Here is a 57671-nt window from a genome sequence, read left to right as displayed (position 1 = left end):
TGAGTTGACGATAAGTCATAAGTATGATACTATCTTCAAGTATGTGTTTGATGCAGTTGATCCTGCACATGCTGTAACCGCTCCGATCGGGTACATAAGCGCAGTTCCTACGGGAATTCTGCCACCTAGACTAGGCGAGTCTGAGACATGAGGAGGTGCAAGTAAAATGTATGCAATTATCGAAACTGGTGGTAAACAATACAAAGTCCAAGAGGGCGACGTTTTGTTCATTGAAAAGTTGGAAGCTGAAGACGGCGCAAGTGTAACTTTTGACCGTGTATTGGCTGTTTCTAATGATGGTGGTCTGACTGCAGGAACTCCGCTAGTAAGCGGCGCGTCTGTAACAGCTAAAGTCGAGAAACATGGTAAAGGCGCTAAGGTTGTAGTTTACAAATACAAACCTAAGAAGAACTACCACAAGAAACAAGGTCATCGTCAACCGTACACGAAAGTAACTATCGAGAAGATTCAAGCGTAAGAAGGTGCGTTAATGATTAGCGTGCGGATTACACGATTATCGGATCTAGGAACTATCGTTGGCTTTGAGGTTAAGGGGCATGCGGGTTATGCGAAGCGTGGCGAAGATATCGTATGTGCCGGGGTATCCGCTGTAACAGTTGGAACCGTCAATTCGATTGAGACCTTGACCGGAATCTCCATGGATACATCCATGAAGAACGGATTCTTAAGTGGAACATTAAGTTCTGTTGAAGATTTCGATACTTCCGCGAAGGTACAATTGCTGCTTGAATCCATGGTCGTGATGCTGAATGATATCGCAGAATCATACGGGAAGTATATTCAAATACAGCAAGTAAATATTTAAAGAAGGAGGTTGACAACATGTTGAAATTGAATCTTCAATTGTTCGCATCGAAAAAAGGTGTAGGTTCCACAAAAAACGGACGGGATTCCCATTCCAAACGTCTTGGCGTGAAACGTGCTGACGGTCAAGCAGTAACCGGCGGTAACATCTTGGTTCGTCAACGCGGAACAAAAATTCACCCAGGAACTAACGTAGGCATCGGTAAAGATGATACTTTGTTCGCAATGGTGGATGGCGTAGTGAAGTTCGAACGTTGGGGCCGCGATCGCAAAAAAGTGAGCGTGTACCCAGTTGATGTCGCTCCGGTAGCAGCGGCACTGGAAGCGTAAGCTTACGGACCATATGAGCAAGTAGAAGCCTCCGGCATGAGTGCCGGAGGCTTTTTTGTAGAATATTCATAATTATTTGTGTTGCAAAGTTGGAATGGTTAGATAGATGTGAAATTCTCGTTATTATCTCTGGTGAACTACAGTGAACGCGTGTGTTATACTAGGAAATGGTAAATGATACTAACAAAACAAATTATCTAAACGAAGTCATGAATTTTGCGAACTGAGGGACGGGGAGAAAGAATGAAATCCTGGAAAAGTGCAATCTGGGCAGTCATGTTATCCGTAATGCTTCCTTTAGGTCTTTTGTATTGGCATACTTCTCTTCTGACGTGTCTATTACTCGGAGTCTGGGTAGTGGCAATCGTTGCTTTCAGTTTTATCTGGAGCCAGCGTCATTATGAACGGGAGCTGCGTATACAAGAGAACACTCTGCAACAGGCGGCGATTCGGACACTGAATCATCATCGACATGATTGGATGAACGATTTGCAGATTCTATACGGATATATTCAGCTTGGAAAGCCTAATAAATCCGTGGAGTGTGTGGAAAGAATAAAGGAACGCATAGCACTTGATAGTCGTATCGCTAAGTTGGGCATTCCTTCATTGGTTTTCTATATCCAATCCTTCCGAACTAACAGGTCTAGTCTGGAATTGGAAGTTCAGGTGGAGGAAGGGTTGCAGCTAGAGGACAAGCTAAATCCAGAAGCAGGAGATGAGCTGACTTCAGTGATTATGCAGACCATACGGGCTTATCAGTACAACGGGCTGGCTCCTCAGGGGGAGACGCGCAAGCTGCGCCTTGGCTTTTTTCAGGATGGAGGAGACATTCTTATCTCCTTCGAAGGCGAGGGGGAGCATGGCAATCCCGAGCTGCTCAAAGGGCAAATTTATAATATAGTACAAGGAAAAATCATGAAAGCAGAGCAGTTTAAGCCTAGCAGGGCTTATGTAGAGCTGCGATTACCGCTTGAAATGTGAGGAAGGTGAACATTTATGTTCGTAGATAAAGCTAAGATTTATGTTAAAGGCGGTGACGGCGGGGATGGTCTCGTTGCGTTTCGCCGGGAGAAATATGTACCGGAGGGTGGTCCTGCCGGTGGTGACGGAGGCCGTGGAGGCGACGTTATTTTCCGTGTAGATGAGGGACTGCGCACGTTGATGGATTTCCGTTATCAGCGCCACTTCAAAGCTGACAAAGGGATTAAAGGACGGAACAAAAGCCAACATGGAGCGAATGCGGATCATATGATCGTTCGTATTCCGCCAGGAACCATTCTGATTGACGATGATACGCAAGAGATCATTGCCGATATGACGCGTCATGGACAACAGGTTGTAGTTGCACGTGGAGGCCGTGGAGGCCGGGGTAACACCCGTTTTGCCACAGCTAATAATACTGCACCAGAGCTTGCAGAGAACGGTGAAGAAGGCCAAGAGCGTTATGTTGTTATGGAACTTAAGGTAATGGCTGATGTAGGGCTTGTAGGCTTCCCGAGTGTGGGTAAATCTACGTTGCTGTCGGTTGTGTCCGCAGCTCAGCCCAAAATCGGAGCTTACCATTTCACAACAATTACACCGAATTTAGGGGTAGTGGATGTTGGGGATGGCCGAAGCTTTGTGATGGCGGATCTGCCTGGATTAATCGAGGGAGCTAGTGAAGGCATAGGTCTGGGTCACGAATTCCTGCGTCACGTTGAACGTACGCGTATCATCATTCATGTAGTTGATATGTCTGGCTCTGAGGGCCGTGATCCCTTCGAGGATTGGGTTCTAATTAATGATGAGCTGAAGCAGTACAATGCTAGTCTAATCGATCGTCCGCAGATTGTGGCGGCGAATAAAATGGATATGCCTGAATCAGAAGAGAATCTTATTTCTTTCCGCGAACGCGTAGCTGAGGTGCGGCCGGATTTAGAAATCATGCCAATTTCATCCCTTACCCGTCAGGGTGTTCAGGAGCTCCTATATCGTGCAACGGATATTCTCGACAGCATTCCGGTTGCGCCGGTGGTTGAGGAAGTTGCTGAAACTACTGAACGTAAGGTGTATAAGCTGGAAGCAGAAGAGGATAATTCCTTTACTATTACACGTGATAACGAGGCGTTTGTGGTCACAAGCCCACGTATCGAACGTATGCTGAAGCGCATGCAGCTTAGCACACATGATGCGATTCTCAAGCTGGCACGGACTTTGCGTCATATGGGTGTAGATGCAGAGCTTCGTAAACGCGGTGCTGTAGAAGGAACGATTGTCCGTATCGCTGATTTCGAATTCGAATTCGTTGAGAACAGCAGCTACTATTAATATTTAGCTGACTATGAAGCGCCAACTATGGTTTTCCTGTAAAGGGATAGCATAGTTGGCGCTTTTTTTGTGAGGAGATCAGTAATTTTTTTCAATAAAAGAACCCAAAACACGATATATATCGTATACAATAAATATCGAAATACACTAATTCCCATTTGGGAGCGTACACGTTATTTATATATAAGATAATGAAAGAAGGAATAGCAGATGGCAATTATAGAAGTGGTGAAGTATGACGGTCCTCCAGGTATATTTGCATGGAAATATCCTAACCAGGAGCTGGGGACATGGACACAACTAATCGTTAATGAATCCCAGGAAGCGATTCTATTCAAGGGCGGACAAGCGCTTGATTCTTTTACAGCTGGGCGGCACACGCTAAGCACCGCTAATATACCTATTTTATCCAATATCGTTAATCTTCCTTTTGGTGGAAAATCACCATTTACGGCTGAAGTATGGTATGTGAATAAGACGAATTCGATGAATGTCAAATGGGGAACGAGCTCACCTTTGCAGCTTCAGGATCCCAAATACAAAATTATGATTTCTGTTCGTTCTTTTGGGCAGTTTGGTGTAAAAATCGATGATCCGCGAAAATTCTTGCTGAAGCTCGTAGGGACGCTCCCGCAGTTTGATCATGAAACACTTATCAGTTATTTCCGCGGACTGCTGATGTCGAATATAAATGAACTTATTTCTTCTTACCTTGTGCACAAGCAAATCAGCATACTGGAGATTAATGCTTATGTTGCAGAGATCTCCAAACATATTCAGGGCCGACTAGCCTCGGCTTTCTTGGATAATGGCATTGAGCTGAATAATTTCTATATTGATTCGATCAATATTCCAGAGGATGATCCGGCAACGATTCGTTTGAAGGAAGCTTTGGCTAAAAAAGCGGAAATGGATATCATGGGCTTCACCTATCAGCAGGAGCGTGGTTTTGACACGATGGAAGAAGCGGCAGGTAATCCTGGCAATCTTGGAGTGGGCATGATGAACACCGGGATGGGGCTTGGACTTGGAATGGGATTTGCTGGACCCGCTATGGATATGGTGAACCGTATGACTAGAGGGATGAACTTGGATTCAGGGACTACAGTTATACGTCAAGAGCAGCGTTCCTGCTCTAAGTGTGGAGTTATGAATCCAGTAGAGGGACGGTTCTGCAGCGGTTGTGGGCAGGCGCTTGGAGGCAACCCGCAAGGTTCTCCCTCTGCGAACAAGATCAAATGTTTTGAATGCGGGCATGAACTAAATGCGGGAGCTAAGTTCTGTCCAGGTTGCGGGAATCCTTATCGTCCTTGCCCATCCTGTAAAGCAGATAATCCTGAGGGAGCGGCTTCTTGTGTCTCCTGTGGAAAAGAAATGCCTAAAGCTTGCGGTAAATGTGGGACTATGGTAGCGCCAGGGGTGAAATTCTGTCCTCATTGTGGAGACAGCATGGTGATTAAATGCAGCGGCTGTGGACATGAGCTGAAAGCTGGACAAAAATTCTGTGCAGAGTGCGGAACAAAAGCAGGCTAAGGAGGACCTAATGAACAAAAGCAGGAGATATATATACATTATTACCATCATTTATGCGGTAGCTATAGTACTGACAGTGTTCTCGTTTATTGGATTAGGTTTCTCTGACTCACTGTTTCGGTTCATAATTTCTTTATCCGCGGTTCTGCTAGCAGAAAGTGTAATCTATGGCTATTGTATTTTTTGGCTCCGAACGGCAAGTAGCATTCAGCAGACTCCGCCTGTTCTTATCAGCGGCGCAATCATTACGGGAATCTATGCAGCCATCGTATTTGTATCGGCCTTACTCTTCGATTGGCTGCTGGAGTTACCCGCCTTGTGGTACGCAGCCGAACAATTGCTGATTCTTGTGTTAGGAGCGATCACTTTGGCCGCGATAGGGCTTTACGGGTGGAATGCTGGGGCAGGGGAACAGCAAGCCAAAAGGTCTTTACAAAAGTTTCGGCGGTATCAGAACGAATTAACTGAAATGAGTGAGCTGGCTAGTAGCTGGAAGAATTCCGAATCCGAGCAGCTAGTGAACGTGTTAGATATGTTGGAGGAAAAATTTAAGTACAGTGATCCGATATCAGAACCGTCTTTATATGCTACAGAGGATATTCTGCAGCAGCAGATTTCTCTGTTACATGATCACGTGAAGCTACTGCTGGCGACCCAAGAGCCACATGAGGGCTGGCAGGTAGAAGTAAATGAGATGTCAGAGAGTATAAAGTCTACACTTCAGCGGCGTAACCGTGAATTAGCGGCACTTAAATAGGAGGAGTTTACTACATGAACAGTTTGAACCTACAAGAGCCGTCACCGCTCCCGGGAGGAAATGCAGCCGTTCCCCGGCTTAAATACGAACGTACCGGGTTTGATTATGTTATTCTCGCGGCTGCTTATCTACTGATGCCAGTTGGATTTGTGCTTGCCTTGTTACGTTTGATGACAACGCATTACAAAAATTACCGTAGACCGACTAACCTCAATCTGCTGATGCATGTATTTATTGGTGGGTTTGTTGAACTTTCTATTGCCATGTTTTCTAGTGCGCTCAATGGGGAATTTGGAACTTCTGAATTAGTATCAACGCTTATTTTAATTGCAATCATGTTTTTGACTCCAGCTTTTATACTGGCCAGTGTGACAGCGAAAGCTAAATATACCCTTTCTAAGCTTAACACTTCTTATATAGAGCTGATTCAAAATAAGAATATCCGGCATATTGGCAGTATATCTGAACGAATAGGCCAAAGTGAAAGTGATGTACGGAGAGATGTCCAGTATCTGAAGGATAAAGGACTGCTTGATATTGATGTCGCATTATCCGAAGGGCGCCAGACGCCAGAACCATCAGCAGCTAATCAAGGTTACCCTGAAAGTACTTCGGGCTTTGGAGGAACGGGGAGAACCCAAGCATCGGGGCAGCAAATACCTGCGCAGCCTCAGTCTCCGCCGCAACTGCCTAAGTCTATCCGTTGTCCGGGGTGCGGAGCCCAGAATACTGTGCTCCCAAGCCAATCTAAAAGCTGTGATTACTGTGGAACGAAGATCCCGTACAATTAATGCCGTCAACCAACAGATTAGCTTCATCGCATATAGGATTACATAAATAAGGGGATTAAAGACAAAATGAGTGGATTGGATATACGCAGACAGCCGCCGGCATCGGGAAAACCTGTGTACAAGCATGAATATGAGCGGACGGCGTTTGATTATACGACTATTGTGTTTGCGTATGTATTTGCTCCGGTTGGCTTTATATTGGCTGCCATTCGGTTATTATCTACACATTCCAAGAGACAGCGCAAAGCAAGCAATATTAACCTGTTTTATCATGCGTGTATGGGTGCCTTTGTAGAATTGGCGATCTATTTCATTATTAGCAAGCTACTCGGTCAAATCGATTATGTCGCACTCTTGATCAGGCTGGTGATTATCTACGCATTGTTTAGGATTCCCGCCATCAAATTATCCGTTAGGGCCGTAGGATGGAGAGAGGGATTCACCTATCTTTGCAATGACTATATCGCATTGGTTCTTGTGGACGGCATAAGGCATATCGGCAGCCTATCCGATATCCGCGGATTCAGTGAAGAGAATGTCCGCGAGGTTTTGGAATATTTAAAAGATCAGGGAGTGCTTTCTCCAGATATTGTTTATTATGAAGGACGTGTAGACAATTCATTTGTGAAATTGCCGCCGAAGCTTATTTATTCCAAACGGGCACAAGCACTGGTGCGTGCGCCTGAGAATAACCTTCGCTACCGTAACAAACGAGACCAGACAGTGTTTGATCGAATCATCATGGCGATTGCCTATTTGTTTGCTCCGCTTGGGTTTGTACTTGCGATGCTTCGTTTTGTAAGCACTCATTATAAGAATGAGCGGAAATCATTTAACTACAAATTGCTCTATCATGTATGTATGGGAGCTTTTATGGAACTTGCTGTCCTCTTCGCCGTGGGGACCTACAAAGGGGATTTTAAGTGGTACACTTTATTGATCATTCTGGTGGTCCTCTACGTGATCTTTATAATTCCGGCAGACAGCTTTGCAGGGAGGGCTACCTTCGCAACAGAAAACTTTGATTTTCTGTGCAAGAAGTATCTCATGCTGATCGTAGTGGATGATGTTAGGCATATTGGTAATTTAGCTGATATCACGAAACAAAGTGAAGATGATGTACGTAGAGACCTACGGTATTTGGTGAGATGGGGGTTACTTGCTTCTGATCTTGTCTATTATGAAGGACGTGTTAAGCTCTTAGATAAACAACCGCCCAATCTTGTACATCCTGACCGGGCACAGCCCTCCGCGGCAACAGAGAACCAGCCATCATCTGGACGGCAGTCATTGCCGGAGAATAGGCCTAAGCCACCTGTCCAACTGCCGAAATCCATCGTTTGTCCGAGTTGCGGTGCTAAGAGTAGAGTACTTCCAGGGCAGGATAAAATCTGTGACTATTGCGGGACGACGATTCCATACAGCTAGTGTACATACGATTGCCTTCTGCCCCCGGGAATCCGGGGGTTTTACTACACCTAACTACCCGGCCTTGGAGCATCCAGATAAAGTTATTGCATTTTACAAGCCTTTTCCGATATAATGTCCACTAAGAAAACACAAAAGTCTTTGAGGTGAGGACGTTCGTGAGAGAACGCTATTATTTGGTCCGGGAGGACATATTGCCTGATGCTGTACTTAAGACTATGCAGGTTAAACAATTGCTTGAGGCCGGGGATGCGAAGACCGTAAATGAAGGTGTAGAGCAGGTGGGATTAAGCCGAAGCGCTTTTTATAAATACAAGGATGGAATTCACTTGATCCATCAGCTCGAACGAGAGCGGATCGTTACGATTTCCATGGATTTGGAGCACGAATCTGGAATGCTTTCCAAGGTACTAGGCTCTGTAGCGGGACATGGGGCTAATGTGTTGACGATTCACCAGAGTATTCCGCTGCAAGGGCGGGCAAATGTGGTGATCTCCGTAGAAATTTCACACTTAAATGAGGAACTCGGAGAGATGCTGGATAGTCTGAAAGAGATTCCAGGAGTGAAGCGTGCTTTAATTGTTGGACAGGGATAGGAACTATATTCGTAAACTTTTAGGAGGAGACAGATGAAGCCGGTTAAAGTGGGGTTGCTGGGCCTGGGAACAGTAGGCACAGGTGTAGTTCGTATCGTGGAAGGGAATCAAGAGGATTTAAGCAGCCAGGTAGGCTCTTCAATTGTCATTGAACGTATAGCTGTGAATAATTCTAATAAACCACGCGAAATCGAGGTTGATCCTGCTAAAATAACGACAGATCCATGGGATGTGATTCGTGATCCTGAAATTGATGTCATCGTTGAAGTTATGGGGGGAATCGCGGGAACCAAAGAATATATTCTTGAAGCTTTGGAACGCGGTAAACATGTCGTAACTGCGAACAAGGATTTGATGGCGCTGCACGGCTCGGAGATTCTTGCTAAGGCGCAGGAGAAGCAATGTGATGTCTTTTATGAGGCTAGCGTAGCAGGAGGCATTCCGATTATCCGCACACTTATCGAGGGCTTTTCCTCAGATAAGATTATGAAGATTATAGGTATCGTGAATGGAACGACTAATTACATACTAACCAAAATGAGCCAAGAAGGCGCTTCCTATAATGATGTGTTAAAAGAAGCGCAGGATCTGGGATACGCAGAGTCTGATCCAACCTCGGATGTGGAAGGCCTGGACGCGGCCCGCAAAATGGCGATTCTCGGAACCTTAGGTTTCCGTACTAATGTGGAGCTGCATGATGTAAGTGTGAGTGGGATTTCTCAGGTGAGTAAGGCGGATATCGCCTTTGCGAAACGTCTCGGATATGAAATTAAGCTGTTAGGCATCGCTGAACGTCAGGATGAAGAATTCAGCATCAGTGTTCAGCCAACCTTGATTCGGGCTAGTCATCCCTTGGCTTCCGTCAATGGCGTGTTCAACGCAGTTTACGTATACGGGGAAGCAGTGGGAGAGACCATGTTCTACGGTGCGGGTGCGGGCGCAATGCCAACTGCAACCTCAGTGGTAGCTGATTTGGTAGCTGTCATTAAGAACCTTAAACTAGGTGTGAATGGATTGAAGCAAAAAGTACCTTACAAGCAGAAAAAGCTTAAGAGTGATGAAGCTATTTTTTATAAAAACTTTTTGCTTCTGCATGTTGATGATAAAGCAGGGGTATTGGCTAAGATTACTCAAGTGTTTGCCGAATATGATGTAAGTTTGGATTCAGTAGTTCAGCAAGCCAATCCCAATAATCCTGATGCGGAGATCATTATTGTCACTCATAACGCTAGTAAAGCAAGCATGAACAAAGTGCTGCGCCATTTCGAGGAGCTGAAAGTCATCCGCCGGATTAAGAGCCATTATCGTGTGGAAGGTTAACCAAGCCACTGAACTAATACTTTCATATTTCAAAACATAGTAAGGAGATTGTACCTGTTATGAGTATTTACGGAAGAGCTAGGGTTAAAGTGCCTGCTAGTACTGCCAATCTTGGTCCGGGCTTCGATACTCTGGGTATGGCATTGCCGCTATATGCCTGGATTGAGATGGAGGAAGCAGAGGAGACTGTTTTTCATCTATATGGTGATGAGATGAATGGAGTGGCTCAGGATAAGAGCAATTTACTCTATAAGGTCGCTCAAATGGTATTTGCAGAGGCAGGCGTTACGGTGCCTGAATTATCGATATCCATGTACTCGGAAATTCCGCTTACGCGTGGACTCGGCAGCAGTGCCTCAGCTATTATTGGCGGAATGGCCGCAGCGAACACAATGATTGGCTCTCCGCTGGATAATGCTAAGCTGTTTGATATGGCTACCCAGCTTGAGAAACATCCCGATAATGTGGGTGCCTCCTTGTTTGGCGGCATTATTACTGCCGTGTGGGATGGTGAACATGCGGATTATGTTCGGCTAGAACCACCACAAAATCTTGAGGTGCTGGTGGTTATTCCTGAATTTGAACTGGAAACCACAAAAGCGCGGGGATTGCTTCCAACAGAAATCTCAGTTAGTGATGCTGTGTACAACATCAGCAGAACCTCTCTATTGACGGCTTCGCTGGCATCAGGCCGGCTTGACCTGCTTAGCAGAGCGATGCAGGATCGCCTGCATCAGCCGTATCGTGCACCGCTTATACCGGGCATGGAGAAGCTGCTCGCAGAAGCTCCTGAACACGGTGCTTTAGGGATCGCACTTAGCGGTGCTGGACCGACTCTGCTATGTTTAGTGGATCGCCAAGAGACCCGTAAGAGTGAGCTTGAGGCCTTCTTGAAGAATACGATGCAGGAACATGGCATTTCCGCTCGGACCTGCTGGTTAACACCTTGTGCTTCTGGAGTTACTACAGAGCTGCTCGAAATAAACGAGATGCAAAACGTATCATTTTTGGATATGATAAAAGGAGTACGGTCATGAAATCAATAGCGGTATTGCCGCAGGGCTCGGTATCCCACGAAGCGCTGCTGCATTTGTTTAACGGTGAACCTGTAAAGCTTGTGCATCACAAGTTAATTTCCGATGTATTTCTCTCTACGGCGAATGGTACCACCGATTACAGCGTGATTCCGATTGAAAATACCATTGAAGGCTCAGTTAGTCTTCACATCGATTGGCTCATCAATGAAGTGGATCTGCCAATGCAGACGGAATGGATTTTTCCATCGATACAGAATCTTATCGGTAACCCAAGGGAATTCACAGATACAGACGGCAACAAGGATTTCACCAAGATGGTAAAAATCCTTTCGCACCCCGTAGCAATGGCGCAATGCATGCAATTTGTTCGTAAGCATGCCCCTTGGGCTGAACTGGAGTCGGTCGGAAGTACCTCTGAAGCTGTGGAAATCGTCAAAAACAATCCCGGCAAGGGCTGGGCTGCTATCGGTACCGCTCTTGGCGCCGCTACTCATGGGCTGGAGATTGTAGATCGGCAAATTACAGATCACAACAACAACTACACACGGTTTGTCCTGGTTGGTCCACAGAAGATAGATCTTCCGCGGAGCAGCACAGGAGTAAAGACGAGTGTTCTAGTAACGCTGCCAGAGGATTTTCCAGGTGCCTTGCATCAGGTGCTTGCTGCTTTTTCCTGGCGGAAACTGAATTTATCGCGTATTGAATCACGACCAACGAAGAAGAAGCTGGGTACTTATTATTTTTATATTGATGTGCTGGAACCGATAGAATCTGTTCTGCTGCCAGGGGCTATTGAAGAAATTAGTGCTTTAGGCTGTCAGGTAAGGATTCTGGGCTCGTATCCCACATACACCTATGAGGAAGAGAAAGCGGAGGTGCAGTAAATTCATGGCTGAGCAATGGATCTATTTGGATGGACAACACGTAACGAAGGAAAATGCAAAGGTATCCGTTTTTGATCACGGTTTTTTGTATGGAGACGGCATTTTTGAAGGTATCCGTATCTATAACGGCAATATATTTAAATGTAAAGAGCATTTGGACAGACTGTATGATTCGGCAAAATCGATCATGCTGGACATTCCGCTAACGTATGATGAGATGCTGGAAGCTATGGCTGAAACGATTCGTCTTAACGACATGCGGAATGGCTATATTCGACTGATCGTGTCCCGGGGACCAGGGAACTTAGGTCTTGATCCGCGTCGTTGTCCAAAAGCTAGTGTAATTATTATCGTTGAGCAACTGGCTATTTACCCAGAACAAGCGTATTTGAACGGACTTCGTGCAGTTTCTGTGTCCCAACGCCGTAATATTCCGGATGCACTCAATCCAAAGATCAAATCGCTTAATTACCTAAACAATATCCTAGTAAAAATCCAATCCAACTTGGCAGAAGCCGACGAAGCCATCATGATGAACGCTCAAGGTTATGTTACTGAGGGTTCGGGCGATAACATTTTCATCATCAAAAATGGTGTAGTTTTCACTCCTCCATGTTACTTGGGAGCCCTTGAAGGAATTACCCGTCTGGCGATCATTGAGCTCTGCGAGAAATTAGGTATTAAACTGAAAGAAGAACCGTTCACAATGCATGATGTTTATATAGCGGACGAGGTGTTCTTCACTGGCACAGCTGCTGAGGTTATTGCTGCACGTGAAATTGACGGCCGGATCATTGGTGAAGGACAAGCGGGTCCAATCACTTTGAAGCTGCTCGAAGAGTTCCGTAATGTGGTTGATAAAGATGGCTATAAGGTTTGGGAATAAAGACTAATCATACAACGTAAATAGCATTGAATACGCATCAGAAGTCCTTTTATGCATACATGCAGAAGAAAACGGGAGTCTCCGGTTAATCTTTTCATGGATCATGAAAGGATTTTTTTTATTTCGGGGATGTCATTCGCCCATGGGCTGCATAAGATGTAGTAACGAAGGAGGCGGCTGTACCGCATATAACTTTGTAAGAGAGCAATGTTCCATGAAAAGGGTGTTTGCTTTCGAAGTCAGTTTTGCTGTGTAGCTGTAAAGAAAGCAATACTCCACAAAACTTTTAGGAGGTTAATGCTACGTGAAAATACACATTGTCAAACAAGGCGATAGTTTGTATGCCTTATCGCAAAAGTACGGAGTGCCGTTACAAAAAATTATTGAAGCAAACCCGCAGATCAGTAATCCGAATGTGTTAGCGGTTGGAGACAAAGTGAAAATACCTACGGCCCCTGTATCCGTACCGGAGAACAGTGAAGTTTACTACAAGCACACCGTTAAACAAGGAGATACCTTGTGGAAATTATCTAAAGCCTGGGGAATTCCTTTAAAGGATATGGTTGAGGCCAATCCCCAACTAAAGAATCCAAATGTACTTATGCTAGGGGAAGTAGTTAATATTCCTAAAAAAGTATCCAATACCTCACCGACACAGCCTGGGTATACACCTTCTAACGCCTCAGAGAAAACGCAGGTGGGTGGCAAGGAATATACAGGTCCTAAAGAACAGCCTGCTGCTGAGGTAGTGCCTGCACCTAAACCAGAAACTAAACCAGAAGTAAAACCAGAGACCAAGCCAGAAGCTAAACCTGCACCTAAACCAGTGACAAATATCTCACCTGAATCCAATTCTGCACCACACCCATCGCTAAACATCGCCCCTATTAATACACAAAATATTGCACCCAATCCTGCGCCTAATATGCAAATGGAAGTTGCTCCTGTGCAAGAAATTGAAATGCAGAGTTTATTTGTTCAGATTACGGTTCCAAATCAAGAACCGATTGCTCAACAAGAAGCACCTAAAGCTGAGAAGAAAGCAGACAATGATTGCACATGGGATAATTCCAACGGATACCCGGGCCTGGGAGGAAATCCTTATCTCTATGATTCATATCAAAACAGCCCTAATATGAACATGAACTGGGCACCAAGTTATGTTCAGCCAATGGCTTATGCACCAGAATGTATTTCACCATGTTATTTTTCGGGCAATATGTATTCTAATATGAGTCCAGAACAGTGGAATCCAAATGCCGCGCCAAACATAAGCCCGGAACAGTGGAATCCAAATGCCGCGCCAAACATAAGCCCGGAACAATGGAATCCCAATGCTGCGCCAAACATAAGCCCAGAGCAATGGAATCCCAATGCAGCGCCTAACGTGAGCCCAGAACAATGGAATCCCAATGCTGCCCCTAATATGAGTCCAGGACAGTGGAATCCGATGGAGGCTAATGTTGCTGGCATGAATGTTGGCGGGGATTTCTCCCCGTATGCTGTTCCTCAATATGGAGGACAGACGCCGAACCTTCCTTGGCCAACTTGTGGGTGCGGAGGCGTGCATATTCAACCAGTGCAAACTTATTCATATGACATGCCTGTATATAACACCTATCCTGAATATGGGAATCCAAACGCTTTTTCCGCATATGGAGCAGGAATGCCTAATCAGGGAATGGTACCTACTTCTACGCTTGGAGCATTTGGTGGACCGGATAACTCTAATATTCCATCTAATCCGCAGTATCCAGGGATAGGTAATTATTCGCAGCATAATCGGGTGCCGGAAATTCAAGAACCTGAAGCGTTCGTGCAGGAATCTCCCGAAACGGCTAGAACAGAGACTGATGAGTCAACTTCTAACGCTTCTCTCAAGAATAAGGGGAATGTAGCAAAGGAAACAGCAACAGGCAAAAAAGCAAAGACCTCAGGTCAACCTAGTAGCAAGAAAAGCAAAACTGCTACGAAATCTCAAGGTTCAGCAGCGAGTACTAAAAAACGTAGAAATCCTTGGATTTCAAACTAATAAATTTATATATTAAGCCGTTGTTTGACTTACGTGTAGATTCTGTATCCTTAGAATCTACACGTTTTTTTATAGGTAAATAGGGATAAAAGATGTTAAATAAAGTGGGGCAAAAGCACTTATTTATAAAATATAAATTTTTAAGTATTGTTTTTATATAGGGATATATGGTACATTATAAATCCAGTCGCAAAGAGGAACTATAAAGCTTTCGGTTGGTGAATGTTAATCTGAATTAGATTGCAAAGAACTTCGAAAAAAAGAGTTGCAATAAATCAGAAAACATGATATATTATAAGAGTTGCTGCTGAGACATTAAACGGCGCCAACGAGAACTTGATCTTTGAAAACTGAACAACGAGTGAGTAGGAAATCACGTAAGTGAAATCCAAAATTAGAGAATTAATTTTCTCGTCAGATGTTTCAAAATGAGCATATCGCTCTTTTCAATACTAATTGGAGAGTTTGATCCTGGCTCAGGACGAACGCTGGCGGCGTGCCTAATACATGCAAGTCGAGCGGAGTTATTTTGAAAGCTTGCTTTCAAAATAACTTAGCGGCGGACGGGTGAGTAACACGTAGGCAACCTGCCCTTCAGACTGGGATAACTACCGGAAACGGTAGCTAATACCGGATAATTTCTTTTTTCTCCTGAGAGAAGAATGAAAGACGGAGCAATCTGTCACTGAGGGATGGGCCTGCGGCGCATTAGCTAGTTGGTGGGGTAACGGCCCACCAAGGCGACGATGCGTAGCCGACCTGAGAGGGTGAACGGCCACACTGGGACTGAGACACGGCCCAGACTCCTACGGGAGGCAGCAGTAGGGAATCTTCCGCAATGGGCGAAAGCCTGACGGAGCAACGCCGCGTGAGTGATGAAGGTTTTCGGATCGTAAAGCTCTGTTGCCAGGGAAGAACGTCCGGTAGAGTAACTGCTACCGGAGTGACGGTACCTGAGAAGAAAGCCCCGGCTAACTACGTGCCAGCAGCCGCGGTAATACGTAGGGGGCAAGCGTTGTCCGGAATTATTGGGCGTAAAGCGCGCGCAGGCGGCTATTTAAGTCTGGTGTTTAAACCTTGGGCTCAACCTGAGGTCGCACTGGAAACTGGGTGGCTTGAGTACAGAAGAGGAAAGTGGAATTCCACGTGTAGCGGTGAAATGCGTAGATATGTGGAGGAACACCAGTGGCGAAGGCGACTTTCTGGGCTGTAACTGACGCTGAGGCGCGAAAGCGTGGGGAGCAAACAGGATTAGATACCCTGGTAGTCCACGCCGTAAACGATGAGTGCTAGGTGTTAGGGGTTTCGATACCCTTGGTGCCGAAGTTAACACAGTAAGCACTCCGCCTGGGGAGTACGGTCGCAAGACTGAAACTCAAAGGAATTGACGGGGACCCGCACAAGCAGTGGAGTATGTGGTTTAATTCGAAGCAACGCGAAGAACCTTACCAGGTCTTGACATCCCTCTGAATCTGCTAGAGATAGCAGCGGCCTTCGGGACAGAGGAGACAGGTGGTGCATGGTTGTCGTCAGCTCGTGTCGTGAGATGTTGGGTTAAGTCCCGCAACGAGCGCAACCCTTAACTTTAGTTGCCAGCAAGTAATGTTGGGCACTCTAGAGTGACTGCCGGTGACAAACCGGAGGAAGGTGGGGATGACGTCAAATCATCATGCCCCTTATGACCTGGGCTACACACGTACTACAATGGCCGGTACAACGGGAAGCGAAGCCGCGAGGTGGAGCCAATCCCATCAAAGCCGGTCTCAGTTCGGATTGCAGGCTGCAACTCGCCTGCATGAAGTCGGAATTGCTAGTAATCGCGGATCAGCATGCCGCGGTGAATACGTTCCCGGGTCTTGTACACACCGCCCGTCACACCACGAGAGTTTACAACACCCGAAGTCGGTGGGGTAACCCGCAAGGGAGCCAGCCGCCGAAGGTGGGGTAGATGATTGGGGTGAAGTCGTAACAAGGTAGCCGTATCGGAAGGTGCGGCTGGATCACCTCCTTTCTATGGAGAATCGTTCTCTGCAATGAGAACATTCAAATCGGAAGTTTAACTTCCAAAACTCAGGTTTAGGCCTGTTACTCACTCGTTGCTCAGTTTTGAGAGTTTAAGCTCTCAAGTAAGACTTGATCCTTGAAAACTGGATACCGAAACGAATTTGCGTTTTAGAACATCTTTTAGCAACTTGTGCAAACAAGTAAATGTTATTAGTGAGATGATTCCAAAGAGAATGTCATCGTATGATATTTTCCTGCGGAAGAATCAAGGTTAAGCTAATAAGAGCACACGGAGGATGCCTAGGCGCCAGGAGCCGACGAAGGACGTGGCGAACAACGAAACTGCCTCGGGGAGCTGTAAGCAAGCTTTGATCCGGGGGTGTCCGAATGGGGAAACCCAGCTGTGGTAATTCGCAGTTACTCATTTCTGAATACATAGGAAATGTAGAGGCAGACCAGGGGAACTGAAACATCTAAGTACCCTGAGGAAGAGAAAACAATAGTGATTCCGTCAGTAGCGGCGAGCGAACGCGGAACAGCCTAAACCTAAGAGCTTGCTCTTAGGGGTTGTGGGACGTCTCACATGGAGTTACAAAGGAATATGGTAGGTGAAGAGGTCTGGAAAGGCCCGCGATAGAGGTAAAAGCCCTGTAACCTAAACTGTGTTCTCTCCGAGACGGATCCCGAGTAGTGCGGGGCACGTGAAACCCCGTATGAATCCAGCAGGACCATCTGCTAAGGCTAAATACTACCTGGCGACCGATAGTGAAACAGTACCGTGAGGGAAAGGTGAAAAGCACCCCGGAAGGGGAGTGAAATAGAACCTGAAACCGTGTGCTTACAAAAAGTCAGAGCCCGATCTATGGGTGATGGCGTGCCTTTTGTAGAATGAACCGGCGAGTTACGTTTAACATGCAAGGTTAAGCCGAGAAGGTGGAGCCGCAGCGAAAGCGAGTCTGAATAGGGCGATTTAGTATGTGGACGTAGACCCGAAACCGTGTGATCTACCCCTGTCCAGGGTGAAGGTGCGGTAACACGCACTGGAGGCCCGAACCCACGTACGTTGAAAAGTGCGGGGATGAGGTGGGGGTAGCGGAGAAATTCCAATCGAACTCGGAGATAGCTGGTTCTCCCCGAAATAGCTTTAGGGCTAGCCTCGGTATAAGAGTAGTGGAGGTAGAGCACTGATTGGGTGCGGGGTCCGCAAGGATTACCAAGCTCAGTCAAACTCCGAATGCCATATACTTATTGCCGGGAGTCAGACAGTGAGTGCTAAGATCCATTGTCAAAAGGGAAACAGCCCAGACCATCAGCTAAGGTCCCCAAGTGTGTGTTAAGTGGGAAAGGATGTGGAGTTGCACAGACAACCAGGATGTTGGCTTAGAAGCAGCCACCATTGAAAGAGTGCGTAATAGCTCACTGGTCGAGTGACTCTGCGCCGAAAATGTAACGGGGCTAAACACACCACCGAAGCTATGGCTAGATACGTATGTATCTGGGGTAGGGGAGCGTTGTGTAGGGGTTGAAGGTGTACTGAAAAGAGCGCTGGACACTACACAAGTGAGAATGCCGGTATGAGTAACGAAAAGATCAGTGAGAATCTGATCCGCCGAAAGCCCAAGGTTTCCTGAGGAAGGCTCGTCCGCTCAGGGTAAGTCGGGACCTAAGGCGAGGCCGAAAGGCGTAGTCGAAGGACAACAGTTTGAAATTACTGTACCACCGTAATCCGCTATGAGCGATGGGGTGACGCAGGAGGGTAGTGACGCGGACTGATGGATGTCCGTCTAAGCAGTGAGGCTGATGTGTAGGCAAATCCGCACATCATTAAGGCTGGGCTGTGATGGGGAGCGAAAATTATAGTAGCGAAGGTCATGATCTCACACTGCCAAGAAAAGCCTCTAGCCAGGAGAAGGTGCCCGTACCGCAAACCGACACAGGTAGGCGAGAAGAGAATTCTAAGGCGCGCGGAAGAACTCTCGTTAAGGAACTCGGCAAAATGACCCCGTAACTTCGGGAGAAGGGGTGCCCCGGTAGTGTGAATAGCACGAGGGGGCCGCAGTGAAAAGGCCCAAGCGACTGTTTAGCAAAAACACAGGTCTGTGCGAAGCCGCAAGGCGAAGTATACGGGCTGACGCCTGCCCGGTGCTGGAAGGTTAAGGGGAGTGGTTAGGGGTAACCCGAAGCTATGAACCGAAGCCCCAGTAAACGGCGGCCGTAACTATAACGGTCCTAAGGTAGCGAAATTCCTTGTCAGGTAAATTCTGACCCGCACGAATGGCGTAACGACTTGGGCGCTGTCTCAACGAGAGATCCGGTGAAATTTTAATACCTGTGAAGATGCAGGTTACCCGCGACAAGACGGAAAGACCCCATGGAGCTTTACTGCAGCTTGATATTGAATTTGGGTACGATCTGTACAGGATAGGTGGGAGCCGTAGAAATCGGAGCGCAAGCTTCGGTGGAGGCGCCGTTGGGATACCACCCTGATCGTATCTAGGTTCTAACCTAGTACCCTTATCGGGTACGGGGACCGTGTCAGGCGGGCAGTTTGACTGGGGCGGTCGCCTCCTAAAGAGTAACGGAGGCGTTCCAAGGTTCCCTCAGAATGGTTGGAAATCATTCGCAGAGTGCAAAGGCATAAGGGAGCTTGACTGCGAGACCTACAAGTCGAGCAGGGACGAAAGTCGGACTTAGTGATCCGGTGGTACCGCATGGAAGGGCCATCGCTCAACGGATAAAAGCTACCCTGGGGATAACAGGCTTATCTCCCCCAAGAGTCCACATCGACGGGGAGGTTTGGCACCTCGATGTCGGCTCATCGCATCCTGGGGCTGAAGTAGGTCCCAAGGGTTGGGCTGTTCGCCCATTAAAGCGGTACGCGAGCTGGGTTCAGAACGTCGTGAGACAGTTCGGTCCCTATCTGTCGTGGGCGCAGGAAATTTGAGAGGAGCTGTCCTTAGTACGAGAGGACCGGGATGGACGTACCGCTGGTGCACCAGTTGTTCCGCCAGGAGCATGGCTGGGTAGCTACGTACGGACGGGATAAGCGCTGAAAGCATCTAAGCGTGAAGCCCCCCTCAAGATGAGATTTCCCAATTAGTAAGACCCCTTGAAGACGACGAGGTAGATAGGTTGGAGGTGGAAGTGCAGCAATGCATGGAGCTGACCAATACTAATCGGTCGAGGGCTTATCCTATACGTAGAATGCAGATTCGTTTCGGATTCAGTTTTCAGGCATCAAGCTCAGATTTATATAGTCCAAGTGACTGTATGATGATGAATTTGTTTTCAGCATTTGGCGATGCTGAGACCTGAATAATGCATTTGTACCGCAAATGCCCGTTTGGTGGCGATAGCGGAGGGGTTCCACACGTACCCATCCCGAACACGACCGTTAAGCCCTCCAGCGCCGATGGTACTTGGACCGAAGGGTCCTGGGAGAGTAGGACGTTGCCAAGCACGCAAGACCACTGTTGAGTAATCGACAGTGGTCTTTTTGTTGTACGATATTTAGCAGCTTATTATAAGGATAGGCAATCACTGTGAAGTGGTTTTTGAATGAAAATTAGTATCATGGAGGCAAATGATCATGATTATATGGATAAATGGTGCTTTTGGTCCAACGAAGACAGAAACCGCAAATGAAATTTATCGAAGAAAAATATAGCTAGCGAATATGATGGAATAATTATCGTACCTATGACCCTAGTGAATCCGGATTATTGCAGGGAAATCATCGGCAAGTTAATTGATGGAGGTATAGAGCTTTATCATTTTAGTTTGTGTGCCTCCCGAGAGACCTTGCTTAAGAGATTAAGCATTAGAGTGAAGGAAAAGACTCTTGGGCTGCTCAGCAGATCGACAGGTGCATCAGAGGGCTTGATCACGAGGTATTTAAGCAGCATCTAGACACGAATGATAGAACTATAGGTGAAATCGTTGAGATAATAGCTCAAAAGCTTCATATCAATCTATTACCTAGGGAAGAGTAAAAAGAAAAATAATTAGTTTAGGTATTGCTATACTTAATAATACATGATATAATCTTTTTTGTTGTCAAAACAATTTGTTTTTAAAACGGCCCGTTGGTCAAGGGGTTAAGACACCTCCCTTTCACGGAGGTAACATGGGTTCGAATCCCATACGGGTCACCACTTCTTCTTGAAACAGCATCAGACTTCTAGAAAAAATGGTTGCATTACAGATTTGATTATGTTATGATAATTAAGTTGCTTCTTTATATGGAGGCTTAGCTCAGCTGGGAGAGCATCTGCCTTACAAGCAGAGGGTCGGGGGTTCGATCCCCTCAGCCTCCACCATAACACATCCCCAAAAGTGAAGTTAATGCTTCACTGAGGATTCCGGATACTTTCCGGGGGATCCAAGGGAATTAATACTTTTTTTACTGACGCGGGGTGGAGCAGCCCGGTAGCTCGTCGGGCTCATAACCCGAAGGTCGCAGGTTCAAATCCTGCCCCCGCAACCAATTTTCATTAAGCAATTATTCTTCTGGAACCGTGGTGTAGTTGGCCTAACATGCCTGCCTGTCACGCAGGAGACCGCGGGTTCGAATCCCGTCGGTTCCGCCATTTTCTTGCTTTATGAGCCATTAGCTCAGTTGGTAGAGCACCTGACTTTTAATCAGGGTGTCGAAGGTTCGAGTCCTTCATGGCTCACTTCTTTAGTGAGTCGGACATCAATACATACCGTGTGCGGACGTGGCTCAGCGGTAGAGCATCGCCTTGCCAAGGCGAGGGTCGCGGGTTCGATTCCCGTCGTCCGCTCCATATAAATTTTGCGCCCTTAGCTCAGCTGGATAGAGCGTTTGACTACGAATCAAAAGGCCGGGAGTTCGAATCTCTCAGGGCGCGCCATATTTTAACTTAATACTTTGCCGGTGTGGCGGAATGGCAGACGCGCTCGACTCAAAATCGAGAGGGAAACCGTGGAGGTTCGAGTCCTCTCACCGGTATATCGAAAAAAACTTGTAAGATTGCTTCCAGCAATTTTACAAGTTTTTTTTATTTTCTAAATATAGCTATTTAGAGTGGTCTTTTTGTTTCGCTGAATGCTTCTAGTAGCATATATTGTGAATCATACATCACTTCCATAATAAGGTGGATAAACTATTATTATGTATTATAATGTAAATTAAAGGGAGTGAGAATATTCATGTTCTTCACCATCCTATCTACTGTAGAAGTTAACGAGGATGTTGTATTTCTAACAGAGCTATACGATAGGTATTATCCTATTATGAAAAAGAAGGCTTATGAGATCTTGCAGGACTATGATGTTGTTGATGATATGATACAGGAGTCCTTCGTCAGACTAATCAGTAAAGCCGCATTATTGCGTTCCCTAGACCTGCATAAACAAGTATCCTATCTGGTCCATACCGTACATAATACTAGTATTAATCATGCGAAGCAGCGCAAAAGACATCTGAATCATACCTCTTCAGGGATAACCGCTGACAGTATAGAGCAAATAGCCGACAAGCAGCCTAGCATCGAGGAGATGTATAGCCTCAAGGAGGATTACACAGAGATTGCCAAGATACTCAGTGAGTTATCAGAACGGGATCAGACTTTATTGTATAACAAGTACATTCTTGAATGGAGTGATCACAAGCTTGCTGCTTCTATGGATGTCCAAGCGGTGAATATTAGATCTTATTTGACCAGAGCCAGGCGCAGAGCAATGAAGCTGCTTCTTAAGAATGGCGGAAGTGGAGTATGAAGAAACATCTGAATAAGAAAAAAATAGAGGGGAATTACGAAGAAATCTTTATTTGCATGACCTTAGAGAGTAGAATATGCTGAACCTGCTGTACAGGAGAAGATAATAATACCCTTTATAGTATATCTCGGTGACATCTGTTTCGCTGACTATCGAGAGTGGGAGAACAATAAAGATTTATACGGATTATGATACTTCTATTACTCTCACCCTACAAAAGAGGTAAAACAGCAGCAATCAATGGTCTGATGTGAAGTCTTGGACCTAGTCTTTCTCGAGCATGGGCTCACATGCTTCGAACGGGTTTAACTATGTCAATTCCGGGAATACCTACCGGGTGGTACATATAACAAAATTTGTGGAAAATAGTACGGTTCTGGAGACAATAAACTCCTATTCGTATGAATTCAAGTATTAAGACTCCGATTCTAGCCTAGCAAAAAAGAGCAGCGCTTATGCTGCTCTTTTTTGATTTAGAGTGTTGCAGGTTTCTATGCGAAGTTGTCTATTAAAATATGGGGCTCGCTTTAGTCTTATCAAGTAGAGTTTTCGCCTACTAAACTTCATAACCTAGATGTGGTAAGACCGAAAGTAACATATTAAAAAATTAATGTGTTGATATTTTTTTAATATGTTACTATAATAATATTCAAGAGTTGTATTTTAATGGCAGGAGGTAATGAAATGGATCTATATAAAGATAACTTCGAAAACTTTTCAGAACTCTTTAATTACATCCAAGAATACAAAAAAGAAAAACCAGCACAAACAGCACTTTCCATAGGGAAGATATTCTCTGAACATAACTTTTACTACTTCTACGATAGTGGTACAAGTAAGGTTGTGATGCTTGACAATGATATAGCTCAGTTATTTGAATTGTTAATTTCCTCTAATAAAAGCTTAGATGAATTAAATCAATATATTTATGCTCACAACGTTAATGTAGATGAATTAATGACTTCAATTAATGAGGAGGATTTATTCAAAGGATTCAAAATTAAGCACTTATATAATGACATATCCCTAGAGTATATAAAAAATGAAATGAATACAGGGACAACGCAACTCATTTTAGAATTAACTGGAAAATGCAACATGCGTTGTCGCTATTGTATATACCATGATGGGTATCCTCACAATCGGGCGTTTACTTCAAAAAGAATGTCATCTGATACGGCGCTTAAATCTATTGATTACATGAAACTTTATGGGGATCAGCAGGAAGTTTCTATTACTTTTTACGGTGGAGAGCCTTTACTTGAATTCGAGCTATTAAAAGAAGTTATTGAATACTCGAAGGTTGCTTTAGCAGGAAGGACTATACAATTTTCTTTTACTACTAACTTGTCTGTATTAACCCCCAAAATGGCTGAATATTTTTCTACCGTTGACAATTTATCTATTCTTTGTAGCATTGATGGTCCCAAAGAAATACATGATATGTATCGAGTCTATAAGAATGGCTCAGGCTCATTTGATGACGTTTTCAAGAAATTCAAATTATTAAATAGTGTAGCTAGAAAAAATGGTAAGGAAATGCACATAAGTGCAAATGCGGTGTACATGCCTCCGTTTAGCGAAGAAAAGGTTTCTCAAATAGATGACTTTTTTACAAATTTAGATTTTACTCATGAAGATTTCCGATATCAATTAGGTTATGCCGGTCCTGGTACTGTGCCTGAAGAATTGCTTAAAAGCTCCGATTATAATGACCAATCGCTACGACAATGGCAGGATAAGCAAATCAGTATTACTAGCAATTTGGAAGAAATTAAAGAACAAACTATCTTTAATTCACTTGATAGAATTCATAAAAGAAGCGTAACAAAAAGAGCTACTAATTTTGTGCCAATGAACGGTTGTTGTGTTGTTGGATCCCGACGATTATTTGTTTCCGCAGATGGCGATTTTCTCGCATGTGAAAGGATAGGAAACAGTCCTTCAATAGGAAATATAAATCAAGGGATTATTGAGGAAAAGATTTATAAAAAATATGTTTATGAATTTTCCGAAGTTTGGGAAAATATTTGCTCTGATTGTTGGGCTGCTAAACTTTGTAGTAGTTGTTATGTAGACAGAATGGATTCTTCGGGAGTCAGGGAACCTGATCTTGCAGAGTGTGAATATTATAGAAGTACAACAGAACGTAGTTTAAGGAATTATCACAACTTACTTAGGACATCACCGGAACAATTAGCAATCTTTAACGAAGATGTTCTTTTATAACAATTAATTTCTCGGTTTAATTGTTCTCATTTAAACCTGGATAAATACATAATGAAAGGAGGTGAGAATATGCTGAAAATTATGAATCCATATCAACAGCAAGCTATTGACAATGAGAGCATAGCTTTTCGTGCGCCATGTGTGTGTAACTCTAAATTAGCGAACCAAGCAGCTACTAAGGTTTCAGGAACTGGTTGTCAATGCTCTTGCATCGGTTCTGTAAATGAAGCGGCTAACCAAGACGCAGCAAGAAACTAGTTTTACAAACCAGCAGTATGTGTAATTCTCAATTAACGAACTATTCAGTTAAATAAAATTTCAGAACCTGATTGTAATTGCTCTTGCGTCGGTTCTGTAAACAACGCGTATAACTCCGACGCGGCAAGAAATTGAGTTTCACAATACAACAGTGTCTTCGTCCAATACCGACGAAGACACTGTTGTATTCAAATCTAAGGTTGTTAGACTGGAGTTACTCTTCAGAAGGCTATGACCTATATTGAAATACAATATCCATACCACATTATTCTTCAGGGTTTAGTCACGTCCTTAGTACTTAGAACACAATTAATACTGGAGGATAATTGAGATGAAGAAATTCAACAATTTTAGACACTTTAGTAACTACTTTGCTATTATAAAAACTACTCTAAGCGTATTATTCGCCTCTTCCAAAAAATACTTCATATTAATTTTAGTTTTAAGTTCTGTTATGGCTTTACCTGATATCATAAACTTAATTGTATGGCAGCATATAATAGATCAAATAGGTTCTCTTTTAATAAATGACAACAAAGATTATATTATCATAATATATCTCTTTCTTCTTCATTTCATTATTGTACTAATAAAATTAATTATTAATAAAACTACAAATTATGTAAAGGAAATTTATACTGTATTAGTTGATAAGTATATAACAAATAAAACTATTGAAATTGTAGACAGCATGGAAATGCAAGATTTCGAAGATCCAAGACTACATAATGACATCCAAAAAACAAATGACGAGTCAACAGTGAGAAGTATAGGTATTTTGAATAACATTGTTGAGATTATCATGAATATGACTTTATTCGTTGGTACAATAAGTATATTGGCATCTTACCAGATAAGTATAGTGATTATCATCATACTATCAATAGTCCCAAGTACAATAATTAATTTAAAATCTATGTCAAAGTTATTTGAAGTATATGATAAACGATATGAAAAAACTAGGTACTATAGTTCTTTAAAGGATATGATAGTTACATATGAAAATTTCAAAGAAATGAAATTATTTTCCAACATATCTTTTATACAGAATATCATTAATAATATTTTTGAAAAGATAATTGAGCAAGATAAAAATGTAAAAAGAACTTTGACTATAAAATCTACAGTAGGTGATTCTATTCAACATTTACTGACCTATTTATTGAAAATAATTATAGTTGTTAATGGTATTATGAGTAAACTGTCAATCGGTGTGATCATAATGAGTATTGAAACTGCTACCAAGCTGCAAAATGCTTTGATCAATTTAATAAGCTGTGCTTTGACACTATATGAAAATTGTTTGTATTTATTGAGCTTTGAGAGGTTAAACAAAATAAATTCAATAAAAAGCGAGGAAGTTAGGGAGGATTTAATAAAGGATTTTGTCGTGGATTCAATTGAGTTTATAGGAGTTTATTTTAAATATCCAAGCTCATGTAACCATATATTAGAAGATATAAATTTGACATTAAAAAAGGGATTTGATTATGCAGTTGTCGGATATAACGGAAGTGGAAAAACTACGTTGATCAAGATCATTTTAGGGTTATATGCACCAACAAAAGGCGAGATATTAATCAATGGCATTAATAGAACTATGTACGACAAGAAAGCCTATTTTGAGAAAATGAGCGCGATGTTCCAGGATTTTGTGAAGTTTCCGCTTACAATAAGAGAAAATATTGGAATTTCAATGGTTGATAATATTAACAATATGCCAGTTATAATAGAAGCTTCCGTCTTAGGTCAAGCACATGATTTTATTAATGAATTAAATAGGAAATTTGATACAAATTTATTGATTGGATGGGAAAATAGTGAGGATATTTCAACAGGACAATGGCAAAGACTTGCTATCTCAAGAAGTTTCGTCCGGGAAGCAGACGTTATGGTATTTGATGAACCAACAGCAGCTTTAGATGCTAAGACAGAAAGTGAAGTCTTTGAAAATATGGTAAATAAAAAAACAGAGAGGATTAATATAATTATTACTCATAGATTCACTAATATAAAAAATATTGATCAAATAATTGTAATACACGAAGGAAAAGTAGACGCTGTGGGTGATCATGATTTTCTGATTAGCAATAATAAAATATATGCGGAGCTGTATGACATTCAAGCAGACAACTATAAAGGATTCATTAAAGAGCCTGCTCTTGCAGGTGAGTTGTTGAAATAATATAAAGAGCTCAAAGCAGTAATCAGTGCTTGACAAAGTGTCCAAAAGGTGAAAATGGAAAAACATCTGATACTCCTGTATTGTTGTAATTCTCGAAGAAGGAATAAACAGATGTCTATATAATATATCAACAAAATGCTTGACATACTTAATTTTTCAGTTTTCATACTCGTCCTATATGAATTTTATCTTTAACTACGGTGAGATTAAACTTGGATTTATATAACTACTTCAATTCTTTTAAACAATCTAACTCATTATTTTCTTTAAAATGTTCTACAAAGTTCGATACTGAAAAATTCTTAGCATTTATTTTTAAAATTTGCAACTGATATGCAGCATATTGTTCTGCACTTATAACAGGCTTATAACTTCTTGTTAGTACGGTGCCACTATATACAATGTCAGAAATTTCAATATATTCCTTTTTCAATAAATTCCGAACCGCTGCTTGAACGGTATTAATACCCAATCCATCCCCTTTATCTGCGATGGCTGATGCGGTTAAATTTCCGCCATCTCGCCAAAAAACCAATAACACATCTTGTTCTTTTTGACTGATTCTAGGCAGTTTTTTCATTTCATTCACCTTTCATATAGTAGGTTGTGTTTATTATAATTGCTAAATTGCAATATATCAATCTTAAAATAGTGACATCATATTTTTTTATTCTTAAAATTTACTGGTTTGTTATTGGAGCATATTAAGGGATATATGAGTGATTTACAAAGAAAGAATCAACGTTAGGCAATACCAACATTGCAGTAAAATATTTAGATGATATTTTTTTGATGTCACTATTTATTTGAAACATTTTATATATAACGCTCGGTTGAAGTTCGTGTACGGCTGGATACTAATGAAGTAGAGAAGAATAGTAAAGCACAAACCATTTATTTAAGAAAAATTTAAGATCTACACACCTAGATTTTTAAGGTATTGAATCTATACTTTGTACCAAGAAGAATAGGGAGAAAATGGAAATGGAGAAAGGTGAACGTAGCAAGCTAAAGAACAGGAAACCCAAGTTAGTAAGAATATCAGTATTCACAATTGTTCTTCTCGGAGTGCTAATAGGAACAGCAAGTAAACTGAATTTAGATTCACAAAAGGTCTTGCCATTCTTTGGACAGAACACTTATGCCAGTCCATATATTTATGTCTATGACAGAGAGTCTGATCAAGCCATTTACGAAGAAAGTGCGGGAGCCAAGGTTTATCCTGCTTCACTGACAAAAATTATGACCGCAATTGTCACCCTTGAGCATGTTGATGACTTATCTGTAATCGCGCCGGTAGACCGGAGAACGTTCGGTGAGCTTCTTGCAAGTAACTCTTCTATGGCCGGATTTCGCGAAGATGAGGAGGTTACCTACCAAGACTTGTTATATGGGACGCTTCTCACTTCTGGTGGTGAAGCGGCAAACACTTTAGCTGTCCATGTTGCGGGAAGTGTGGAAAATTTTGTTTTGATGATGAATGATAAAGCCGCTGAATTCAGCTTAAATGGTACACATTTCACTAGTCCTGAGGGCCTTCATGATGACAATCAGTATACAACCGCTTCAGACGTGGGAAAGCTTTTGGATTATGCATTAGCGAACGAGGATTTTAAAAAGATGTTTACTCAAGAGACATACCTGACGACATCAACAACAGACCATCCAGAAGGGATTCAGTTAGAATCGACGGTACTGAAGTACCTTAATGAAGATCAGCAAATCGGCTTCAAAATTATTGGAGGTAAATCGGGAACTACATCTGCTGCTGGACAATGTTGGGCAACACTTGGGTTAGTGAATAACCGTGAGTATATAATCATCGTCATGGGGGCGCCATTAAAGGACATTAGTCATCCAGATCAGGCTCAGATTAGGGATACTTTAAATTTATACGGAAAATTAAGTCAGTTGAAATAAACGATAAAATGTAGAATTACATATTAAAAATGGAGGTGTCTTAGTGAAAAAAATCTTAATGTTTGTATTAACTATAACCATTTTGATTGGAGGAAGCCTCTACTTCCAAAATCAAAGCAGCTACTCAGAATATGCAAGCATACAGGATGATAAAACCATCTCAGAGGATTTAATTACCTTAGATAATAATCCGAAGGATGTAAAGTCAGAGAATAAGAATCCGGGCAATGAGGAATCTCCAAAGGATGCAACGCTAGATGATAAAAGGACTTTTGAGGATATTGCTTTGGACAAACGTCTTGATGAAGGGAGGAAAAAAAATGAAAGAACTTATCGGGAGCAAGGAAGAAAAGAGTCTTCAATTAGGCCAACAATAGAAGTTCCATCTCTTTCTATCGAGGATATAACAGGCATCTACAAAACAGTTGATGCATACATGAGAGAAAATTCAGATCGGTTTCCCGAACCAGCGGACAATGGCACTAGGGGAAACACTGATGATCCGAGAATCCAAAATATTCTATACAAGGAAGAAAAAACAGGTATCATAGCAGGATTCGAAAATGAAAATCTGTTCGCATGGGAAGTGAAAAAGCTGGACGGAGAATATACCAACCTCCTGTTAGGTAGAAAGTCTACGGGAGAAGAATGGCAAGTTCTCTCGGAAGGAGACGTATATCAATTGAGAGAGGAAATTAGCGATGGAAATTAAAGCGGAGAATTTAACAAGAACATTTGGAATGAAACGGGCAATCAGTGAACTAAATTTTACATTGCCTGAAGGTGTGTATGGGCTTTTGGGAGATAATGGGGCAGGGAAAAGCACCTTGATGAGAATTCTTGTGGCAATTGACCATCAAACTAGTGGTAAGGTTACCTTTAACGGCAAGGATATCTTCCATATGAACGACGACTACCGGAATCTTGTGGGATATATTCCCCAGGACTTCGAGGTTTATTCCGCGTTTACAGCAACAGAATATCTGGAATATATGGGAGCACTGAAGGGGTTGTCAAAAAAAGAACTGAAGCACAAAGTTCCAGAGGTATTACAGTTTGTCAACCTGGAGAATGTTGCTAATAAAAAGGTCAAAACCTTTTCCGGAGGGATGAAAAGGCGGGTGGGCATTGCCCAAGCCATTATTAACGATCCGAAGATATTAATTTTTGACGAGCCCACCGCTGGGCTTGACCCCCATGAGCGAATCCGTTTTTCAAACATCATAAGCGAAATGGGACAGGACAAGATCATCTTGTTTTCTACCCACATTATTTCGGATATCGAAGCAATTACCACCAATGTGATCATCCTAAATCAGGGGAAAATTAAAGAGCAAGGTAATGTGCAAAAGATGTTATCCGGGATTAAAGGAAAAGTATTTACTGAGGAGATGGACAGAGAGCGACTGGCCTCCTTTAAAAAGGAGCACCTGATCGTACGGATCCGGCAGGAAGAAAACGTTGTTAATGTCCGTTACTTGGGAGAAAAGGAATCAGGCGCAATCGTATGCGAGCCCACGCTGGAAGATTACTACATCTACTTAGGGAGTGGGAGCCATGCGTAATTTCATTCCATTAGAACTGAAAAAAATATTAAATAAAAATACAGTAATTATCAGCCTACTCTTTCTCACTATTATTCTGATCCCCTGGATTCAAACCGCCAAGAGTATAGATGTCTTGGATGATGAGGGAACCATACATAGCGGTCTTGGAGGCTGGAAAATTTTAAGGGAGCGCACGGTTGAGGGCACGATGACGACGGATTATTTATTACAAATGAAACAAAACTACGAAAACAGCGTGGACAAACCTTATATTGAAGGCGAAGTAGATACAGATCGCAAGTTGGGAAAAAGATTAACTTTTCCTCACGATGCGCTGAACTGGGAACTGAACTTTCCATATATAAAGTACCGTGTTCTCGATAACAGCTTAAATTTAACGGATGAGCAACTCTCCAATTTTTATGTAGATTGGAAGGGCAGTTTTACCGAATATTTATCCACTGAACAAAATCTATTTCCTTATACAGAGAAACAAATCGAAATCATATCCCAGAAAATGCAAAAAGTACCCACCCCATTTTTATTCAAATACGATAGTGGCTGGGAGTACCTGAAAATAGGTTTATTAAATACGATCTACCTTTTCTTTATGTTCTTGGCCTTTATCCTATGCGAGGGATTCTCCAAAAACAGCAGCAAAGGAATTGACAAGGTGACCTTATCCACCAAGGAGAGCAGGAGGAGGCTGCTCAGCTACAAGCTTGGTGCCGCTTGTGTGTTTTCTACGATAGCCTATTTTGTGTATATTGCGATCATACTGCTGTTTATTACCGCAGTGTATACGCTGCACGGCTGGGACTCTTCGGTTCAAATCGGAACAGTTACATTTTATTCTATGAATCAGCTTCAAGAGGGGTTACTCTATATTTCCATGGGATACTTTTCCACACTTGTCGTGACGCATCTTATCCTGTTTTTGTCCGTGGTTTTTAAAAGAGGGAAACTGGTATTAGCACTTTCACTGATTTATTTTTATCTCGTAAATACTTATCAGATGGGGAGGGGGGCGCTGACTGAAAAAGTGATGGTCTTCATGCCTCAGAACTTTATCAATAATCTTATAGGCATAGAGAAATTATATTTTGTGGGTAATACTGTATTTCCTTATGTTTTTGTCGCCCTGTTTCTGGGTACTGTGTACATTCTCTTATCTCGAATCGGTATCTCTATATGGATGAGAAGATATTATTTACAGTAGAGGAAGGTAGGTGAAATCATGAGCTATTTATCAAAAGTAAACAGAAGTAAAATCCTAAACATAAACATATTCGGTTTTTTGTTGGCATTGTTTCTGATACTTACCTTTTACAACTTAGACACCATCAAAACAGGTTATTTAAATCAGGCAAGATATGAGGTAACAGATGGGACGGAATACCGGTATTTCTATCAACCGGAGGTATTGGATGAAGTTGAGATTAATAAAATTTTGGAAAAATACAGAGAACTTAGCCTACCAGAAGACAGGAATAAAGCGGATGTTGCAGATTTGCCAGCCTTGGATATGCTTATCCAAGTGTATGGCTGGAACTGGACTGGAATACGGGATGTCTCAGCAGAACAATTTTATCAGGACAGGGCAGACATCATCAAAAGTGCACAGAAGGAAGCGGGGAGTTCTAGGGAAGGAATCAGCAACGGGAATTTTGCAGCGGCTTCTCTCTCCGAACCTATCCGGATGGGTTATGCCGAGGGATGGAAGAACGTTAACTCAGGGATGAGCCAGTGTGTTTTTATTGTCCTGGTTCTCATTTCCATTCTACTGGTCCCAATTTTTAATGAAGACGAGACCTTGGGCGTGGACGGACTGGTCAAATCCACGAGGTTTGGAAAACGTAAGCTGAGTAGGATACGGATTATCAACGCCTTCCAGCTCTCTTTATTGCTTTATCTGACGGCGGTAGCGATTTACATTACGCCTATATTCTTTATGTACGGTTTACAAGGAGCGGATTTGCCTATACAAAGTAGTCCACAATTTTTTTTATCAATGGTTGCGGTGAATTATTTCGAGCAGTTTTTAATCAACCTGGTTATTGGATATGTGGCAATCTCACTGATGACAGGGATTACTTTATTGATCAGCGTATTAGTCACACAGATTTATACTGGCTACGCCCTGTTACTATTCACCATAGCCATATCTTACGCCATTCAGATGAGCGAGGTATTCTTTCTGAAACATTATGTGGGCAATTTTCTGCCCATGCAGATAGCCAAGTTCAATAGCTATTACACAAGTTTTGAACCCTATGGAGGTATTTCTAGAATTATTGCCGTTCCTTCCATTACTGTTGCAGTTTTATTTATACTCCTACTATTTTTGCCAAGATGGATTAATAAAATGAGGTTTACTTCTTAGATTGAGCATTACGCATAAAGTTAAAACACATCAAGGATAAAAAAATGAAGTGAAGTTCGGAAAGAAGGTAGATGATGTATTCATTTTTTATTTTATGCGAAGCTGGATCAGAAAAAGATGGTATTAGCAACAACGGTTTAGCTCACGTTCTAGAGCACTTTGTTATACTGGCGATGCTCAAAGATTTTTTCACAGAGAAAGAAAGTAATTTGAGAGGACAAACAAGTTACTGCTATTGCTTATATAGTTGGAGCAATGCGAAGTACCAAGTAGGTTTAAACCTTATCTTTGAATTTGAAAACTATGTGGGGAGGATATTAGATAATAAAAATGAATATTATGACTTAATGTTAATGGCCATTAGAGAGGTCGAGGAAGAAATACTATCGAAACACAATGAGGTGGCAAAGATCAATGTAATGATTCATTTTTTAAATAAAGATATTGTTTCTCGACCAATAGGCCTACTTGAGGACGTAAAAAGTTTGAACGTTGACCAATTATTTGAGACTTTAAGTAGTATTTATGTAGCAGGAAATTTAAGATATTTCATTTTTAATCATGAAAAAAATGAGTTTGTTATTTCTGACTTGCCTCAAAAAACAAAGCGAAGAGGTTGTGTGGAAAAGCAAGAATTCCATGACAAAGAACTGGAACGGATAGCATCTAATTTATATATAGATGTACAAATATTTAAATTATTTTGTAATAGTGATAAAAAAGTTGCACTTTCTAGTACTTATTTTTCTAAGATTTTTAACAAAGAACAAACGATTCTCAATGAATTGTACTTGATAAGTATTTGCAAATTATTAGATAAAGCTTATGGTGTCAAAAATAACTGTAAATTTGAAATTATATTTTTTAGTAATGAGGACTCTACTAGAATTTACTATATATTTGAATTAACGAGCAGCAATGATATTTACGAGACTCCAAATAAGATAACCATAGATGTGGAACAGATAATAAATTTCATGCTTGAAAGTGTAAATTTCCACGAGTTAAAAGAGGAGTTAAGGATAAATGTATACAGTAATAGATTTAGTCCAATAAGTCGAAGTGAATGCGAAGCAGAGATATTGAATAAAGTTTACTTTAATAATTTTCAAGTAATAAAAGATTATGAAGATTTTGCTGATATTTTACGGAATGTTACGATTGATAAATTCAAAGGATTCTTGTATTTTGCGTTAGGGGAGATAGATGACTTAATTATTTTTGAATAACGTAAAAGACAGGCCGACAGTTTTCCTCGCTTTGGAGTCTAGAGTCCATTTTCATTGATCAAAATAAACTTGCCGGACGACTGACTTCTATGATACACCACACTTTCACTAGACGAATGGTTTCATTATATAAATTGGTACGGGTGTCGCACCTGGTCATCAAGTCGCCCTCAATGCGAATATGTGGATTGATTCGCTTCTTTACCTTCACAATGATCTGAGCAGTTGAGTGCTACCAAAGCATTGATATTGAGTAAGCCAAGTGTTGCTAGGAATCAGGTCAATGTTACCTTGAGAATGAATGCACTCATCGGGCGATGGAAGCGGTTCGTCCGTCATCATCGCGTTCTTGATGTTGAACATAGAGTAAGGGAGTTTATCAGGTTGTTCGATACCAAAGTACATCGTTAGATTCCCTTGAGGATCAAAATCAATCAGTAATATCTTTTTTCCTTCATTATATAAGGCGTAAGCCAGGTTATAAGCGGTGGTGGTTTTACCTGTACTGCCTTTTTGATTAGCGATAGTGTTTAATGTTGTTTTTCTCATATCAATTCCCCTCCCTGAAGCCAAAGCTTCGATATTATCTGTCAATGATAGGGAGCGGGCTGATCTGTTATAGTTCTCTCCGAGTTCTCTCATTTGTGCAAAAGCGACTACTATTTGAGAAGATTCTCGGAAGCCTTGCGGCGTTTAAATCTAACGAAAGAACCCGCAAAAAACTTGATCTTACAAGGATTTTCGCGGGCTTTAGATTCCTTTTCTTTGACTTAGTTTCTGCTATCTTCCCGATAGCATGAGCGACTCAAAATCGAGAGGGAAACCGTGGAGGTTCGAGTCCTCTCACCGGTACCAACTAAATCAACTCAAAGTTCATTAGATACTATATCTGATGAACTTTTTTGTTTGTTTTTTTACAATTCCGTTCATGCCTGTGCCGGAAAACTTTTGATACATCCTTCAAGTGTGAATAAGAAATTGTACTTAGTTGTACTGAGGAAGATTAATGTAAGCGGATATGTGAATGAGATAGAGGCATTCCTGAGGAAGCTCCATTTCGAAAGCTATAAGCAATCATGATACTAAACAGCGATTGACAAAATAGAGGAACTACCTAATACTAATTGATAATCATTATCATTTATTGTGAAATATAATTAATTCAAATAGATTGTGGAGCAGATCGGAGTGTATTGCAAAGATGAGGCTGGAAGATCATATTTTCGCATGGAATTATGCCGCTGTTAAAGTACTTGATATTCGACATGCTGTGATGAAGCCTGGGGACAAGCTGCAAGGCTATGTATTACCAGCATGTGGATTTATCTACTGTGTGCGGGGTACGGCCAGCTTGAATCTCAACGGCATAGATTACGAGGCAGACCGTCACTTTATTGTGCATGGTGGCAAGGGCATGAGACTAAGTATAGAGACAGGGAAGTTGTTTGAGTACTATTTATTATTCTATAGAGCCTCCTTGCCAGGAAGAAAGGATTTAGCAAGACTTTTAGAACGCAGCAATCCATTTCGGATGCAGTATAGCTTCGAGTCTTTGGAGCCATTACCACTGCACTATCAACTAATGGCAATGGAACAACTTTGGGCACAAGGAAGCCAATTGGAAAGAATTCAAGTTAAAGGCTTGTTCTATCAGTTTATACATGAATTATTAAAGCAGTTTACAAAGGATGGAATTAACCTCAGGCAACCGGATGTCATTGGGCAGGTTGTCCGTTATATTGAGGAGCATTATCGTCATAATTTATCACTAGAATCTATAGCGGAGCAATTTAATTATAGCCCTCGTCATTTATCAACCCGCTTTAAAGGGGAGACAGGGTTTAGCTTGATTGAATATTTGATACGATTCCGGCTTAAACATGCAGAAGAGCTATTACGATGTACCGATGCTCCACTTCGCGATATTGCAGAAGAAGTTGGATATAACGATGTATATTACTTCAGTCGCATGTTCAGTAAATACAATGGTCAATCTCCCATCCGGTTCCGCAAGGAAAGCAGGCAGGTGAGCTCATCGGACAATCGTCCATTTACCACCGCCAAATTCTCCATTGGCGAGCACATATCCTCCCGATATAATGTTATTGAGTATGATAATCATTATCATTACTATTACCATAATGAAATAACCGGAGGGTCTTCACCTATGAGATTAACAAAGACGTCAAGTTTTATTGTAGCGATGCTGCTTAGCTTTACCTTGCTATTAAGTGCATGTGGATCTGCAAGTGTTGGTTCTAATGTCACAAATTCTAATGGATCCAAAGCTTCTGAAGTTACATCATCACCAGCAAATAATTCAACTGCAGCTGACAATGCCAATAAGGAGACTCAGACAAGAACTATCTCTACAATAAAGGGAGATATTGTTGTTCCAGCTAATCCAAAGAGGGTTGTCGTGTTATACCTTCAAGGGGATCTTGTGGCCCTCGGCATTAAGCCAGTAGGGACTTCGAGTGTCTTTGAAGGAGCGGCCTTTGCAGAAGAGCTTGGGGGGATTGAAGATCTAGGTTCATGGTATGAGCCTAATCCAGAGGCTATTATGGCAGTAAAGCCGGACTTGATCATAGCTGCTTCTGAAGAAACTTACGAAATCCTTAAGGATATTGCACCGACCGTTCCAATTCCTTATGAAAAAATGGCGACGGATGAACGTGTAATGAAGATTGGCGAGGTATTTGGCAAGGAGCAGGAGGCACAAGCTCTATTAGATAATTTCCACGAGAAGTTGGAGAAGAGCAAGCAGCAGCTTGATGAACTTGGAATTTTGGATAAGACAGTAACCATTATCGAAGGCGGCAAAAAAGAGATGGCGGTGATCGATAGCAAGCTTTATGGAAGGGGCTCTCAGATCATTTATGAATATTTAGGGCTAAAAGCACCAGAGATTCTTCAGAAAAAGATTGATGGCAGAGAGAAGGCTACTGGAGGGTTTGTTTCCTTAGAGGTGTTACCTGAGTATATAGGAGACTTCGTGTTCCGCTCTGTATGGGATGGGGCTGATGATTTGTCAGACAATCCAATTTGGAACAGCATTCCAGCAATCAAAGAAGGTAGATTGATCGAAATCGGGTTTGATTTTTCATATTATTCCGATATCTACTCTCTTGATAAGCAGCTAGATTTTGTAGTTGAGAAGCTAGTGTCAGCGTATGAAAAAAAATAGAAAGCTAGATGATAGAACAACCGTTATCCCTGATTTAAGAGGGAAATCGTATTTCGGTCTGTTTCTACTCCTAGGGATACTGCTGCTGCTACTTTCAGTAGCAGCTTCTATCTCATTTGGCTCTGCTTCCATGAGCCTGAAAATGGCATGGACAGCGATTTTTAATTTTGATCCTGAACTGACCGAGCATCAGATTATTCATGCCCTTCGAATTCCGCGTACAGCAGCTGATATTATTGCAGGTATGTGTCTCGCGGTAGCAGGAGCGGTTATGCAGGGCTATACGCGAAATCCCTTAGCAGATTCCGGATTAATGGGAGTAAATGCAGGAGCAGCTCTTGCAATGGCCGTTACACTGGTTTTTCTTCCAGGGCAACTGCAGACAACAACCTTGCTGGTTAGCTTTATTGGCGCAGGACTTGGAGCAGGATTAACGTATCTTGCCGCTTCATTGAATCGTTCAGGAATGACACCTCAACGACTGGTGCTAGCTGGAATATCAATTACAATGCTATTTGGAGCTGTGGGGTCATTTATCTCATTAAACTATGGAATTGGTCGTGCCCTTGCTTATTGGACTTCGGGTAGTGTGGCTGGAGCAACATGGGTGGAAATTAGGCTAGTTATACCTTGGTTCTTAGGTGGACTGGCTTTGTCACTATTCATTGCACGCTCTATCACTGTTTTAAACTTGGGGGAAGAGATTGCGAAAGGCTTCGGGCAACGGATCGTTCTCGTTAAGATGATAGCTACGCTTGCGGTCCTTTTACTAGCGGGTGTAGCTGTTGCACTTGTAGGGCCAATCGGCTTTGTAGGGTTGATTATTCCGCATATTATGCGTTTTTTTGTAGGGGTAGATTATCGTTATATTATTCCGGCATCAGCCATTTACGGCGGCGCACTTATGGTTGTAGCGGATATCGCAGGAAGGCTGATTAATCGTCCGGCAGAGACAGCACTGGGCATTATTTTTGCAATGATTGGTGTTCCTTTCTTCTTGCTAATTGCGAGCAAAGAGAGGAGAGCCTTCAAATGAATGTTGTTAAATCGCATAAGGCTACAATATGGATTCTATCTCTTTTAATACTGCTTATTGCAGGAGCTATTCTTAGTCTTAATATGGGAAAGGTGTCCCTCAATCCACTTGAAGTATTTCAAGTATTGCTTGGACAAGGTCCAGAGGAGCATAATCTCGTTGTTTATAAGTTTCGTCTTCCTCGGATCGTATTAGCGATACTTGTTGGATTTGGGATGGCACTGGCAGGTGCAGTTATGCAGGCTTTGCTGCGCAATGATCTGGCTGATCCCGGCATGCTTGGTATTAGCTCAGGTTCAGGTCTTATGGTGTTGCTGATTATCTCAACGGTAAGCATTCAAGGCGCCGCTATAACATTATTACTGCCGTCTATGGCATTCTTAGGTGGTCTGCTGGCAGCAGCTCTGATCTATGTTCTAGCCTATAGAAAACGTCGTATGATTTCTTCTACACGACTTGTCTTGACTGGTGTTGCGATCAATATGGGGTTTAGTGCGCTGTCGCTATTCCTGACCTTAAAGCTTGATGACCAGAAGTATGAGTTTGCGCAGCGTTGGCAAGCAGGATATTTATGGGGGGACAAGTGGTCTTATATCAGCTTGTTGGCACCTTGGGTATTGCTGCTATTCGTATATATTCTTTTTAATTTCAGGACATTGAACGTCTTGGTGCTAGGCAACCAAATTTCGATAGGATTAGGAGTCGCTGTAAAGAAGAAATTTTTGCGCTTGGCGATTGCGGCTGTAGGCATAGCTTCTGGCTGTGTAGCGCTCGGGGGCTCGATCTTCTTTATTGGATTGATTAGTCCGCATGTGGCTCGCAAGCTGGTAGGTCACGACTACAAAGTGCTTCTACCTACTTCAGCGCTTATTGGTGCGCTATTGCTGCTTGTAGCGGATACGATTGCTCGAACGGTCAGCTTTAAGTCAGATATTCCCGCAGGAATTATTGTAACAATGCTGAGTGTGCCTTACTTCCTATATCTATTGATGCGTTCAAAATAAATATCGATAGGTTCCATTCCTCTCACCGGTATACTAAAAAGGTCTATAAAATTGCTTAATAAGCGATTTTATAGACCTTTTTCATTTTCAGAGCTTATTAAATTCCAGAAAAGTTTGATAAATATAAAAAAATCCCCTTTCTCCTATCTTTAATAGAAAGGAAGGACTGTTCCCTATCTCGTTAATTGATCAAGATACCGGTGTGGCAGGAACTATATATCTTACCAGTAAAGATGAAGGAATCACTTGGGTTTATGATGAAGCTTATGATAAGCTTCTAAATCCTTTTTTTACAGGGGACCATAAAAAGAACAATTTCGACTTGAAATAGATTATTGTTATATGAAATATCTACTAAGCCATTACTATCCTCTACGACCTTCTGGATACTTTTTAAGCCTATACCATGACCGGATTTATTAGTTTTTGTGGAGCAGATGTCGCCAAAACGATTCGTATGAATTTCATTCACATAAGGATTCTGAATCCGGATGAACAAGCTTTCATTAAGATAATGCATATGTATGGTGATATAGCACTCTTCATTTCTTTTATCGCAACAAGCTTCAATGGCATTGTCCAGTGCATTTCCTAAAATCACACTGATAACTGTGGTGTCGAGCGTCAGCTGTACAGGGATGTTCAAGTCTAACTTGAAGGGGATCTGATGCTTCTCAGCGACCTGCTGCTTGTAGTTGATAATGGAATCAATAATCGTATTCCCGCTATTGCTAACGCCTATTGGATTGTCTATTTGCCCCAGTAAGTTGTCCAACTCATTTAGATTGGCAGCTTCACCGGATTGTACCTTTGCGCGTAAACCTATGAGAATATTTTTAATATCATGCTGGAACTTAAAAGATTCTTCCTGTATTTCTTTTGTCAAAAGATATTGATTTACATAGTAAGCATTTTGTTGCTCAAGTAAATAACTTTGGTTCTGCGCAGATTGGATAACTAACATACGGTCACATAAGATAAATATCAATAAATTTATAATGAGTAGTCCTGTGGACAGGATTGGAACAAGGGTAGGGAAGGACTGCATATAAAGGCTGGATGCGAAGCTGTAGATCCCTAGTGTGCTTATAGAAGGGCAAATAAATAATAGAACCCAATACCATTTAGATAACCCGCCATTTCCAAAGGCTTTAGCTACGCGCACGGATACAAAAGCTAATATAAACATCAGCAGCTTGGAAAGAAACTGGTTCAGAATATATCCCTTTGTCGAGTAAAATAGGGGTAGTGATAACTCACTAAGCGTAATAAGCGCAACCAGAAAAAGAGCGGCAACGATCCGCCATTTGATATTTCCATTGTAAAAAAAAGATAAGAGAGCAATCAGGCCAATATTGAGTGTGAGTAGGATTGAGCCTGGCAGTGAGCTATAGTGCAGAAAGACAATACAGAGGAAATATAGAGAGTACACGATAACAAGATTGGCTTTGGTGGTAAGTCGGCTAACGAAACAATGGCTGTAGAAGTAATGAATGATGATAGGTAAAAGTGGAAGCGTTACTAGATAAAATAACTCCTCCAGAAAGATATTATCCAACAAGACTCCCCCTGAATTTCAGATATTTTTTCTTAAAATCGGCACTGTATTTTGCACTAATGGGTAAGGCTTCGCCATTAAGGAGAATTACTCCCTGGTTACTGATTTCTTTAATAAAGTAAAAGTTAACGATGTAGGATTGATGGATTCGGACAAAATCGCTCACAGGAAGCTTCTGCTCTTCCTCGTTTAGTGTACTGTAGTAGTCGAGTTGATCGTTGCAGGAATAAAGAATAATTCTCCGCCGGTTGCTTTCCAGATAGATGATATTTCGATAGGGGATTAGAATTTCTTTTCCTTTTTGCTGTAGTGATAAGAAGTTTTTTTTGCCTTGCTGGAGCTTGCGAATTACTTTTTCAATCGTAGAAATCAGTTTTTGCTTAAATATCTCTGAATCGATAGGTTTCTTGATAAATCCCGAGGGCTGAACATCGAAGAGTTGCAGATGATATTCATCATGACTAGAGACATAGATAAGCTGCACTAGATCATTTTCATCATTTCCCCGCAGTACATACCCAGCTTTTATTCCATCCATATCCGCCATTTCAATGTCCATAAAAATAATATCAAACGCGCAGGCCTCTTGAATGGCCTTAGTGAAGCTTTCTCCGGAATAAAAGATCGACACCTCTATTTTCCTTGTGAAATTCCTTTGAGTCTCCAGAATAAGTCTCTCTATTAATTCAGTAGTGGGAAAGTCATCATCACAGACAGCAATACGTATCACTTTATCATTCCTTTCGACAAGAATTGTCCAAAATATCCGGGAATTTGTCGACCATATAAGTCACATTATACAAATCCTTCTTAATAATTACATTAACTAACTTGATTGTTACAGTTTGAATGTAGTGTCCACGGCAACATGTTAGGATATGGAAAAGTGAAAAGAGGAGTGTTTGATTTGACTCAAACGATCTTTGAGGCCAGAGGTTTAAGCAAACAATACGGAGAGTCTTTTGCGCTTCAGGATGTCTATATGACGATTGGGGCAGGAGATATTTATGGGTTTGTTGGCGAAAATGGGGCAGGTAAAACTACATTAATGAAAATAATAGGCGGATTGGTACATCCGACACATGGCGAAATCTCTCTTTTTGAAAAAAAGGACAAAAAAGCTGTTCACGAGGCGAGGCGAAAGGTTGGATTTCTAATTGAAAGGCCAGCGCTTTATCCTAATCTAAATGCGAAGCAAAATCTTACGTTTTATTGCCGTGCGTTTGGGATTAAGGATAAGAGCAGAATTGCGGAAGTATTGCAGGCAGTTTCTCTGGCAGATGCCGGTTCTAAGCTAACCTCAGAATACTCCCTTGGGATGAAACAACGTTTAGGTCTGGCTATTGCTCTACTTAACGATCCCAAATTTCTGGTATTGGACGAGCCTATTAATGGTCTTGATCCGTCAGGCATTGTAGAAGTGCGAAAGATCCTGGAGAAGCTATCCAAAGAGCAAGGAGTGACTATACTAATATCCAGTCATATTTTAAGTGAGTTGCAGCTACTTGCGACCCAATACGGTTTTATTCATAAAGGAAGGTTAATCAAAGAAGCTTCTGCGGAGGAACTCTTACATACGGCGGAAACAAAGATCTGTATTCGAACGGCTGATCCCGCAGCGACACTTCAGATTTTGAAAAGTGAACTCCAACTAGAAACCATTACGATCAGCGAAGCTGGAGAAATTCAAATTCCTAAAGAGAGTACAAATCTGGAAGAGCTGATGTCTTTTTTTCTACAGCGGGGCATCCATATTGAAGGGATTAACCTGTCGGCTCCAAATCTTGAGAACTATTATATGGATCTAATTGCTGGAGGTAACGAATGAGTAATTTTCTTAAGGCTGAAGCTTATTATGTAACCAAGGATCCCATGTTCAAGGGGATAAGTCTTCTTTTGCTGTTTGGAAGTGCCTTATTACTGGTTTGGATGGGGGTACAAGTAGGATTTGATATAGACAGTCCTTTAGAGCCTTTAATCACTAGCATTCAGTTATCTTTTTTTCTGTATTTTATCATCCCGATTTACGTTTGTTTTTTTGCTACCGAGGGATTTGAGTATGGGTCGGTTCAAACCATTATCGCTTCGGGTCAGAGCAGGTCATTATATTTACTGGGAAAATATCTGACCGAATTAAAAGTTGTATTATGGTGGGTAATTCAATTTTTTGGTCTTTTTTATGTATTGTATATGCTGGCAGCGCTTGTTACGGGTTCCCATATCGGAAATGAAAGCTTAGAGGGGAAGTTTATCGTTGCTATGGGGGCTATTGGATTCAATATTTTGTATCTCGCAGCTTATTCCGCTGTCGTGCTGTTGTTAGGAGTATTGATGAAAAAATCGGCTACCGCTGTTATTGCCACGTTTGTTTTTGTATTTGGCGATTTTCTGCTCAGTGGTTATCTTAAAGACTCATCATATGTATATCTGCGAATGGTTTCTGAAAATACGCTAACGACGCAAATTTTTAAATTCTCTGCTGTAAATTCACATGAAATATATACCCTAAACGAGGGTGTTCGTATGATCCTAATCCCTGTTGTAATCATAGGAGTTTGCTTGAGCGTTGCTTTAATTTCTTTTGAAAAGAGAGATGTGCATCTATAGAGAGGAAGGATGTATTATGAAAAAGGATAACAAAAGAACAACTATGATCTTAAGTATTTCGGTAGTAGTTATTATTTTTTGTGTTCTTTTTGTGAGTATACGAATATCTTGACGCTGTCTATCTAGTTTTACTAGAACGTGAGGATTGAATCGCTCTCTGGTAAAAAAGCCACGGCGTACGTTAATAACGTACCTCGTGGCTTTAGGTGTTTATGGAAGGACATTGCCGGCAGCACGGTAGATTTCATACCATTCTTGCCGAGTGAGAGTAATATCGGAAGCTTTGGCAATATCACGCAAGCGCTGCGTATTAGTTGTGCCAACGACAGGCTGCATATTTGCCGGATGTCTGAGAATCCATGCGATGGCAATCGCTGTATTGGTTACGTCTTTTTCAGCTGCTAAGCGGTTAATGACCTCGTTCAATTCAGGGAACTTATCGTTATCTAAGAATACGCCTTCAAAGAAGCCATATTGGAAAGGCGACCAAGGCTGAATGGTCATGTCATGCAGGCGACTGTACTCCAAAATCCCGCCATCATGAACAACTGAACCGGAGTTAGTCATATTCACATTGAAACCTGTATCAATCATGCCAGTGACCATAATGCTCAATTGCAGCTGGTTGAACAGCAGCGGTTGCTTTACACTTTTTTTAAGCAGCTCGATTTGCAACGGGTTCTGATTGCTGACACCAAAGTGTTTGACCATACCTTTGCTTTCCAGAATATCAAAAGCCTCAGCGACTTCTTCTGGCTCGAACAGCGTATCAGGCCGGTGAAGCAGTAGGACGTCGATATAGTCTGTTTTCAAGCGCTTAAGGCTGCCTTCTACGGATTGCAGGATATGTTCCTTGGAGAAATCAAAAAAACCGTTGCGGATTCCGCATTTGGTTTGGATCATCATTTTATCACGCATACCCGGATTGTTCTCCAGTACACCTGCGAATACTTCTTCGGCTTTGCCAGCTGCGTAGATGTCGGCGTGGTCAAAAAAGTCTATTCCGAGCTCGAGGGCACTATGTACATGTGTATCTGCTTCTTTTGCAGATAAATCAGCAATCCGCATACAGCCAAGCGAAATTTGTGACACCTCAAGTGCGCCGTTTGCTACACTAATTTTTTTAACCAAAAGTGACTCACTCCTTCGAATGTTAGTAGAACATGCAGTATTCAATCAAACCATATCATAAAGAGGGGAGGTAAGCCAATGTCTATCTAAAAGAGAAAGAGGTTATCTCGTCAGTAGAATTCACTACTTCAGAGACAACCTCATTTGTCTATAGATCAGTTATTAATACATATTTGGAATGTCGACATTAGGATCAATGTCAGCTTCGTAGTCTACACCCTCTGTTCTAAAACCAAACAGGTTAAAGAAATCTTGGCGGTAGCCTTCAAGATCAGCAAGCTCACCTGCATTGTCGGTTGTCAGCTCGTCCCAACGTTTCATAACCTCAGTCTGAACATCCTCACGCATTTCCCAGTCATCAATTCGGATCAAGCAGCCTCCGTCAGCAGTAGCTTCGCCCCCACTGTAAAGATGCTCAGAGAATAAACGGTACATTTGTTCAATACAGTTCTCGTGCAGCCCTTTTTCCTTCATTACTTCATACAATGCAGAGATATAAAGAGGGACTACAGGAATCGCGGAGCTGGATTGGGTTACCAGAGCTTTGTTCACGGAAACAAAAGCACGTCCACCTTGAGTGGACAGGCGATCATTCAGTTGGATCGCTGTTTGTTCCAGATCATGTTTGGCTTGACCAATCGTTCCGTCGCGATAGATAGGGTGAGTGATTTCAGGCCCGATATAGGAGTAAGCAACGGTTGTAGCTCCATCGGCAAGCACGCCAGCTGCTTGAAGCTGATCGATCCACATTCTCCAATCTTCGCCGCCCATAACTGCGATGGTCTGACGTACTTCCTCTTCTGAAGCAGGCTCAATAGTGGTCATGGAAACTTCACCTGTGTGGAAGTTCAAGGTTTTGTTCGAATAAGCGGTTCCCACCGGTTTAATGACGGAGGAGAAGGTTTCTCCTGTTACCGGATGAGTGCGGCGTGGTGAAGCGACACTATAGACAACTAAATCAACTGTGCCATATTCAGCTTTAATCAATTCAATGGTCTTCTCTTTGATAGCATCGGAGAAGGCATCGCCAACTATGCTGTGAGATTTAAGTCCAAGCTGCGCTGCTTGTTGTTCAAAAGCTGCGGAGTTGTACCAGCCAGCAGAAGCTGTACGTTGACCTTCAGCAGCTTTATCAAAGAAAACACCAATAGTGTTGGCGCCAGCACCGAAAGCGGCTGAAATTCTGGAAGCTAGTCCGTATCCGGTAGAAGCGCCAATGACTAGTACATTAGCAGGTCCCTCAATATTCTTTTGTGCTTTTACATATTCAATTTGTTGTTGTATTTGTTTGGCGCATCCCTCTGGATGGGCTGTTGTACATATAAATCCGCGAGTTTTAGGTTGAATAATCATCAAGGAATTCCCCTTTTTATAAAAATTAAAGTCCAATGTTACTTCAGAGAAAGTATAGCAAACAATATTTACTAATACAAAGAATTTAGGATATTGGAGAAGAATGATTGCTCTCCACTACGATCGACTGCCATCCGCTGCCGCTTACGGACCCAGATGACGTTATATGCAAATTTATCGCCTTTTCAGCAGGGTTTCGGACCCCAGAGACGTTATTGCTTAGAAAAAGGTTCATATTAGGTGTATTTTGTGCCAATAGAGGCTATGAGGTCCGTTGGAATTCCAAATGTGCAATAATGCTGCGTTACGGGTCAACTGTGTCCGATAGGGCATTGTGCGGGGAGCTGTGATAGGTCGATCGAACGAACGTACGAAGGAAATAAAACGAACGAATGACGAATCTTACGAATCATGGCAATCGAACTATCTAACCCGAATCATCCGATGAACCCAAGCAGAAAAGGGGCTGCCCCAGCAGCCATTTCGTGGCCATGGGACAACCCCTTAATCTAATGAGGCTAGATTACGCCTTAAATATGGAATCTATAGTTTTGATCTCTTCTGGTGTCAGCTGCACCTTCAGCGTCTCTAAATTGGAAACGATCTGCTCAGGACGTTTGGCGCCCGGAATAAGCGCATCGATGGAAGGTACGGTCAAATACCAGGCAAGTACGACATGTGCGACTTCGACACCTTTGGCATTGGCAATCTGACGAACCTTGTCCACCTTCTCCAGATTCTTGGCAAAGGTCTCCCCTTGAAATAGCGGGTCATTTTTTCTAATGTCGCTGAATGTATCGCCTTGCTTATATTTGCCGCCCAGCAGGCCCGACGCAAGTGGGAAATAGGGCACGAAAGAAATGCCATGCTCCTGCGTATAAGGCAGCAAATCTTGTTCCGCATCACGATGCAGCAGATTGTAGTGGGATTGAAGAACATCCACATGACCGTCTTTGTTGGCTTCTTTCAGCTGATCAATGGAGAAGTTAGACACCCCGATGGCTCTAATCTTCCCTTCATCCTTCAGCTTCTTAAGTTCACCTACAGCTTCGTCCTTAGGTGTGCTTTCATCAGGGAAATGAATATAGTAAAGATCAATATAATCGGTCTGGAGGCGTTTCAAGCTGTCTTCTACAGACTGTCTTAGAAAAGCTGGAGAGTTGTCGAGTGTAATCTTGTCACCGGTAATCACGTGAGCGCCTTTAGTAGCAATGACCACATTGTCGCGGCCGCCTCTTTCCTTCAGCACTTCGCCAATCAGTTCCTCGGATCTTCCTGGTCCATAAATAAAGGCGGAATCAATAAAATTAATCCCATGATCCAGAGCGCTGCGCACAATATTTCTGCCGGTTTCATCATTTAAACCCGGAAATAAATTATGCCCGCCAACAGCATTGGCACCCAGACCCAGCGGGAGAACCTGCAGATTGGTTTTTCCTAAAGTTATTTTATTAGCCATAATCAATAGTCAGCTCCTTAAAATATAATACGTACTATATTAAGTATAGAGAATAACTCGGGTCAGGACAAATTTTGCCTTCCAGCTTTATACATGAATATTTAAACCGGATAAGTTATGATAGTAAGAAAAATTTTATATTTGCGTTCGTGCAATCATGATGAGGAGAAGGAGGTCCGTCTTATGCTAGTCATTAATCAAAATGAAGTGGCCGAACTGTTAGCTATGGAATCTTGCATCTCCGTTATGGAATCTGTTTTGAAGGCTCTGTCCGCTGGACAAGCCGTACAAAGCTTAAGACAAGTGCTTCCTTTACAAAAGAGCAATCTGCTCGGCTTAATGCCGGGTTATTTGCAGCATGAAGAGGTAGCTGGTGCCAAAATCATCAGTGTATTTCCCAGCAATCATGGTTCAGGCCTGCCTTCTCATCAAGGTCTTGTTACCCTATTCGATTCATCTACGGGTGTTCTGAAAGCTATAGTGGATGGACAAAAGATTACAGCCATTCGTACGGCGGCAGTCAGTGCAGCAGCAACCCGATATCTGGCCAGAGAGGATGCCGAAATCCTTGCTCTTCTTGGAACTGGGGAACAAGCAAAAAGTCATCTGGAAGCGATGTTGCGGGTTCGACCCATCCGTGAGGTAAAAGTATGGAGCAGGACACTCGCAAAGGCACAGGATTTTCAAATGGAGATGAGCCAAAAATATGATGTGCAGATCATTGTTGCGGAGACAGTTCAAGCGGCAGTCAGCGCAGCGGATATCATTTGTACCGTGACGGCATCCACCGAACCTGTGCTCAAGGGAGAATGGCTGAAACCGGGTGTACATATCAATGCAGTCGGCGCATGTAGACCAAATGACCGTGAGCTGGATTCGGAGACCGTCCAATTAGCTAAGTTATATGTAGATCGGCTGGAATCCGCTCAGAATGAATCTGGGGATTATTTAATCCCGCTGAACGAAGGCAAAATCACAGCAGATCATATAGTCGGGGAGATTGGTGAGCTGATCAGTGGCACTATCGAGGGCAGAAGGTCGGCAGCTGACATTACTCTTTTTAAAGGATTAGGGCTGGCCATAGAGGATTTAGCAGCAGCTAATTTTATATATAATGAAGCTGTTAGATTACATAAAGGCACTGAAATTGCATTCTAAGGAGCGACTACACGATGAGCACTTATGAAGGTCTGTATGATTTCAAGTTGACGGAGCAAGAGGAGGAGCGGGCTAAACGCTTGCATGAGCAGAACATTATTATCGATTTGCTGTTTCAAGGCCCCTTATCTCCAAGCGCGATTCCAGACTCTATCTCTGACAGAATCAAAGAATTATGTGAGCCTTATAAAGATGAGCCAATGGTATACAGCAGTATGCCTGCAAAAATCATCACAAAGCTATCTGCGAGCGGAGAGATCCCTGAGTATAAAGAAGAGTGGTACAAGTCCGGAATTACAGCAGGGAACCGCGAACTTCATTTGGAATCCTTAGACAGCATCATTACAAGCATGGCAGAGGTACAGCTGCAATTCGATTCTGCAGATTGGTTAATCAAAGCCTTAACTGCCGAAGACATACGTGCTGCCAAGCGTAATGGTTATAAAGCGGGCATTATCACAGCACAAGAAACGGATGGTCTGGGCACGAATCTCGATCAATTAGATGTACTTTATAACTTCGGATTAAGAATTCTACAATTGACCTACAACAATCAGAACCAGATTGGGGCGGGCTGCGCAGAACAATCGAACGCCGGGGTCACTAATTTTGGGAAAAGATTCATTGCACGCTTGAACAAGCTGGGGATCATTGTAGATACGGGGCATTGCGGGAAACAGACTACGTTAGATGCCTGCGCTTATTCCACAACTCCTGTGATTGCTTCACATACGGGTGTAGAGGCGATCTATCCGCATATGCGCTGTAAAAGTGATGAGGAGATTATCGCGATAGCCAAGACGGGTGGAGTTATTGGTATTTTTGCTATGCCTTGGTTTGTTCATGAAGATCCTAAACATACAACTATTGACCATGTGCTGGATCATATCGAATATGTAATCCGGCTTGTAGGCGTGGATCATGTCGGAATTGGAACGGATTGGCCGATGAGCGATGTGCTCTGGTCATTGGTTTATTTTAAAGAACATATCGCACCCAAGCTTGGATTCGCCAAAGGAGACGGACCTTCTACAGAAACCGTTGCTGGACTTGAGAAATATAGTTATTTTATTAACTTTACTAGAGGTTTGGTTGCCCGCGGTTATGCGGATGCAGATATTGCTAAGGTCATGGGCGGCAACTGGCTGCGCGTATTTGAAGAAATTTGCGGATAGGGGATAAACAGATGACAACCTACTTACACACATCTACATTTAACGTCTACTTTTCTGGTGTTTATACAGGCAAAATTCATTTTACAGAGCAACAGATCATGCTAGCTAAGGTCGATCCGCGCAGAAGAACGCAAATGCAGGACAATGTGCTGGATGGACAGTTCAAGACCGTACTCCCGCTTCAAAAAATCCATAAACATTTGGATGCTTATGCTAATGCAGAATGGGCAGAAGACGAGGTAGTGCTGAGTAATGGCGATATCTATCAAAAGCATATCCAGTATCAGGCGCAGATTGAAGGCCGCGAACTGACCTCACAAGTATGGGCGCTGCGCAAAGAGACGGCTCTGGACATTGTGACTTTGGACGGGGAAATTATCGCTTTTTTAACGCCGAATCGGTATGGTATTGAGCTTATGGTTAAAGCAGGTTATGAGAAGCTGACTCCGTTAGTGGTCTACGACGATCCTCTTCTATCCAAGGCAGAATATGGTGTGAACGATTTGGGTACTGATCTGATTCCGATGCGCGATGGGGTGAAGTTGGCGACAGATGTTTTTTTACCAGAGGGCATTAAGCCGGGAACTAAGCTGCCGACAATTCTCGTAAGAACATGTTATGACCGCAACGGAAAAAAAGAGATTTTTATGAGATGGGCCAATAAAGGTTATGCAGTAGTATCGCAGGATGTTAGAGGTCGGGCAGATTCGGAAGGCGAACTGATTCCTTTTTATAATGAACGGGATGACGGTTATGATACGATTGACTGGATTATTGCTCAGGAATGGTCGGATGGCAACGTCGGCATGTGGGGCGCATCCTATCTAGGTTTTGTTGTTGTGGCGGCGGCCACCAGTGGGCACCCGAATCTGAAGGCGGTTGTGGATGAAGTGAACGTGGGCTCTCCATTTGTTGATACCGTTCGCAAAGGGGGAACCCTTTGTTCTTGGCCATTGCTCTCTTGGACTCTTGCTCAATCTGTGGGTACTCGGACGGATTTTGATATCTTTGGAGGCATTACGGTGAATCCGGAAGCAGCCGTTGATGCAAGACCGATTAAAGAGATCCCTCAGCAAATGATTGGCAAAACATCAGGTCCATGGGATCTGTGGAGCCAGCATCCGGAGTATGATGATTTCTGGAAAAACTGTACTTTTACCGAGCGCGGTGATCAGGTGCAGGTGCCTATGTATGTTATCTCAGGCTGGTATGACGGCGACAGCGCCGGCGTATCGGAAACATGGAGAATGCTAACAGAACATGATGTGCCAAATCGAAAAATCCGTCTGGGCGCTTGGGAGCACGGGCCGAACAGAGCTAGAGACTACGAAGGCGTGAGCTTCGGCAATGATGCCGTAGTCTATGATTACGATGTTTCTGTGCTGCGCTGGTTCGACCGCTTCCTCAAAGGCATTCCAAATGGAATAGATCAGGAGCCTAGAGCCTCTTATTATGTTGTTGGTGAAAATCAGTGGAGAACGTCCGCGGATTGGACACCTGCTGAAGCCACAACTTCTTCCTTCTACCTTTCCAGCGGCGGGCGAGCGAATTCAGGACAAGGGGATGGGCAACTGCTTGCAGCGCCTGAGGAACATTCTCCTGAAGATACTTATATCTATAATCCTCATGATCCTATGAATGATCGCGGTGAACGAGAGCCTGAGAATTTGCGAAAATACGAGCTGCGCAATGATATCCTTGTCTACACTAGTGATATTCTGACGGATGAGCTGACTGTGGCCGGAGAATTGTCTGCGGTTATCTATGCTGCCAGCACTGGCAAAGATACGGATTGGGTTGTTACGCTTAGTGACGTGAATGAACAAGGGGACTCTATCCGGTTATCCAATTATATTGTCAGAGCTAAATACCGTCATGGATTGGAAGCGCCTGAGCTGCTGATTCCTGGGCAGGTGGAGAAATATGATATTTTCATGCCGAATATTGCCCATAGATTTGCTGTGGGACACCGAATTCGGTTCTCGATTACTTCGTCCAGTAAATTCGTTGCTTTCCCTAATACAAATACAGGCAGTAATCCGTATGAAGATTCAGAAGCGATTACTGTGCTGCAGACTGTTTACCATAATCGTGAGTATCCGAGCCATGTGAAGCTGCCGGTGGTTCCTAACGCTTAAATGTGACTTTAATACGAAGAAGGGGCTGAACAAAGGTAAAGGGAATTAACACTTGAAGCTGAAGCTGCATTTAATGACAAATGCTGCTTCAAGTGACGTACCGAGAGAGTACTGAGTGAACACCGAGTGAACACCGAGTGAGGCCTAGGTGAAACAAAAAGTGAAGAATGAGCTTATGCTTCAATTGAAGCGAAAAGTAAAACTCTTATAGAGCGATTAGGGAATTTCTCCCTGAAATTCTTAGGATTCTGGTCGTCAGGCATATAATTGAGGGAAAACTCCCTAATTTTATGTCTGATTCCCCGGAAATAAGGAAAACAGCCTATTTATTAGGGAGGAATTCCCTGGTTTCGTTCATTTAGAGCAAATTTCTCCTACTTTCAGGGAGTTTTTCCCTAATTAGTTTTAGATCCACTCCGCACAACGCGCAAACGCAGAACACATACTCCCAGCACGCAAACGCCCAATCCAATGGCATAGCACACTAAGAACTAAATAGTCTATTGGCGAAGCAAAAGCTTTGGTGGAAGAAATGGTCGATCGTCATGAAATAGGTATCACCTAAGGCCGGTATGTGTAACCTCTCCCCAGTATCCCCTTCCAGACTTATCCCATAAACCTTGAACTATACTGCAAGGTCAACCTTGTATTTTTGGATAAATGTCGATTATTCACAGAAAAGCGCATAAATGCTCCCTTCTTAGGTCACAATAGGGAAAAACCAGAATGAAGGGATTAACGTGAACGCGTTTCGCTTAAAAAAACAACTTTGGCGGCGATGGAGACGTTGGAAAAAGGCGCTTTGGGTAGGAGCTGCTTGTATAGCTTTTACTGTACTGGCTTGGCGCAGTATGCAGGTACCTGAGGAAATCAGTGGACTGCTGACGAATTCTAGCTGGGCGGATAGTGCCGATAGTGAGCTGGCCGCAGCTGTCTTTAAAGTAGGCGAGGACAGTGATGAGGCAAAAGAGAAGGGCACTTTAAATAACGAACAACTGCTGCAAACCATCTCCCAAAGTGGGCTCAGCAGAACCGTTCATTTAAAAACAACCTATGTGTCCGGAGAAGAGATTCAGACGTTGCCGGGCGTAAAGAACCCGCTTCAGCTGAAGACTATAATCAATGAACACCCTGAATGGAGCGGTTGGATTAGTTCAGAAGGGGATTTGTGGCTGGAACAAAAAGTGAATGATTTATCGACAATGATAAAAAATGAAGCTTATATTGGTGTAGATGCGTTTGGGAATTTGACCTTGTTTAAAGGTCCGCCAGTTCAGGAAAAGGTACTGAAGACTTTTTTTCAAATGGATATGGGTTCCCTGAAATCCTCATTGCCGGAAAATATTTGGAAGGAGCTTCACGAGGGGATTCGTGTTCAGGATATTGAAGAGTACAACAGTGTGCTGTCTACCTTCAGTGATTATGCCCGCGAAGCTGCTGAGCATGTCATGCAGAACAAGCAATAGATTTGATAAGCTGTCCAAAAGTCATTATTAATGGCTGAGGGCAGCTTTTTTGTGTGAAATGAAACGGGGAAGAGTCTTAGCTGTAGGCCTAAAGTTGCCATTTCGCTGCAAACGGTAAACTTTTTTTCTCCCGCAAGGGGGATTTTTGCTATAATGGTTAGAAGGAATACATATGTTCGCTTCATGGCGGAGGAATGGATGAAAACGGTGGAATAATCTGCCTGTTATAGAGGAGAGATCGTGTTTGCGTATTTTGGGAATTGATCCGGGGCTGGCGATCGTCGGCTTTGGCTTTGTGGATAAGGAAGGACATAAACTGACCCCCGTCCAATATGGTTGTATTCAGACTGAGGCTCATACGCCTGAAGAAGAACGACTGCTGCATGTCTATGAAGGCATGGGTCAGCTCATTGATAAATATAAACCCGATGCTGTGGCGATAGAAAAGCTGTTTTTCGCTCGCAACGTTACTACAGCATTGCCAGTGGCGCAGGCCCGCGGTGTGACTATATTAGCTGCTGTGCAGCGGGGTCTCCCCGTCTCGGAATATACACCTATGATGGTAAAGCAGGCTGTTGTGGGTTATGGTAAGGCTGAGAAACGGCAGGTCCAGGAAATGGTGAAGCTGCTGCTGAAGCTATCGGCGATTCCGAAACCCGATGATGTGGCGGATGCGCTGGCGGTAGCGGTATGCCATGCCCATTCGAGCAGTCTTAATTCTAAATTAAATGAGGTATTGCGAAAATGATAGATTTCTTAAGAGGACCCGTCGTTCATTTGGAGTCGGAATATGTGGTGCTGGATGTGCAGGGAGTAGGATACCGGGTATTCTGCCCAAATCCTTATGCTTTTGCTAAAGTAGAAGGACCTGTAACGATCTATATTCATTACCAAACACGTGAGGACGCTACGCTATTATTTGGGTTCCCGACTCGTGAGGAACAAAAATTGTTCCGCAAGCTGATAGAGGTATCTGGCATCGGTCCTAGGGTTGCGCTTGGAATCCTGACAGGTGGAACACCGGATCAGTTGATTTCAGCGATTTATCAAGAGAATATAACGTTCTTAACGAAATTACCGGGCATTGGCAAAAAGACGGCACAGCGTATGATCCTTGATTTGAAGGACAAGCTGGACGGACTCAGTATGGCTTCAATGCAAACGGGATTGTTTGCAGTGCCAACGGAGGAAGCAACGGATGGATTGGCCTGGCAAGAGGCGCGGGATGCGCTTAAGGGGCTGGGTTATACCGAAAGCGAATTGGACCGCGTGTGGCTCGCGTTGAAGAAAGAGGGAGCAGAGACAGGCACTGTAGATGTGCTGATGAAGAAAGCACTAGGGCTGCTATATATAGCTAAGTAAAGCCGTACACATCCTAAAGAAAGGGAGCGATAGGAAATGGATGACCGGATTATATCCGCGAATTTGATGATGGATGAGCAGGCGGTAGAACTAAGCTTGCGTCCTCGTTATCTGGGAGAATATATCGGCCAGACTCAGGTGAAAGAAAACCTGAAGGTATATATAGAAGCGGCCAAAATGAGAAGCGAAGCGCTGGATCATGTACTGCTGTACGGACCTCCGGGTCTGGGCAAAACAACGCTCGCTAATATTATCGCCAATGAGCTGGGTGTGAACCTGCGAACAACTTCCGGCCCTGCGATAGAGCGTCCAGGCGATCTTGCCGCTCTGCTGACGAATCTGCAGGAAGGCGACGTGCTTTTCATCGATGAGATTCACCGTTTACACCGCACGGTTGAGGAGGTTATGTATCCTGCGATGGAGGATTTCGCGCTGGATATCATGATCGGCAAAGGGCCAAGTGCCCGTTCGGTACGATTGGATTTGCCGCCGTTCACACTGATAGGTGCCACAACCCGGGCAGGACTACTGTCTGCGCCACTGCGTGATCGTTTCGGAGTGGTCAGTCGCCTGGAATTCTATAACATAGATGAGCTGAGTTACATTGTTTCTCGAAATGCGGATCTTTTAGGCATTGAGATTGTTGGCGATGCAGCAGAAGAGATCGCGCTTCGTTCGCGGGGCACGCCGCGGATTGCTAACCGCTTATTGAAGCGGGTCCGTGATTTTGCTCAAGTGCGCGGAGATGGAATTATAACTCCTGAAATTTCTGGGGAAGCATTGAAGATGCTTCAGGTGGACCCACGTGGGCTGGACAGTATTGACCACAAGATGTTAAGTGCTATGATTTCAAGCTTTCGCGGCGGTCCTGTAGGACTGGATACGATTGCAGCTACGATTGGTGAGGAAAGTCAGACGATTGAGGACGTATATGAGCCGTACCTGCTGCAGATAGGTTTCTTGCAGCGGAGTCCGCGTGGAAGAATTGTAACCCCGGCCGCTTATCATCATTTAGGGCTTCCGCTCCCTCCGGAGCAGCACTAGTTCGTCACTACAATTATAAAGGAGGATGCTGGATGAAGCATACGAAGAGGAAATGGAGAGGGGTCGCCCCGCTAAGCAAAGGATTGCTTGCGGCTGCGCTTGCTGTAGGAAGTTTCCTGATCCCTGCGGGTGCCAGTCATGCCGATTCTAATAGCACGATACGAGTTGCTCTTTATGCTGATATTGGAAGTAAATATAAATCCACTGTGCCAGCAGTAACACTGCTATCAACGCAAAGCTTTACTTTGCTGTCGGATCAAGCAGGAAGTGCTCCTTTGGTGTCTGTCCCAGCACAGAAGCAAATTCGTGTAAGTCTGGACGGATATAGAGTTAAGGTGATGGAGGTTTCAAGCTGGCAGACAGCAGCGGATGCAGCTAAAAAGCTCCAATCCACCTCCGATAAACCGCAGATTTTTGCAATCTCCAGAAATGGAGCGACTGTGTATCAGTTGTACACGGGCGTCTATGCTAGTGAAGCAGTTGCCAAGGATGGGCTTACCCGTGTAGTCAAAGCAGGGTTGAGCATTCCTGCTGACCAAACCCCAGCAGTGAAAGGTAATAAACATTTATCAGCTGGCCGCTATTCTTCGGAGCAGGAAGCAGATGTGGCGCTTAATAGCCTCACTGCAGCTGGTTTGGATGCTTGGAAGGTGTTTCTGGCAGGAAACGATGGCAGTGCACAAGTAGAGGTATGGGTAGGCGAAGCTGCCAACGATAGTGATTTAACAGCTGTTCAGGCCGCTGTGTCTACGGCGGCACCACAATTTACGGTTTCGGTGGCGACCTCGCCTGGATTAATACTGCGTAAGGATGCCGGACTGGATTTTAGCAGTGAAACTCAAGCCGATCATTATCTGGTTTCTGGAAGCAATGCTAAATTTCTTGCTGCAGGCAGCGAGGCTGGGATTCAGTTAGTGGAAAGATCCAAGCGTACATATCGCGGAAATTTGGAACTGAGCAATTTGAGCGGATCTCTGGCTGTAATTAATGTAGTGCCGCTGGAGCAATATTTGTATGCCGTAGTTGGAGGAGAGGTTTCCTCCAGTTGGCCAGATGAAGCGCTAAAAGCTCAGGCTGTCGCCGCCCGCAGCTATGCGCTGTCCCAAGGCAACCGTTTTGATGTAGCGAATGTAGTAGATACCACTCTTAGTCAGGTATATAACGGAATCGGGTCTGAAGCTCCCTCCATTATCAAAGCTGTAGATACTACTGCTGGTGAAGTGCTGATGAGCGGTGGTAAAGTTGTTGAGGCTGTATTTTCTTCCAATAGTGGAGGTATGACAGCTGACCCTTCAGAGGTTTGGGCGAATGGTGGCGATGTATTTGCTAGTGTTCCAAGCGTTGAAGATGTTTCGGCTGCTGCTGCTAAGAAGTGGTATTATGTTCTGCTTGCGAATGGTACCTCTGGTTATGCACGTGAAGATAATATTAAATTGACGGGCAGCAAAACCGCTGCCGGACTCGATATAGTTACCGCTACAACCAAAGATGTGAATATACGTCCTCTGCCAGTTATTGAGAGCAGTGTTAGTGCAGTCGGAAAGCTGAATCCGGGTGAGAACGCTGTGGCTCTGGATAAAGTATATGAGTCTGGCAGCTATAGCTGGATCAAAGGGCCGTATACCTCTGCTGAACTTCTAAAAAGCCTGCAGGGTAAAACAACAAGCACGCTCCCTTCCAGCATCTCTAACCTGCAGGTCACCCAGCGCGGTCCTTCTGGAAGAGCGATTCAGGTGAAAGCTAATGGTCAGGCTCTGAATGTGAAAT

General features: G+C 43.1%; 48 protein-coding genes, 8 tRNA genes, 3 rRNA genes and 1 other annotated feature (3 of these 60 only partly in view). Of the genes, 52 read left to right on the top strand and 7 right to left on the bottom strand.

Annotated features, from left to right (window positions below; all coding sequences use genetic code 11):
* Positions 1-3, top strand: partial view of an Rne/Rng family ribonuclease gene (locus MHH46_RS25370; protein WP_076129388.1) — the end only. It extends 1239 nt beyond the left edge of the window; 3 of the gene's 1242 nt are visible here — the last part of the coding sequence; its start codon lies beyond the left edge, outside the window; the stop codon is at positions 1-3.
* Positions 1-151, top strand: the 3' portion of a protein-coding gene (locus MHH46_RS25365; RefSeq protein ID WP_155288184.1) for a hypothetical protein. Its footprint begins 17 nt before the window's first position; 151 of the gene's 168 nt are visible here — the last part of the coding sequence; its start codon lies beyond the left edge, outside the window; the stop codon is at positions 149-151. Before MHH46_RS25370 ends, MHH46_RS25365 begins: the two co-directional genes overlap by 20 nt.
* Positions 66-152 (top strand) — a sequence feature (ribosomal protein L21 leader region). (Overlaps the previous gene by 86 nt.)
* Before the next feature lie 14 nt (positions 153-166).
* Entirely contained in the window at positions 167-478 is a 312-nt protein-coding gene (gene rplU / locus MHH46_RS25360; RefSeq protein ID WP_036685166.1) for a 50S ribosomal protein L21, read from the top strand.
* Between the two features lie 12 nt (positions 479-490).
* A complete protein-coding gene (locus MHH46_RS25355; RefSeq protein WP_036685168.1) occupies positions 491-826 on the top strand; it encodes a ribosomal-processing cysteine protease Prp in 336 nt (111 codons plus the stop codon).
* A gap of 17 nt (positions 827-843) precedes the next feature.
* Positions 844-1155: a 50S ribosomal protein L27 gene (gene rpmA, locus MHH46_RS25350; protein ID WP_036685171.1), complete on the top strand. Its 312-nt coding sequence runs from the start codon at positions 844-846 to the stop codon at positions 1153-1155.
* A gap of 243 nt (positions 1156-1398) precedes the next feature.
* A complete protein-coding gene (locus tag MHH46_RS25345) occupies positions 1399-2139 on the top strand; it encodes a Spo0B domain-containing protein (protein WP_076105522.1) in 741 nt (246 codons plus the stop codon).
* Positions 2140-2154: 15 nt separating this feature from the next.
* Positions 2155-3465 carry a GTPase ObgE gene (gene obgE, locus MHH46_RS25340; protein WP_036685174.1) on the top strand — a complete coding sequence of 437 codons (1311 nt, stop codon included), beginning with the start codon at positions 2155-2157 and terminating at the stop codon, positions 3463-3465.
* Between the two features lie 210 nt (positions 3466-3675).
* A complete protein-coding gene (locus MHH46_RS25335) occupies positions 3676-4998 on the top strand; it encodes an SPFH domain-containing protein (protein WP_038573034.1) in 1323 nt (440 codons plus the stop codon).
* Positions 4999-5008: 10 nt separating this feature from the next.
* A complete protein-coding gene (locus MHH46_RS25330; protein ID WP_076129386.1) occupies positions 5009-5755 on the top strand; it encodes a hypothetical protein in 747 nt (248 codons plus the stop codon).
* Between the two features lie 14 nt (positions 5756-5769).
* Positions 5770-6546 carry a hypothetical protein gene (locus MHH46_RS25325; protein ID WP_076194471.1) on the top strand — a complete coding sequence of 259 codons (777 nt, stop codon included), beginning with the start codon at positions 5770-5772 and terminating at the stop codon, positions 6544-6546.
* Between the two features lie 66 nt (positions 6547-6612).
* Positions 6613-7974, top strand: a complete 1362-nt coding sequence (locus tag MHH46_RS25320; RefSeq protein WP_076194469.1) for a hypothetical protein — start codon at positions 6613-6615, stop codon at positions 7972-7974.
* A gap of 158 nt (positions 7975-8132) precedes the next feature.
* Positions 8133-8570 carry an ACT domain-containing protein gene (locus MHH46_RS25315; RefSeq protein ID WP_038573029.1) on the top strand — a complete coding sequence of 146 codons (438 nt, stop codon included), beginning with the start codon at positions 8133-8135 and terminating at the stop codon, positions 8568-8570.
* Between the two features lie 33 nt (positions 8571-8603).
* Positions 8604-9890 (top strand): homoserine dehydrogenase, encoded by a 1287-nt coding sequence (locus tag MHH46_RS25310; RefSeq protein ID WP_036685184.1) that lies wholly within the window; start codon positions 8604-8606, stop codon positions 9888-9890.
* 59 nt (positions 9891-9949) lie between these two features.
* On the top strand, positions 9950-10927 hold the full coding sequence (gene thrB / locus MHH46_RS25305; RefSeq protein ID WP_038573028.1) for a homoserine kinase: 978 nt from the start codon (positions 9950-9952) through the stop codon (positions 10925-10927).
* Positions 10924-11811, top strand: a complete 888-nt coding sequence (gene pheA, locus MHH46_RS25300) for a prephenate dehydratase (RefSeq protein ID WP_036685188.1) — start codon at positions 10924-10926, stop codon at positions 11809-11811. The genes thrB and pheA overlap by 4 nt, the downstream gene beginning before the upstream one ends.
* Positions 11812-11815: 4 nt before the next feature.
* On the top strand, positions 11816-12697 hold the full coding sequence (gene ilvE, locus MHH46_RS25295) for a branched-chain-amino-acid transaminase (RefSeq protein ID WP_036685189.1): 882 nt from the start codon (positions 11816-11818) through the stop codon (positions 12695-12697).
* 304 nt (positions 12698-13001) lie between these two features.
* Complete coding sequence (locus tag MHH46_RS25290) at positions 13002-14729, top strand: LysM peptidoglycan-binding domain-containing protein (protein WP_076129383.1); 1728 nt, start codon at positions 13002-13004, stop codon at positions 14727-14729.
* Between the two features lie 453 nt (positions 14730-15182).
* Positions 15183-16740, top strand: a 16S ribosomal RNA gene (locus MHH46_RS25285).
* Between the two features lie 262 nt (positions 16741-17002).
* Positions 17003-19929 (top strand): 23S ribosomal RNA (locus MHH46_RS25280).
* Between the two features lie 146 nt (positions 19930-20075).
* Positions 20076-20192 (top strand): 5S ribosomal RNA (gene rrf / locus MHH46_RS25275).
* The 16S, 23S and 5S rRNA genes sit together here, the layout of an rRNA operon.
* A 240-nt stretch (positions 20193-20432) precedes the next feature.
* Positions 20433-20642: a hypothetical protein gene (locus MHH46_RS25270; protein ID WP_143765096.1), complete on the top strand. Its 210-nt coding sequence runs from the start codon at positions 20433-20435 to the stop codon at positions 20640-20642.
* Positions 20643-20812: 170 nt separating this feature from the next.
* A tRNA-Glu gene (locus MHH46_RS25265) sits at positions 20813-20887 on the top strand.
* Positions 20888-20976: 89 nt separating this feature from the next.
* Positions 20977-21052, top strand: a tRNA-Val gene (locus MHH46_RS25260).
* Between the two features lie 90 nt (positions 21053-21142).
* A tRNA-Met gene (locus tag MHH46_RS25255) sits at positions 21143-21219 on the top strand.
* 25 nt (positions 21220-21244) lie between these two features.
* Positions 21245-21322: transfer RNA gene (locus tag MHH46_RS25250), tRNA-Asp, on the top strand.
* Positions 21323-21336: 14 nt separating this feature from the next.
* A tRNA-Lys gene (locus MHH46_RS25245) sits at positions 21337-21409 on the top strand.
* Between the two features lie 36 nt (positions 21410-21445).
* Positions 21446-21520, top strand: a tRNA-Gly gene (locus tag MHH46_RS25240).
* A 10-nt stretch (positions 21521-21530) separates the two neighbouring features.
* Positions 21531-21607, top strand: a tRNA-Arg gene (locus tag MHH46_RS25235).
* A 19-nt stretch (positions 21608-21626) separates the two neighbouring features.
* Positions 21627-21705 (top strand) — tRNA-Leu (locus tag MHH46_RS25230).
* Between the two features lie 200 nt (positions 21706-21905).
* A complete protein-coding gene (locus tag MHH46_RS25225) occupies positions 21906-22475 on the top strand; it encodes an RNA polymerase sigma factor (protein ID WP_036687464.1) in 570 nt (189 codons plus the stop codon).
* A 684-nt stretch (positions 22476-23159) separates the two neighbouring features.
* Positions 23160-24704 carry a radical SAM/SPASM domain-containing protein gene (locus MHH46_RS25220; protein ID WP_076130852.1) on the top strand — a complete coding sequence of 515 codons (1545 nt, stop codon included), beginning with the start codon at positions 23160-23162 and terminating at the stop codon, positions 24702-24704.
* Positions 24705-24773: 69 nt separating this feature from the next.
* On the top strand, positions 24774-24962 hold the full coding sequence (locus MHH46_RS25215; RefSeq protein WP_036687467.1) for a hypothetical protein: 189 nt from the start codon (positions 24774-24776) through the stop codon (positions 24960-24962).
* Positions 24963-25293: 331 nt separating this feature from the next.
* On the top strand, positions 25294-27147 hold the full coding sequence (locus MHH46_RS25210; protein WP_036687469.1) for an ABC transporter ATP-binding protein: 1854 nt from the start codon (positions 25294-25296) through the stop codon (positions 27145-27147).
* A gap of 226 nt (positions 27148-27373) precedes the next feature.
* On the opposite strand, the gene MHH46_RS25205 is transcribed toward MHH46_RS25210, so the two are convergent.
* The gene (locus MHH46_RS25205) at positions 27374-27727 is read right to left on the bottom strand and encodes a BlaI/MecI/CopY family transcriptional regulator (protein ID WP_051491512.1); all 354 of its coding nucleotides are present in this window, start codon (positions 27725-27727) and stop codon (positions 27374-27376) included.
* A 404-nt stretch (positions 27728-28131) separates the two neighbouring features.
* On the opposite strand from MHH46_RS25205, the gene MHH46_RS25200 reads away from it, so the two are divergent.
* The 6 genes from MHH46_RS25200 to MHH46_RS25175 all read left to right on the top strand — a co-directional run bounded on the left by MHH46_RS25200 (position 28132) and on the right by MHH46_RS25175 (position 34226).
* The gene (locus MHH46_RS25200) at positions 28132-29067 is read left to right on the top strand and encodes a D-alanyl-D-alanine carboxypeptidase family protein (protein ID WP_036687470.1); all 936 of its coding nucleotides are present in this window, start codon (positions 28132-28134) and stop codon (positions 29065-29067) included.
* Positions 29068-29110: 43 nt separating this feature from the next.
* Complete coding sequence (locus tag MHH46_RS25195) at positions 29111-29779, top strand: hypothetical protein (RefSeq protein ID WP_036687472.1); 669 nt, start codon at positions 29111-29113, stop codon at positions 29777-29779.
* Positions 29769-30632 carry an ABC transporter ATP-binding protein gene (locus MHH46_RS25190; RefSeq protein WP_036687473.1) on the top strand — a complete coding sequence of 288 codons (864 nt, stop codon included), beginning with the start codon at positions 29769-29771 and terminating at the stop codon, positions 30630-30632. Before MHH46_RS25195 ends, MHH46_RS25190 begins: the two co-directional genes overlap by 11 nt.
* Complete coding sequence (locus MHH46_RS25185) at positions 30625-31833, top strand: ABC transporter permease (protein ID WP_036687475.1); 1209 nt, start codon at positions 30625-30627, stop codon at positions 31831-31833. The genes MHH46_RS25190 and MHH46_RS25185 overlap by 8 nt, the downstream gene beginning before the upstream one ends.
* 81 nt (positions 31834-31914) lie before the next feature.
* Positions 31915-32997, top strand: coding sequence for a hypothetical protein (locus MHH46_RS25180; protein ID WP_339188213.1), 1083 nt, complete (start codon positions 31915-31917; stop codon positions 32995-32997).
* A gap of 74 nt (positions 32998-33071) precedes the next feature.
* Positions 33072-34226, top strand: a complete 1155-nt coding sequence (locus MHH46_RS25175; protein ID WP_036687478.1) for a hypothetical protein — start codon at positions 33072-33074, stop codon at positions 34224-34226.
* 207 nt (positions 34227-34433) lie between these two features.
* Here the strand turns inward: MHH46_RS25175 and MHH46_RS25170 are convergent, their stop codons facing one another.
* The gene (locus MHH46_RS25170; protein ID WP_076130415.1) at positions 34434-34775 is read right to left on the bottom strand and encodes a ParA family protein; all 342 of its coding nucleotides are present in this window, start codon (positions 34773-34775) and stop codon (positions 34434-34436) included.
* A 652-nt stretch (positions 34776-35427) separates the two neighbouring features.
* On the opposite strand from MHH46_RS25170, the gene MHH46_RS25165 reads away from it, so the two are divergent.
* The 3 genes from MHH46_RS25165 to MHH46_RS25155 are packed head-to-tail and all read left to right on the top strand — an operon-like array spanning position 35428 to position 39453.
* Positions 35428-37413 carry an AraC family transcriptional regulator gene (locus MHH46_RS25165; protein ID WP_076130414.1) on the top strand — a complete coding sequence of 662 codons (1986 nt, stop codon included), beginning with the start codon at positions 35428-35430 and terminating at the stop codon, positions 37411-37413.
* On the top strand, positions 37400-38449 hold the full coding sequence (locus tag MHH46_RS25160; protein ID WP_080742574.1) for an iron ABC transporter permease: 1050 nt from the start codon (positions 37400-37402) through the stop codon (positions 38447-38449). Before MHH46_RS25165 ends, MHH46_RS25160 begins: the two co-directional genes overlap by 14 nt.
* The gene (locus tag MHH46_RS25155; protein WP_076130413.1) at positions 38446-39453 is read left to right on the top strand and encodes an iron ABC transporter permease; all 1008 of its coding nucleotides are present in this window, start codon (positions 38446-38448) and stop codon (positions 39451-39453) included. The genes MHH46_RS25160 and MHH46_RS25155 overlap by 4 nt, the downstream gene beginning before the upstream one ends.
* A gap of 277 nt (positions 39454-39730) precedes the next feature.
* On the opposite strand, the gene MHH46_RS25150 is transcribed toward MHH46_RS25155, so the two are convergent.
* Together MHH46_RS25150 and MHH46_RS25145 are read right to left on the bottom strand one after the other, a co-directional pair.
* Positions 39731-41011, bottom strand: a complete 1281-nt coding sequence (locus tag MHH46_RS25150; RefSeq protein WP_076193191.1) for a sensor histidine kinase — start codon at positions 41009-41011, stop codon at positions 39731-39733.
* Positions 41004-41741, bottom strand: coding sequence for a LytTR family DNA-binding domain-containing protein (locus MHH46_RS25145; RefSeq protein ID WP_076193193.1), 738 nt, complete (start codon positions 41739-41741; stop codon positions 41004-41006). The genes MHH46_RS25150 and MHH46_RS25145 overlap by 8 nt, the downstream gene beginning before the upstream one ends.
* 177 nt (positions 41742-41918) lie before the next feature.
* Between MHH46_RS25145 and MHH46_RS25140 the strand changes: the two genes are divergently transcribed.
* Positions 41919-42839: an ABC transporter ATP-binding protein gene (locus MHH46_RS25140; protein ID WP_076193195.1), complete on the top strand. Its 921-nt coding sequence runs from the start codon at positions 41919-41921 to the stop codon at positions 42837-42839.
* The gene (locus MHH46_RS25135) at positions 42836-43618 is read left to right on the top strand and encodes a hypothetical protein (RefSeq protein ID WP_076193197.1); all 783 of its coding nucleotides are present in this window, start codon (positions 42836-42838) and stop codon (positions 43616-43618) included. Before MHH46_RS25140 ends, MHH46_RS25135 begins: the two co-directional genes overlap by 4 nt.
* A gap of 210 nt (positions 43619-43828) precedes the next feature.
* On the opposite strand, the gene MHH46_RS25130 is transcribed toward MHH46_RS25135, so the two are convergent.
* The 3 genes from MHH46_RS25130 to MHH46_RS25120 all read right to left on the bottom strand — a co-directional run bounded on the left by MHH46_RS25130 (position 43829) and on the right by MHH46_RS25120 (position 47561).
* Positions 43829-44737 (bottom strand): aldo/keto reductase family oxidoreductase, encoded by a 909-nt coding sequence (locus MHH46_RS25130; RefSeq protein ID WP_370510776.1) that lies wholly within the window; start codon positions 44735-44737, stop codon positions 43829-43831.
* Positions 44738-44911: 174 nt separating this feature from the next.
* Positions 44912-46102, bottom strand: coding sequence for an enoyl-ACP reductase FabV (gene fabV, locus MHH46_RS25125; protein WP_076193199.1), 1191 nt, complete (start codon positions 46100-46102; stop codon positions 44912-44914).
* Positions 46103-46625: 523 nt separating this feature from the next.
* Positions 46626-47561 (bottom strand): aldo/keto reductase, encoded by a 936-nt coding sequence (locus MHH46_RS25120; RefSeq protein WP_076185518.1) that lies wholly within the window; start codon positions 47559-47561, stop codon positions 46626-46628.
* Between the two features lie 183 nt (positions 47562-47744).
* Here MHH46_RS25120 and MHH46_RS25115 point away from each other — a divergent pair, with 183 nt between their 5' ends.
* The 8 genes from MHH46_RS25115 to MHH46_RS25080 form a co-directional block, all read left to right on the top strand.
* Entirely contained in the window at positions 47745-48719 is a 975-nt protein-coding gene (locus tag MHH46_RS25115) for an ornithine cyclodeaminase family protein (RefSeq protein WP_076185517.1), read from the top strand.
* 14 nt (positions 48720-48733) lie between these two features.
* Positions 48734-49894: a dipeptidase gene (locus MHH46_RS25110; RefSeq protein ID WP_076193201.1), complete on the top strand. Its 1161-nt coding sequence runs from the start codon at positions 48734-48736 to the stop codon at positions 49892-49894.
* Between the two features lie 11 nt (positions 49895-49905).
* On the top strand, positions 49906-52032 hold the full coding sequence (locus tag MHH46_RS25105; RefSeq protein WP_076193203.1) for a CocE/NonD family hydrolase: 2127 nt from the start codon (positions 49906-49908) through the stop codon (positions 52030-52032).
* 740 nt (positions 52033-52772) lie between these two features.
* Positions 52773-53498 carry a BofC C-terminal domain-containing protein gene (locus tag MHH46_RS25100; protein ID WP_076193205.1) on the top strand — a complete coding sequence of 242 codons (726 nt, stop codon included), beginning with the start codon at positions 52773-52775 and terminating at the stop codon, positions 53496-53498.
* A gap of 244 nt (positions 53499-53742) precedes the next feature.
* Complete coding sequence (gene ruvC, locus MHH46_RS25095) at positions 53743-54246, top strand: crossover junction endodeoxyribonuclease RuvC (RefSeq protein ID WP_036677679.1); 504 nt, start codon at positions 53743-53745, stop codon at positions 54244-54246.
* Positions 54243-54860, top strand: coding sequence for a Holliday junction branch migration protein RuvA (gene ruvA / locus MHH46_RS25090; RefSeq protein ID WP_036677675.1), 618 nt, complete (start codon positions 54243-54245; stop codon positions 54858-54860). The genes ruvC and ruvA overlap by 4 nt, the downstream gene beginning before the upstream one ends.
* 36 nt (positions 54861-54896) lie before the next feature.
* Entirely contained in the window at positions 54897-55904 is a 1008-nt protein-coding gene (gene ruvB, locus MHH46_RS25085) for a Holliday junction branch migration DNA helicase RuvB (protein WP_036677672.1), read from the top strand.
* A gap of 32 nt (positions 55905-55936) precedes the next feature.
* Positions 55937-57671, top strand: the 5' portion of a protein-coding gene (locus MHH46_RS25080) for a SpoIID/LytB domain-containing protein (protein WP_076193209.1). It continues 365 nt past the right edge of the window; the window shows 1735 of its 2100 coding nt (coding positions 1-1735); its start codon is at positions 55937-55939; its stop codon lies off the right edge, out of view.

Origin of the sequence: Paenibacillus sp. FSL H8-0175, assembly GCF_045040615.1 — a bacterium.
GTDB lineage: Bacteria > Bacillota > Bacilli > Paenibacillales > Paenibacillaceae > Paenibacillus_AQ > Paenibacillus_AQ odorifer.
This window is presented reverse-complemented; position numbering and strand designations above follow the sequence as displayed.

Coding starts and splice junctions, on each gene's coding strand:
- MHH46_RS25155 (WP_076130413.1), top strand. CDS start 38,446: ATGAATGTTGTTAAATCGCATAAGGCTACAATATGGATTCTATCTCTT.
- MHH46_RS25325 (WP_076194471.1), top strand. CDS start 5,770: ATGAACAGTTTGAACCTACAAGAGCCGTCACCGCTCCCGGGAGGAAAT.
- obgE (WP_036685174.1), top strand. CDS start 2,155: ATGTTCGTAGATAAAGCTAAGATTTATGTTAAAGGCGGTGACGGCGGG.
- MHH46_RS25215 (WP_036687467.1), top strand. CDS start 24,774: ATGCTGAAAATTATGAATCCATATCAACAGCAAGCTATTGACAATGAG.
- rplU (WP_036685166.1), top strand. CDS start 167: ATGTATGCAATTATCGAAACTGGTGGTAAACAATACAAAGTCCAAGAG.
- MHH46_RS25115 (WP_076185517.1), top strand. CDS start 47,745: ATGCTAGTCATTAATCAAAATGAAGTGGCCGAACTGTTAGCTATGGAA.
- MHH46_RS25330 (WP_076129386.1), top strand. CDS start 5,009: ATGAACAAAAGCAGGAGATATATATACATTATTACCATCATTTATGCG.
- ruvA (WP_036677675.1), top strand. CDS start 54,243: ATGATAGATTTCTTAAGAGGACCCGTCGTTCATTTGGAGTCGGAATAT.
- fabV (WP_076193199.1), bottom strand. CDS start 46,102: ATGATTATTCAACCTAAAACTCGCGGATTTATATGTACAACAGCCCAT.
- MHH46_RS25355 (WP_036685168.1), top strand. CDS start 491: ATGATTAGCGTGCGGATTACACGATTATCGGATCTAGGAACTATCGTT.
- pheA (WP_036685188.1), top strand. CDS start 10,924: ATGAAATCAATAGCGGTATTGCCGCAGGGCTCGGTATCCCACGAAGCG.
- MHH46_RS25120 (WP_076185518.1), bottom strand. CDS start 47,561: ATGGCTAATAAAATAACTTTAGGAAAAACCAATCTGCAGGTTCTCCCG.
- MHH46_RS25110 (WP_076193201.1), top strand. CDS start 48,734: ATGAGCACTTATGAAGGTCTGTATGATTTCAAGTTGACGGAGCAAGAG.
- MHH46_RS25190 (WP_036687473.1), top strand. CDS start 29,769: ATGGAAATTAAAGCGGAGAATTTAACAAGAACATTTGGAATGAAACGG.
- MHH46_RS25185 (WP_036687475.1), top strand. CDS start 30,625: ATGCGTAATTTCATTCCATTAGAACTGAAAAAAATATTAAATAAAAAT.
- thrB (WP_038573028.1), top strand. CDS start 9,950: ATGAGTATTTACGGAAGAGCTAGGGTTAAAGTGCCTGCTAGTACTGCC.
- MHH46_RS25205 (WP_051491512.1), bottom strand. CDS start 27,727: ATGAAAAAACTGCCTAGAATCAGTCAAAAAGAACAAGATGTGTTATTG.
- MHH46_RS25335 (WP_038573034.1), top strand. CDS start 3,676: ATGGCAATTATAGAAGTGGTGAAGTATGACGGTCCTCCAGGTATATTT.
- MHH46_RS25165 (WP_076130414.1), top strand. CDS start 35,428: ATGAGGCTGGAAGATCATATTTTCGCATGGAATTATGCCGCTGTTAAA.
- MHH46_RS25320 (WP_076194469.1), top strand. CDS start 6,613: ATGAGTGGATTGGATATACGCAGACAGCCGCCGGCATCGGGAAAACCT.
- MHH46_RS25135 (WP_076193197.1), top strand. CDS start 42,836: ATGAGTAATTTTCTTAAGGCTGAAGCTTATTATGTAACCAAGGATCCC.
- MHH46_RS25270 (WP_143765096.1), top strand. CDS start 20,433: ATGACCCTAGTGAATCCGGATTATTGCAGGGAAATCATCGGCAAGTTA.
- MHH46_RS25210 (WP_036687469.1), top strand. CDS start 25,294: ATGAAGAAATTCAACAATTTTAGACACTTTAGTAACTACTTTGCTATT.
- MHH46_RS25310 (WP_036685184.1), top strand. CDS start 8,604: ATGAAGCCGGTTAAAGTGGGGTTGCTGGGCCTGGGAACAGTAGGCACA.
- MHH46_RS25220 (WP_076130852.1), top strand. CDS start 23,160: ATGGATCTATATAAAGATAACTTCGAAAACTTTTCAGAACTCTTTAAT.
- MHH46_RS25345 (WP_076105522.1), top strand. CDS start 1,399: ATGAAATCCTGGAAAAGTGCAATCTGGGCAGTCATGTTATCCGTAATG.
- MHH46_RS25175 (WP_036687478.1), top strand. CDS start 33,072: ATGTATTCATTTTTTATTTTATGCGAAGCTGGATCAGAAAAAGATGGT.
- rpmA (WP_036685171.1), top strand. CDS start 844: ATGTTGAAATTGAATCTTCAATTGTTCGCATCGAAAAAAGGTGTAGGT.
- MHH46_RS25105 (WP_076193203.1), top strand. CDS start 49,906: ATGACAACCTACTTACACACATCTACATTTAACGTCTACTTTTCTGGT.
- MHH46_RS25160 (WP_080742574.1), top strand. CDS start 37,400: ATGAAAAAAAATAGAAAGCTAGATGATAGAACAACCGTTATCCCTGAT.
- ilvE (WP_036685189.1), top strand. CDS start 11,816: ATGGCTGAGCAATGGATCTATTTGGATGGACAACACGTAACGAAGGAA.
- MHH46_RS25225 (WP_036687464.1), top strand. CDS start 21,906: ATGTTCTTCACCATCCTATCTACTGTAGAAGTTAACGAGGATGTTGTA.
- ruvB (WP_036677672.1), top strand. CDS start 54,897: ATGGATGACCGGATTATATCCGCGAATTTGATGATGGATGAGCAGGCG.
- MHH46_RS25200 (WP_036687470.1), top strand. CDS start 28,132: ATGGAGAAAGGTGAACGTAGCAAGCTAAAGAACAGGAAACCCAAGTTA.
- MHH46_RS25170 (WP_076130415.1), bottom strand. CDS start 34,775: ATGAGAAAAACAACATTAAACACTATCGCTAATCAAAAAGGCAGTACA.